Origin of the sequence: Pseudomonas sp. SWRI77, from assembly GCF_014269105.1 — a bacterium.
In the GTDB taxonomy this organism is placed as follows: Bacteria; Pseudomonadota; Gammaproteobacteria; order Pseudomonadales; family Pseudomonadaceae; genus Aquipseudomonas; species Aquipseudomonas capeferrum.
The window spans coordinates 1-57,148 of record NZ_JABWRV010000019.1 but is presented as its reverse complement, the minus strand read 5'-3'; the positions used below and the strand labels follow the sequence as shown (position 1 = coordinate 57,148).

51 protein-coding genes are annotated in these 57,148 nt (G+C 63.1%); 32 read left to right on the top strand and 19 right to left on the bottom strand.

All coding sequences use genetic code 11. The features are described from left to right. The first annotated feature begins 102 nt into the window (after positions 1-102). Positions 103-1,152, top strand: coding sequence for a cytochrome D1 domain-containing protein (locus HU766_RS18160; RefSeq protein WP_186659506.1), 1,050 nt, complete (start codon positions 103-105; stop codon positions 1,150-1,152). Between the two features lie 203 nt (positions 1,153-1,355). After that, positions 1,356-2,006, top strand: a complete 651-nt coding sequence (locus tag HU766_RS18155) for a TIGR04211 family SH3 domain-containing protein (RefSeq protein WP_186659498.1) — start codon at positions 1,356-1,358, stop codon at positions 2,004-2,006. A 185-nt stretch (positions 2,007-2,191) separates the two neighbouring features. On the opposite strand, the gene HU766_RS18150 is transcribed toward HU766_RS18155, so the two are convergent. Continuing rightward, complete coding sequence (locus HU766_RS18150) at positions 2,192-3,070, bottom strand: LysR family transcriptional regulator (protein WP_186659495.1); 879 nt, start codon at positions 3,068-3,070, stop codon at positions 2,192-2,194. Between the two features lie 104 nt (positions 3,071-3,174). Between HU766_RS18150 and argC the strand changes: the two genes are divergently transcribed. Next, positions 3,175-4,116 (top strand): N-acetyl-gamma-glutamyl-phosphate reductase, encoded by a 942-nt coding sequence (gene argC / locus HU766_RS18145; RefSeq protein WP_186659492.1) that lies wholly within the window; start codon positions 3,175-3,177, stop codon positions 4,114-4,116. Between the two features lie 80 nt (positions 4,117-4,196). Beyond that, positions 4,197-4,883: a GNAT family N-acetyltransferase gene (locus HU766_RS18140; RefSeq protein ID WP_033697350.1), complete on the top strand. Its 687-nt coding sequence runs from the start codon at positions 4,197-4,199 to the stop codon at positions 4,881-4,883. 33 nt (positions 4,884-4,916) lie between these two features. Here the strand turns inward: HU766_RS18140 and HU766_RS18135 are convergent, their stop codons facing one another. From HU766_RS18135 to HU766_RS18115, 5 genes are read right to left on the bottom strand one after another with little or no spacing between them, the layout of a single operon-like run. Then, positions 4,917-5,672, bottom strand: a complete 756-nt coding sequence (locus tag HU766_RS18135) for an ABC transporter permease (protein ID WP_186659487.1) — start codon at positions 5,670-5,672, stop codon at positions 4,917-4,919. After that, entirely contained in the window at positions 5,672-6,877 is a 1,206-nt protein-coding gene (locus HU766_RS18130) for an ABC transporter substrate-binding protein (RefSeq protein ID WP_033697347.1), read from the bottom strand. Before HU766_RS18130 ends, HU766_RS18135 begins: the two co-directional genes overlap by 1 nt. Then, positions 6,864-7,685, bottom strand: coding sequence for an ABC transporter ATP-binding protein (locus HU766_RS18125; protein WP_186659482.1), 822 nt, complete (start codon positions 7,683-7,685; stop codon positions 6,864-6,866). The genes HU766_RS18130 and HU766_RS18125 overlap by 14 nt, the downstream gene beginning before the upstream one ends. After that, the gene (locus HU766_RS18120) at positions 7,682-8,746 is read right to left on the bottom strand and encodes an acyl-CoA dehydrogenase family protein (protein ID WP_186659480.1); all 1,065 of its coding nucleotides are present in this window, start codon (positions 8,744-8,746) and stop codon (positions 7,682-7,684) included. The genes HU766_RS18125 and HU766_RS18120 overlap by 4 nt, the downstream gene beginning before the upstream one ends. A gap of 47 nt (positions 8,747-8,793) precedes the next feature. Beyond that, a complete protein-coding gene (locus tag HU766_RS18115; protein WP_186659477.1) occupies positions 8,794-9,354 on the bottom strand; it encodes a carboxymuconolactone decarboxylase family protein in 561 nt (186 codons plus the stop codon). A 102-nt stretch (positions 9,355-9,456) separates the two neighbouring features. Here HU766_RS18115 and HU766_RS18110 point away from each other — a divergent pair, with 102 nt between their 5' ends. From HU766_RS18110 to HU766_RS18100, 3 genes are all read left to right on the top strand, one after another. Next, entirely contained in the window at positions 9,457-10,377 is a 921-nt protein-coding gene (locus HU766_RS18110) for an AraC family transcriptional regulator (RefSeq protein ID WP_186659475.1), read from the top strand. Positions 10,378-10,502: 125 nt separating this feature from the next. Continuing rightward, complete coding sequence (locus tag HU766_RS18105; RefSeq protein ID WP_186659473.1) at positions 10,503-10,907, top strand: hypothetical protein; 405 nt, start codon at positions 10,503-10,505, stop codon at positions 10,905-10,907. Further along, positions 10,904-15,394 (top strand): RHS repeat-associated core domain-containing protein, encoded by a 4,491-nt coding sequence (locus HU766_RS18100; RefSeq protein WP_186659471.1) that lies wholly within the window; start codon positions 10,904-10,906, stop codon positions 15,392-15,394. Before HU766_RS18105 ends, HU766_RS18100 begins: the two co-directional genes overlap by 4 nt. 176 nt (positions 15,395-15,570) lie before the next feature. Here the strand turns inward: HU766_RS18100 and HU766_RS18095 are convergent, their stop codons facing one another. Both HU766_RS18095 and HU766_RS18090 read right to left on the bottom strand, forming a co-directional pair. Continuing rightward, positions 15,571-16,110 carry an Rrf2 family transcriptional regulator gene (locus HU766_RS18095; protein ID WP_186659469.1) on the bottom strand — a complete coding sequence of 180 codons (540 nt, stop codon included), beginning with the start codon at positions 16,108-16,110 and terminating at the stop codon, positions 15,571-15,573. 106 nt (positions 16,111-16,216) lie between these two features. Further along, positions 16,217-17,596 carry an NAD(P)/FAD-dependent oxidoreductase gene (locus HU766_RS18090; RefSeq protein ID WP_186659467.1) on the bottom strand — a complete coding sequence of 460 codons (1,380 nt, stop codon included), beginning with the start codon at positions 17,594-17,596 and terminating at the stop codon, positions 16,217-16,219. A 511-nt stretch (positions 17,597-18,107) separates the two neighbouring features. Here HU766_RS18090 and HU766_RS18085 point away from each other — a divergent pair. Together HU766_RS18085 and HU766_RS18080 are read left to right on the top strand one after the other, a co-directional pair. Further along, positions 18,108-19,310 (top strand): NAD(P)/FAD-dependent oxidoreductase, encoded by a 1,203-nt coding sequence (locus HU766_RS18085; RefSeq protein WP_186659465.1) that lies wholly within the window; start codon positions 18,108-18,110, stop codon positions 19,308-19,310. Positions 19,311-19,537: 227 nt separating this feature from the next. After that, on the top strand, positions 19,538-21,163 hold the full coding sequence (locus HU766_RS18080) for a methyl-accepting chemotaxis protein (protein ID WP_186659463.1): 1,626 nt from the start codon (positions 19,538-19,540) through the stop codon (positions 21,161-21,163). A 137-nt stretch (positions 21,164-21,300) separates the two neighbouring features. On the opposite strand, the gene HU766_RS18075 is transcribed toward HU766_RS18080, so the two are convergent. Further along, positions 21,301-22,704, bottom strand: a complete 1,404-nt coding sequence (locus HU766_RS18075) for a cytosine permease (protein ID WP_186659461.1) — start codon at positions 22,702-22,704, stop codon at positions 21,301-21,303. Between the two features lie 316 nt (positions 22,705-23,020). Here HU766_RS18075 and HU766_RS18070 point away from each other — a divergent pair, with 316 nt between their 5' ends. From HU766_RS18070 to HU766_RS18025, 10 genes are all read left to right on the top strand, one after another. Then, positions 23,021-23,506, top strand: a complete 486-nt coding sequence (locus tag HU766_RS18070; RefSeq protein ID WP_033697327.1) for a flavin reductase family protein — start codon at positions 23,021-23,023, stop codon at positions 23,504-23,506. A 66-nt stretch (positions 23,507-23,572) separates the two neighbouring features. Continuing rightward, positions 23,573-24,613, top strand: coding sequence for an LLM class flavin-dependent oxidoreductase (locus HU766_RS18065; RefSeq protein ID WP_043203125.1), 1,041 nt, complete (start codon positions 23,573-23,575; stop codon positions 24,611-24,613). 230 nt (positions 24,614-24,843) lie between these two features. After that, positions 24,844-25,440, top strand: coding sequence for an amino acid synthesis family protein (locus tag HU766_RS18060; protein WP_033697324.1), 597 nt, complete (start codon positions 24,844-24,846; stop codon positions 25,438-25,440). A 68-nt stretch (positions 25,441-25,508) separates the two neighbouring features. Next, entirely contained in the window at positions 25,509-26,342 is an 834-nt protein-coding gene (locus HU766_RS18055; protein ID WP_033697323.1) for an alpha/beta fold hydrolase, read from the top strand. Beyond that, the gene (locus tag HU766_RS18050; RefSeq protein WP_047583887.1) at positions 26,339-27,820 is read left to right on the top strand and encodes an aldehyde dehydrogenase; all 1,482 of its coding nucleotides are present in this window, start codon (positions 26,339-26,341) and stop codon (positions 27,818-27,820) included. Before HU766_RS18055 ends, HU766_RS18050 begins: the two co-directional genes overlap by 4 nt. Before the next feature lie 13 nt (positions 27,821-27,833). Continuing rightward, positions 27,834-28,319 (top strand): flavin reductase family protein, encoded by a 486-nt coding sequence (locus tag HU766_RS18045; protein WP_033697321.1) that lies wholly within the window; start codon positions 27,834-27,836, stop codon positions 28,317-28,319. Between the two features lie 84 nt (positions 28,320-28,403). Next, positions 28,404-28,793 carry a carboxymuconolactone decarboxylase family protein gene (locus tag HU766_RS18040; protein WP_033697320.1) on the top strand — a complete coding sequence of 130 codons (390 nt, stop codon included), beginning with the start codon at positions 28,404-28,406 and terminating at the stop codon, positions 28,791-28,793. Between the two features lie 88 nt (positions 28,794-28,881). Next, entirely contained in the window at positions 28,882-29,646 is a 765-nt protein-coding gene (locus HU766_RS18035; protein ID WP_033697319.1) for a GntR family transcriptional regulator, read from the top strand. 2 nt (positions 29,647-29,648) lie between these two features. Continuing rightward, positions 29,649-30,212, top strand: coding sequence for an NUDIX hydrolase (locus HU766_RS18030; RefSeq protein WP_033697318.1), 564 nt, complete (start codon positions 29,649-29,651; stop codon positions 30,210-30,212). 102 nt (positions 30,213-30,314) lie between these two features. Next, positions 30,315-32,498 (top strand): response regulator, encoded by a 2,184-nt coding sequence (locus HU766_RS18025; RefSeq protein ID WP_186659459.1) that lies wholly within the window; start codon positions 30,315-30,317, stop codon positions 32,496-32,498. 7 nt (positions 32,499-32,505) lie between these two features. Here the strand turns inward: HU766_RS18025 and HU766_RS18020 are convergent, their stop codons facing one another. From HU766_RS18020 to HU766_RS18010, 3 genes are all read right to left on the bottom strand, one after another. Continuing rightward, on the bottom strand, positions 32,506-34,677 hold the full coding sequence (locus HU766_RS18020) for a response regulator (RefSeq protein WP_186659451.1): 2,172 nt from the start codon (positions 34,675-34,677) through the stop codon (positions 32,506-32,508). An 86-nt stretch (positions 34,678-34,763) separates the two neighbouring features. Beyond that, positions 34,764-35,396: a LysE family translocator gene (locus HU766_RS18015; protein ID WP_033697315.1), complete on the bottom strand. Its 633-nt coding sequence runs from the start codon at positions 35,394-35,396 to the stop codon at positions 34,764-34,766. A gap of 66 nt (positions 35,397-35,462) precedes the next feature. Next, the gene (locus HU766_RS18010; protein WP_047583884.1) at positions 35,463-36,077 is read right to left on the bottom strand and encodes a LysE family translocator; all 615 of its coding nucleotides are present in this window, start codon (positions 36,075-36,077) and stop codon (positions 35,463-35,465) included. Between the two features lie 111 nt (positions 36,078-36,188). Here HU766_RS18010 and HU766_RS18005 point away from each other — a divergent pair, with 111 nt between their 5' ends. Together HU766_RS18005 and HU766_RS18000 are read left to right on the top strand one after the other, a co-directional pair. Continuing rightward, a complete protein-coding gene (locus tag HU766_RS18005) occupies positions 36,189-36,641 on the top strand; it encodes an Lrp/AsnC family transcriptional regulator (protein ID WP_033697313.1) in 453 nt (150 codons plus the stop codon). Positions 36,642-36,956: 315 nt separating this feature from the next. Beyond that, complete coding sequence (locus HU766_RS18000; RefSeq protein ID WP_033697312.1) at positions 36,957-38,369, top strand: cytosine permease; 1,413 nt, start codon at positions 36,957-36,959, stop codon at positions 38,367-38,369. An 83-nt stretch (positions 38,370-38,452) separates the two neighbouring features. On the opposite strand, the gene HU766_RS17995 is transcribed toward HU766_RS18000, so the two are convergent. Next, complete coding sequence (locus tag HU766_RS17995; protein ID WP_033697311.1) at positions 38,453-39,346, bottom strand: LysR family transcriptional regulator; 894 nt, start codon at positions 39,344-39,346, stop codon at positions 38,453-38,455. Positions 39,347-39,493: 147 nt separating this feature from the next. Between HU766_RS17995 and HU766_RS17990 the strand changes: the two genes are divergently transcribed. The 4 genes from HU766_RS17990 to HU766_RS17975 all read left to right on the top strand — a co-directional run bounded on the left by HU766_RS17990 (position 39,494) and on the right by HU766_RS17975 (position 44,650). Continuing rightward, entirely contained in the window at positions 39,494-40,564 is a 1,071-nt protein-coding gene (locus tag HU766_RS17990) for a 4-oxalomesaconate tautomerase (RefSeq protein ID WP_077068377.1), read from the top strand. 62 nt (positions 40,565-40,626) lie between these two features. After that, positions 40,627-41,943: a C4-dicarboxylate transporter DctA gene (gene dctA / locus HU766_RS17985; RefSeq protein ID WP_186659443.1), complete on the top strand. Its 1,317-nt coding sequence runs from the start codon at positions 40,627-40,629 to the stop codon at positions 41,941-41,943. Between the two features lie 91 nt (positions 41,944-42,034). Beyond that, positions 42,035-43,360, top strand: a complete 1,326-nt coding sequence (locus HU766_RS17980; protein WP_328286657.1) for a citrate:proton symporter — start codon at positions 42,035-42,037, stop codon at positions 43,358-43,360. 36 nt (positions 43,361-43,396) lie between these two features. Next, on the top strand, positions 43,397-44,650 hold the full coding sequence (locus tag HU766_RS17975; protein ID WP_186659433.1) for an OprD family porin: 1,254 nt from the start codon (positions 43,397-43,399) through the stop codon (positions 44,648-44,650). A 28-nt stretch (positions 44,651-44,678) separates the two neighbouring features. Here the strand turns inward: HU766_RS17975 and HU766_RS17970 are convergent, their stop codons facing one another. The 4 genes from HU766_RS17970 to glnT all read right to left on the bottom strand — a co-directional run bounded on the left by HU766_RS17970 (position 44,679) and on the right by glnT (position 49,027). After that, positions 44,679-46,004, bottom strand: coding sequence for an FMN-binding glutamate synthase family protein (locus HU766_RS17970; protein ID WP_033697307.1), 1,326 nt, complete (start codon positions 46,002-46,004; stop codon positions 44,679-44,681). A gap of 15 nt (positions 46,005-46,019) precedes the next feature. Then, positions 46,020-46,694, bottom strand: coding sequence for a protein glxC (locus HU766_RS17965; RefSeq protein WP_047583883.1), 675 nt, complete (start codon positions 46,692-46,694; stop codon positions 46,020-46,022). Positions 46,695-46,721: 27 nt separating this feature from the next. Beyond that, on the bottom strand, positions 46,722-47,627 hold the full coding sequence (locus HU766_RS17960; protein WP_186659431.1) for a glutamine amidotransferase family protein: 906 nt from the start codon (positions 47,625-47,627) through the stop codon (positions 46,722-46,724). A gap of 65 nt (positions 47,628-47,692) precedes the next feature. Further along, on the bottom strand, positions 47,693-49,027 hold the full coding sequence (gene glnT / locus HU766_RS17955) for a type III glutamate--ammonia ligase (protein WP_186659429.1): 1,335 nt from the start codon (positions 49,025-49,027) through the stop codon (positions 47,693-47,695). Between the two features lie 303 nt (positions 49,028-49,330). Between glnT and HU766_RS17950 the strand changes: the two genes are divergently transcribed. Both HU766_RS17950 and HU766_RS17945 read left to right on the top strand, forming a co-directional pair. Beyond that, the gene (locus HU766_RS17950) at positions 49,331-49,924 is read left to right on the top strand and encodes a cupin domain-containing protein (RefSeq protein ID WP_186659426.1); all 594 of its coding nucleotides are present in this window, start codon (positions 49,331-49,333) and stop codon (positions 49,922-49,924) included. A gap of 294 nt (positions 49,925-50,218) precedes the next feature. Continuing rightward, on the top strand, positions 50,219-51,148 hold the full coding sequence (locus HU766_RS17945; RefSeq protein ID WP_186659424.1) for a DMT family transporter: 930 nt from the start codon (positions 50,219-50,221) through the stop codon (positions 51,146-51,148). Between the two features lie 96 nt (positions 51,149-51,244). On the opposite strand, the gene HU766_RS17940 is transcribed toward HU766_RS17945, so the two are convergent. Next, entirely contained in the window at positions 51,245-51,952 is a 708-nt protein-coding gene (locus tag HU766_RS17940; RefSeq protein ID WP_186659421.1) for an NUDIX hydrolase, read from the bottom strand. Positions 51,953-52,090: 138 nt separating this feature from the next. Between HU766_RS17940 and HU766_RS17935 the strand changes: the two genes are divergently transcribed. The 4 genes from HU766_RS17935 to HU766_RS17920 all read left to right on the top strand — a co-directional run bounded on the left by HU766_RS17935 (position 52,091) and on the right by HU766_RS17920 (position 54,960). Beyond that, on the top strand, positions 52,091-52,741 hold the full coding sequence (locus HU766_RS17935) for an isochorismatase family protein (RefSeq protein WP_186659419.1): 651 nt from the start codon (positions 52,091-52,093) through the stop codon (positions 52,739-52,741). Continuing rightward, positions 52,738-53,937, top strand: coding sequence for a nicotinate phosphoribosyltransferase (gene pncB / locus HU766_RS17930; RefSeq protein ID WP_186659417.1), 1,200 nt, complete (start codon positions 52,738-52,740; stop codon positions 53,935-53,937). The genes HU766_RS17935 and pncB overlap by 4 nt, the downstream gene beginning before the upstream one ends. 81 nt (positions 53,938-54,018) lie before the next feature. Next, entirely contained in the window at positions 54,019-54,255 is a 237-nt protein-coding gene (locus HU766_RS17925; protein WP_186659415.1) for a hypothetical protein, read from the top strand. Positions 54,256-54,267: 12 nt separating this feature from the next. Further along, the gene (locus HU766_RS17920) at positions 54,268-54,960 is read left to right on the top strand and encodes a YetF domain-containing protein (protein WP_186659413.1); all 693 of its coding nucleotides are present in this window, start codon (positions 54,268-54,270) and stop codon (positions 54,958-54,960) included. 89 nt (positions 54,961-55,049) lie between these two features. On the opposite strand, the gene HU766_RS17915 is transcribed toward HU766_RS17920, so the two are convergent. Further along, positions 55,050-55,937 (bottom strand): LysR family transcriptional regulator, encoded by an 888-nt coding sequence (locus HU766_RS17915; RefSeq protein WP_033697297.1) that lies wholly within the window; start codon positions 55,935-55,937, stop codon positions 55,050-55,052. A gap of 112 nt (positions 55,938-56,049) precedes the next feature. Between HU766_RS17915 and HU766_RS17910 the strand changes: the two genes are divergently transcribed. Then, positions 56,050-57,111 carry a YeiH family protein gene (locus tag HU766_RS17910; protein WP_186659411.1) on the top strand — a complete coding sequence of 354 codons (1,062 nt, stop codon included), beginning with the start codon at positions 56,050-56,052 and terminating at the stop codon, positions 57,109-57,111. Positions 57,112-57,148: the final 37 nt, after the last annotated feature.

Sequence of the window (57,148 nt, the reverse complement as noted above, 5' to 3'; positions counted from 1 at the left end):
GATCGTGAGCGTGGCGCGGCAAAAAAACGAAACCCTTGCCACCCTGCCCCGGTCACACCCTATGAGCATGCAACATGGACTGTAATCCAAAGGAGACTGGACATGCCCTACCCTTACAACCCGATCGCCCTCCGCATCCGTAACCTGGCCTTGGCTGGCGCACTACTGGCCTGCGCGTCGCTGGTTCAGGCGCAGGATGTGCTGCTGGTGGGCAACAAGGCCGATGCCAGTGTCTCGGCACTGGACATCAGCAACGGCAAGGAACTGGTCCGCCTACCCGTGGGCACCGGCCCGCACGAGGTGGTAGTTGCCAGCAATGGCCGCTTGGCCGTGGTGGGCAACTATGGCGCCCACGGCACCGCCAACAACAGCCTGAGCGTGATCGACTGGCCGTCACGCAGCGTGGTGCGCACTATCGACCTGGGCAAGGACTCGCGCCCCCACGGCATCCGCTTCCTGCCAGACAGCCAGCGGGTGGTGGTTACCACCGAGGACAGCGAGCGCTTGCTGATTGTCGACCTGGCCCAGGGCCAGGTCCTCGACCGCATCGACGTCGGCGGCGGCAAGCCGCACATGGTTGCCCTGTCGCCCGGTGCGGACCGCGCCTACGTGACCCATGTAGACTCCGGCACGTTGTCGGTCATCGACTTGCTGCACAAGAAGAAGATCGCCGACATCCCCACCGGCAACGGCAGCGAGGGCGTTGCGGTGACCCAGACGGGCGCACAGGTGTGGGTCAGCAATCGCGAAGGCAATGAAGTGGTGATCGTCGATGCCGAACGCCTGGAGGTCACCGACCGCCTCCGTACCGGCCTGTTTCCGATACGCGTCGTCATGACCCCGGACGGCAAGCATGCTCTGGTCACCTGCGCCAAGTCGGCGGAGCTGGCCGTGTTCGACGTCGCGGCCAAGCGCGAGATCAAGCGCATCAGCCTGGCTCAGGAAGGCGCCGAGTACCGCAAGACACTGTTGGGTGCCGAAGCCCTGCCCATCGGCGCGGTGGTCTCGCCGGATGGCAAACGGGTCTACGTGGCCATCAGCGGCGGTGACCAGGTAGCCGTCCTCGATACCGCTGACTGGCGCGAGAAGGCACGCTGGCAAACCGGGCCGGAGCCTGATGCACTGGCCATCGTGCCGCAGCCAGAGAGCTGATCGCCACGCGCCTGTCGCGGTGTTTCAACCACCATCGCGACAGGCCGTGCACCTCGGCTTTTGCAACATTCTGCAGACATTTCCGATGTCAGGTAGTGAACCTGCTTACATAAAAACGGTCTTTCGCTGACGGTCAACTCACCGACCGGTTCATCGGCCCAGTCATCGGGCCTACTTTTGTCCTGTTTCAGCGAAGACTCAACATGCCCGACTCCCGTCCAACATTTTCCGCCCTCCCAGCCCTGCGCGGCGGCTTGATCGCAGCCCTGGTGGCTCTAGCCGCCCCGGTGCATGCCGAAACGCCTGCCAGTGATGCGCGCTGGGTCAGTGACAGCCTGAGTACCTATGTGCGCAGCGGGCCGACCGATGGCCACCGCATTGTCGGCACGCTCAAGTCTGGGCAAAAGCTGACTCTGGTCGGCAGCCAAGGCAGCTACAGCCAGGTACGCGGGCAGAATGGTGACCTGGTGTGGATCCTCAGCAGCGACCTGCAGGACGTGCCTGGCCAGGGCGAGCGGCTGCCGCAGCTCGATGCCCAAGTGGCGGACCTGTCCGGGCAGCTCAAGAGCATCGATGACAGTTGGAAGAACCGCGTGCAGGGCATGCAGGAAACGCTGGATTCACGCAAGCAATTGATCGATGAGCTGGAGGCGCGCAACCAGGCGCTGAATGAGCAGCTGGACCAGAGCCAGTCGACCCTGCGCGACACCCAGGCGCGCCTGGGGGACGAGAACAAGCAGGTGATGATGCGCTATATGGTGTATGGCGGCAGCATTGCGGGCGCGGGTTTGTTGGTGGGGTTGATCATGCCGGCGCTGACCCGCGGGCGGAAGAAGAACGACCGCTGGTTCTGAGGTTGGTTAGGCGTTAGGGGTGGAAGGTGCATGCCTTGGGAGTTTTAGCGCCGGTGAGATCGAGCGCCGCCCGCGCGGCGCTCGATCTCACAGGCGCTGAAAGCATCAAGGCATGCACCCGCCGCCAGCCCTAATGCTTTCCCAAGACCTACGGGACTGCCAGGGCCCTTGTTACAGCAGGTGCCCTACAACAACCGCTCCAGCGCCTCCAGCACATACCCCGTGGCCCGCTCGACCTGCCCCTCTCGGCAGGCAATCCCCAACTGCCGCCACAACCCCGGGCGCAACGGCCGGCGGGCAATACGCCGGTCCAGCTCCGCCGCGTCGCCCTCCTGCGGCAGCAACGTCGCACCGTACCCCGCCCCCACCAGGCTCTTGATCGCATCGTTGTAGTTCAGCTCGATGCGCGGTGCGGGGAACAACCCCGCCGCCGCGAACCACTCCCCTGTCACCCGCGACAACTGCGTGCTGCTGTCATTCAGAATCAACGCCCGCCGCGCCAACCATGCCGGCGTTACCTTGGCCGGTGGCTGCCAGTCGGCCGGCACGTAGGCCAGGATCGGGTCGCGCCGCCAAGGGGTGACCTTCAGCCCTTTGCCCGCAACTTGCGGCAAGGCCACCAGGCCAATGTCCAGAGCCCCCTCGCGCAGTCGCGCCAGTGACGCCTGGGAGGTCAGCACCTGGACCTGCACGTCGATCCCCGGGTGAGCCACACGCAAGTGTTCCAGCGCCTTGGGCAACAGGTGGGCGATGGCGCCGGTCGAGGCGCCCAGGCGTACCCGGCCGGTCAGGCCCTCGACCTGACGGCGAACCTCTTCCAGGGCCAGGTCGGCGTCGGCCAGTAGGCGTCGGGCGCGGGCCAGTAACGTCTCACCAATGGCCGTAGGGCGCACCTGGCCACGGTTACGGGTGAGCAAGGGGGCACCCACCCGCGCCTCCAGCTCGGCCACGTGCAGGCTGATGGTGGGCGGGGCCAGGTTGAGCCGGCGTGCGGCCTCGGCAAAAGAACCCAGGTCGGAGATTTCGACCAGGGTGCGGAGGCGGTCAAGGCTGATTTCGCGCATGGCTAGCTTCAGTAAAAATGAACATCAGCATCATGATATTCAAATTTCCTTTAGTCCAGCCGCAGGCGAGCATAGGCCATCTCTCCCCCGACCGGACCCCGACCATGCACACCCCTGTTGTCTTCATCGACGGTGACCAAGGCACCACTGGCCTGCAGATTCACGCCCGCCTGCACGGGCGTAGCGACTTGCGCCTGCTGACCCTGCCCGAAGCCGAGCGCAAGCACCCACAACGCCGCGCCGAAGCGATCAATAGCGCCGACATCGCCGTGCTCTGCCTGCCCGATGACGCAGCGCGCGAAGCCGTGGCGGCGATCCATAACCCGCAGGTACGGGTTATCGACGCCAGTTCCGCCCACCGCACCAGCCCAGGTTGGGTCTATGGCCTGCCAGAACTGGATGAACAGCAAGCCGAACGTATCGCCCACAGCAAACGTGTCAGCAACCCTGGCTGCTACCCCACCGGTGCAATCGCCTTGCTGCGCCCGTTGGTCAGCGCCGGGCTGCTGCCAACCGATTACCCACTGAGCATTCATGCCATCTCGGGTTACTCCGGCGGCGGCCGCGCGGCGGTCGAGCGCCATGAGCAGCCAGGTACCGAGAAAACCCCGACCTTGCAACTGTATGGCCTGGAGCTGGCGCACAAGCATGTGCCGGAGATCCAGCAGCACGCCGGGCTGTCGGCGCGGCCGGTGTTCATGCCCGGCTACGGCGCCTATCGCCAGGGCATCGTCCTCAGCATCCCGCTGCAACTGCGCTTGCTGCCCGGCCAGGCCAGCGCCGAACAGCTGCATGCCTGCCTGCAACAGCACTATGAAGGGGCTCGCCACGTGCAACTGATGCCCCTGCATCAGCAAGGCCCGGCGGCGGCGCTCGACCCCGAAGCACTGAACGACAGCAATGACCTGCGCCTGGCGCTGTACGCCAACCCGGAGCATGGCCAGGTACTGCTGACTGCGGTGTTCGACAACCTTGGCAAGGGCGCCTCTGGTGCGGCGGTACAAAACCTCGAGCTGATGCTCGCGGCGCTACACGCGCAAGGCTGATTCGGCAAAACCGGTTAGACTGTAGTACCCGCGTCAGCCAGGCGCGGGTTGTATTCCTACCCGCCGGAGCCTGCCCCCCGATGTTCATCCTGAGCCGCCTCGACAGCGTGCCGCCCGAGTCTTTCCAGAACCAGATCCGTGAGCTGGTGATCAACCACGTCGGCGAATTGAGCAGCGTTGCCATTCTTGCCGACAACCCGCTGTATCCGCTGTACCAGTACGGTGTCGGGATGGAGGTGCACCAGTACCTGCAGGCCATGGACGGTACCGGTGGCCTGTCGGTGACGCTGACCTTGGCGCTGGATGCCGAGGCCCCTGACCAATTGCTCGGCTTTGCCCTGGCGTTGCCGGCCGATGACGACCCGGACACCTGCGCGCTGGCATTTCTCGCCGTGCGCGCCAGCCATCGCCGCCAAGGTATCGCCCGCGCCCTGCTGGGTGATTTGCAGGCCCGCCATGCCTGCGTCGAATTGAACACCTTTGCCGGCCAGGTACCGTGGTTCGAAGCGATGGGCATGCAGGTGGTGGCGGCCAACGGGCCGCAGGTGCTGATGAGCAGCACCGGGCAAGCCAGCGGGGCGTTGATTGGCCGGCTGGATATCGGGCCGATCTACCAGACCACCGAGGTACATCAGATCCATACCTACCTGCTCAACCAGCAGGGCGAGGATGCGATGATCGAGGCCGAGCAGATGCGCGACGAGCGGCTGGACGAGCTGGCTGTTCAGGCGCAGGCCTGTGTAAGGCAGCGCAAGACCGTGCATTGATACGGGGGGGCCGCACAGCGGCCCCTCCTGTTTTCAGCCATGCACCCAGCGCCGATGCAAGCCACGCGCCAGGGCATCGAGCATGAAGCCCAGCACGCCGATCAGCAGCACCATCGCCATCAGCTCCGAATACGCCAGCCGGTCGCGGGTGTCGAGAATGAAATACCCCAACCCCGCACTGACCCCCAGCATCTCGCACGGCACTAGCACGATCCACAGGATGCCGATGGCCAGGCGCACACCGGTCAGCACATGGCCGATCACCCCCGGCACAATCACCTTGCACAACGTCTCCCAGCGCGTGGCACTCAAGCTGCGGCTCAGTTGCAACCAGCGCGGGTCGAGCTGGCGCACGCCCGCAACGGTGTTGAGCAGAATCGGCCACAGCGCGGCGAAAGCCAGCAGGAAATAGATCGGCTGGTCGCCCACCCCCATCAGCATCACCACCACCGGCATCCACGACAGCGGCGAAATCATCCGCAGAAACTGAAAGGCCGGCGTGGTCGCCGCCTCCAGGTGCCGGTAGCTGCCTACCAGCAAACCGAGGGGTACGCCGATCAACAGCGCCAGCAGCAGCCCGATCAAAATACGCTTGAGGCTGACCCACACGTGGCCGTAGACCTCGCCCTGCCCCAACAGCTCGACCAGGCTGGCCAGGGTGGCCTCGGGCGAGAAGCGCGCCGACAGGCCGTCGGCCTCGCCAAACAGCGCCACACCCGCCCACCACGCCAGCAGCAACAGCAACAGCCCGGCCAAGCCCAGGCCGGTATGAACCACATGCTTGCCCATCAGACCGCGAACTCCTCGCTACGCTCGAAACTGTCGGCAATACCGAACACCGATGGCCCGCCAACGGCCGCGATGGCGTTGCGCACGAAGCGGTCGTCGACCAGGTCGCGGGCGGTTTGCGCCGGGTCCAGGCCTGCGAGAAAACCACTGTCGCCTTCGATCAACGTGCGCTGCAGGCGCTTGACCAGCTCCTCGGTGTAGCTGGGGAACGGGTAAGGCTGGAAGTCGATACGCCGCTCGTCCCATTGCTGGTGCTGGATCGCACCACTGGCGATATAGGCTGCGCGGTCCTCGGCGGCTGGGGCCAGGACTTTGCTCAGCACCGCAGGCTCGTGCGGGGTGTACTTGTTGGGGCCGGCCTTGGACAACAACGCGGCGGCTTCGGCGCGGTGCTCGCGGGTCCATTGCTGGGCCTTGACGATGGCGTTGACCACCTTCTGCGACCACTCCGGGCGGTTGTTGAGGTCGTGCTCGTGCATGAACACCACGCAGCAGGCGTGGTTGCGCCAGACATCGCCGGTAAACCGCTGCACACGGCCAACCTTGAGGTTTTCGGCCAGGGCGTTGAACGGTTCGGCGACGATATAACCAGCGATACGCTTGCTGGCCAGTGCCGGTGGCATGTCGGACGGCGGCAGCACCAGCAGGTTGACTTCGTTGGCCGCAAGCTGCGTATTGACCGGTTTGGACACCGGGGTCAGGCCGTTGTCGTTGAGCATCTGCTGCAGCACGACGTTGTGGATCGAGTACCAGAACGGGATGGCGACGGTCTTGCCGCCCAGTTGCTTCATGTCGGTGATGTCGGGCGCCACGGTCAGGCCCGAACCGCCGACATGGTTCCAGGCCACGACCTTGGCCGGCACCTTGCTGGCGTAGCGCGCCCACACGGTCATTGGCGACAACAGGTGGATCACGTTGACCTGGCCGGAGATGAACGCCTCGATCACCTGCGCCCAACTGCGCAGCAGCACCGGGCGCTCGGCCTTGATGCCTTCGGCCTCGAACAGGCCATTGTTGTGCGCCACCAGCAACGGCGTGGCGTCGGTGATCGGCAAGTAGCCGATGCGCACCGGCGCGTCCGGTTCGGCGGCGGCGCGGGCTTGCAAGCTCGACAGCAACGGCAAGGCACCGGCGGCAGTGAGCATGGCGCCAAGCTTGAGAAAGTCGCGACGCGACGAAGCAGAACAGCAGTCATCCATGCACATGGACAGCCTCCGAGGGCAAGGGGGTGGGGGAAGGTTCGACTGTGCGGCTTGCCCGCCGAAGGGTTTTGACGATCTCGATGCGCAGGGCGCCCAGTTCATCGACCCGGTGCGTGCGCGGCTGCGGCAGGTCGATACACCACTGGCCGAGGATATGCGCTGGGTGGTTGCCCAGTAGCAGGACCCGGTCGGACAGCAGCAGGGCTTCGTCGATATCGTGGGTGATCAGCACCGCCGCAGTATTGTGGGTGGCGATCAGTTGCAGCAGCAGTTGCTGCATGTCGGCCCGGGTCACCTCGTCGAGGGCGCCAAACGGCTCGTCAAGCAACAGCACTTCAGGTTGGCGTGCCAGGCAGCGGGCCAGCGCGGTGCGTTGGGCCATGCCACCGGACAACTGCGCCGGGTACTGGTTGCGCGCATGGGCCAGGCCCACGGCGGCAATCGCATGGTCGATGCGCGCACGCCGCTCGCTGGCCGCCAATTTGGGCTGGCGGGCGAAGTCCAGGCCGAAGGCGACGTTCTTCTCAAGGCTCAACCAGGGCAGCAGGCTGGGGTCCTGGAAGGCCACCGCCAGGCGCGGATGCGGCCCTTGCAGCGGCTCGCCGCGCAGCGTCACGCTACCGCCACGCGGCGCCTGCAAGCCCGCCAGCACCCGCAACAGGCTGGACTTGCCGACACCACTGGGGCCCAGGATGGTCACCACCTCGCCCGGCGCCAGCTGCAGGTCGAACTGTGCCAGCACCTCTTGCCAGCCCCCTTCGCGGGGGTAGCCCAGGCTGATGGCGCGGGCGTCGAGCAGTACCTCGCTCATGCGGCGCCCGCCTGGCGTTGCAGTTCGGCGCGCAGTTGCACCAGGCTCGGCGTCACGATCGGCACGAACGCCGACTCGCGCCAACGGCGGGCGAAGCCTTCGCCATACTCGCTCAGGTAGGCCTTGCCACCACTGGCCTGCAGCTCCAGCTGCACCGCGTCGGCAGCGCATTCGGCGAGGGTGATGCGCAGTTTGAACAGCGCCCCCGGCTGCTGCAGGAAGCGCTCGTCGAGCAGGCCCTGCTTGAGTTCGCTCACGGTGTTTTCCAGGCGCGTCTTCAGCACCTGGCCGGCCTCGTCGAGGAACGAGCCACGGCCTTGCAGGTGTTCCGCCACCTCATCCAGTGCCCGCCGGGCCAAGCCGATGGCCATGCCGCATTGCAGTGCCAGGAAGGCCGGGCGCACCTTGGGCAGGAACGCGCGGGCATTCTCGTGCAGCAGCCACTCGCGGCCCAGCTCAACCTGGTGGAACGCCAGCGCGGCAGTATTGCTCGATTGCAGCCCCATCAGTTGCAGGTCGTCCGAGCGCTCCAACCCTTGCGCCTCGGACGGAATGGCCACCACGAACGGTGCCCCTTCGGCCTCACCTTCGATGGCTGCCGCCACCACAAAACCACTCTTGCGCAGGTTGGTCACCCAATGCAGCCGGCCTTCAAGCTGCCACCCGTCGCGGCTCTGGCGGCCTCGCACCTGCAGGCTCTCGATGCCGGAGAGAAACTTCATGGCATTGGACAGCCCGGTTGCACCGGCCAGCTCACCCGTCAACAGGCGTGGCAACAGGCGCTCGCGCAGCGGCTGGTTGGGGCTTTGCAGCAGGTATTCGATGAAGGCGCGCTGGCCCCAGCAGACGAACGCCGCCGCCAATGAACGGCTGGCAATGGCCGCGATCGCTTCGACCGCGTCGGTCACCTGCCCGCCCGTGCCACCCAGCGCCGCATCGACGCCGATGCGCAGCACTTGCGCTTCGGCGATGTGCGCCAGGACCAGGTGCGGGTCGCACACGCCCTGGTCGATTGCCTCGGCGTTGGCATCCAGCCATTGCCGAAATGCGGGATCAAGCATGTCTCTACTCCTTTGAAAACGCCGGCGTGGCCGGCACCACACTTGGCTTACGCAGACGGCTGCCAGCGGTACTTGCTGAGTTCGTCGTTGAGCGGTGTCTGGGCGAAGACATTAGCAAAGTTGCACAAGGTTGCGAGGCTCACGCCAAGAATCACCTCCAGGGCGTTGCCTTCGCTGAAGCCGGCATCGCGAAATGCCTGGAAGGTGGGCTCGCTGACGTTGCCACGGGTGGCGATCACTTCACGGGCAAATGCGGCCAGGGTTTCGTAGCGGGCATCGGGCAGTTCGCCACGGGCGCGCAGCGCGTCGACCACGGCCTGGGGCAGCTTGGCCTTGTTCAAGGCCACCGCAGTGTGGCCGGCGACGCAGAAATCACAGCCATGCTGGGTAGCGGCAATCAGCTGCACCACCTCTCGCTCGGCCAGGGTCAGCTCGGACTTGCCATTGAGCGCCGACACGGTCACGTACGTTTCCAGGGCGGCCGGGGCGTTGGCCAGCACGCCCAGCAGGTTGGGGATGAAGCCGGAATTCTTCTGGGCGTTTTCGAGGAATGGACGGGCCGCTTCCGGGGCGCTCTGCAGAGTGTGTAAAGTAATGCGCGAGGACATGGAGTGGTCTCCTGTGGTGGGTGTCCTTACAGTCTGTTGGTTATAAGAATTCGCCTCCATATTCATCAGTCGCCTTTCCTTGCTCCTGAGTCTTTGCATTAGATGATTTCGTCCAGCCACCTTGTCGATTGGTTATTAGAAGGCCTGGAGCTCGATGCCAGCCTGTTTCATGTCGGCCGCTATTGCGGTGGCTGGCACGCCAGCACCCAGGGCATGGGGCGGGCCAGCTTCCACCTGGTGGTGCAGGGCCATTGCTGGCTGCACATTGATGGCGAGGCCGAGGCGCTGCGGCTGGAGGCCGGCGATGCGGTGTTTTTGCTGCGCGACCTGGCTTATCGGTTGTCCAGCGACCACGACCCGGCAAGCGCCTGCAACCAGCCGCGCCAGGCCATGCAGGCCCTGGATGCCCATGCCGGCGATGGCGTGGGCTTGGTGTGCGGGTTCTTTCACTTCCGCCCGGGGCTGTCGTCACTGATCGTCGAGGGCTTGGCCGACTGGATTCTGTTGCGCGCCGACGAGCCTGCCGGGCATGCGGCGCGAGCGCTGTTCGGGCTGATCCTGGAAGAATGCGAGCGCCCGCCAGCCCCATCGCAGACCTTGCTGGAGCGGCTGACGCACTTGTTGTTCCTGTACGTTTTACGCCAGCAAGTGCATGCCGGACAGCCCCTTGGCGGGCTTGTGGCCCTGGCCCGGCAGCCCGCGTTTGCCGCGTTGCTGGCGCAACTGATCGAACAGCCTGGGCAGGCGTGGACGCTGGAGAGCATGGCGGCTTGCACGGGGTTGTCGCGCTCGGCGTTTTTCAAGCGTTTCAACGAACTGGCCGGGCAGTCACCGGGGCAGGTGCTGCTGGCCTTGCGCATGCGCCATGCGTGCCAGCTGCTGCAGGCAGGGAACACCGTTGAGCAGGTAGGTGCGCAGGTGGGGTATCAGTCTGTGGCGGCGTTTACCCGGGCGTTTGCCAAGGCGGTGGGGGTGCAGCCGGGGGCTTATCGGCGGCAACATGAAGCACGCGCAGGGTTGTAGTGTCCCCCATGGGCCTCGAGATTACTCCCGTGCGCGGGGCCTGAAAACTAGCATTTTTGTCAGTTGTTGGCTGACTGCAGGCCATGTCCAAATTGTGCCAGGCCCTCACTCGATGGAGTCGCACTATGGAATGGCGCCGCTGCAACACTGGCTTGACGGTGGGGGACATGTCCGCGTCCGCCGATCGCTACCTCTGCGTGCATGACGATGATACCGGTCTGCCGGTAGGCCCACGGTTAGGTTTCAAATTCGGCGAGAACAACACACGGGACAAATGGCCTGCCTTTTTCCGCGAACAGCTGCGCGAGTCACCTCCAGTAACTTCGTGCACCTGGATACCCACACGGCAGTCGATGGCGATATCCAGGCCGAGTAAACCGTCGACCTCTGGCAGCGCGATCTTAAAATTCCGCCTGGCCACACAGCCCATCAGCACGACGGTAACCACTGAAGATCTGAACGTCAGGGCGCAGCCCGCTGCGCCCGTGAACAGTACTGCCGAAAACTCATTGGAGGAAAGCCGCTCATGAATACCGATGCCAAGGCAACTATCAGTACTGATCCATTTACACCGGTCAGAACGGTAAGTGAAACCTCGCACTTCACTTACGATGCGGATTCAGGGCTGCTTTCCCAGATCGGCGCTGACGATGGGCAAACCACTCACCTGTGCTACTACCCGGTAACGGCCAGCACGGCAAAACCTGATCGTAGCGACAAGGTGCCTACGCTGACGGCGCTGGTGAGAGGGCTCAAACTGGAAAAGGATGAGGCCGCTATCCCCATCCAGTCGCTGTCCTGCCCGACGATCCCCGATACCAGCACCCCGCCCTTGCTTGCGCAATGCAGCTATTTGAAGTTCCCCGACGGCAGCACGTCGGAAATGAACGTGACCCTGTTCGGTTATGCAAACGCCAGCACCGACAGCCACGGCGTCTTGATGCCCGACATGGTGCTGAGCCTGGAAGGCGTTACGGTCGACTTTTCGACTACACCGTGGACCCTCACCACTGCGACGGGGCGCCAAGGGCTGGTGGTCGACTTGCAGCAGGTGACCCACACCAAGACCGGCGCAGAAACGCAGACCGAAACGACTTCGACCCGTTGGTACAAGAACAATACTGCCCGGCAGACGCGCACCCTGACTGAAACCACCACAACCGCAAGTGGCAAATTGCGGGTAAAGAGCGAGTCGCCCTTCAAGCACGGCGAGCTGAACCTCACAGCTACCGTGGCCCAGCACATTCGCTCCGCGCGCAGCGACCGCGTGCTAGCCGAGACGGATCAAGACGAGCTGGGCAGGCCAACATCGATGGCTTACCACACCTATGACGCACGAGACCGTTTGCTGACCAGCACTACCTATGCCTGGAATTCCAATAAATACACCTCGCAAGAGGCAAATGGCGAGGCCCTGGCGAAAACCGAACAGCAATGGGTAGAGACAGGCAACGGCACCTGGATCGTCACCTTCGGCCCGGATGGCCGCAAAGGGCGCACCTTGCTCGATGGCCTGCAACGCCCCGTTCGGCGTGAACTGCAGCGCCAGGCAGGCGATGACGATTCGGCACAGAACTACGTATGCCTTGAAGAAATCGCCTACGGCGCAGACGGTGAGCCGCAGCACCAGTGCATTTACGACTACCACCCTGGGGGCTTGTGCGTTCGCAACGACGGCGTGAGCTTGCCAGGCACCTTGCGGGACTGGTTCTGGGAAGCCGAGGCGCAGGGCGACAAGGTGGAGGCAAACGGCACGCAGAGTAAGCGTACCGAAACTATCGTTGGCACCCTGCTGCGAGGCCCTCTGCACAGCGTCGAAGACACACAGAGTAACCACACCGACGGCAAGGTCACACTCGCCCTCAGCCATAAAGTCTGGAACGCGACGAGCAAACAACTGGAGGCCATAGGCCTGAGTAGAAAGCAGCAAATCAATGCTCGCGGCCTATGCGACAAGGTCACTGAAAAAGTAGGCACCGTTAGCCGGGAATGGACATTTGCCTATGACGAGCTTGGGCGGCGAACCCAGACTACCGGCCCCGATGACACGGTGGTCAAATGGGCTTACGAAGGGCTCAGCACCATTGCCACCCAGGTCACCATCAAAGCCAAATCAGGCCAAGAGCAGCAACTGGCTGAACAAACTTTGCACGGCGGCGATATCGTTTCCAGGACGGTGGGCGCCGGCGACTCGGCGCCGACGATCACGTTCAAGAGAAGCAGCTATCAACGCCCTGATGGCACTGAAGTAACGAATGAAGGCAATGCCAGCAGCTCACCGCAGATGTTCACATTCAAGGTAGGTGGCTATCAACGCCCTGATGGCACTGAAGTAACGAATAAAAGCAGCGCCGACGGCACCAGTGTGTCTTGGTTCGTCAAGGGTAAGAACGCCGCAGCCAAAGTGCTGATTAAAACATTCACTTACAACGAAATCACGCAGGGCATCAAGGCCGAGCGCCTCGCAACCGAACCCAACCAGCAAAGTCTGATCAGCACCGAAAGCGTTTCGCCTCTTCTGCTAGGGCAGATACTGACAACCCGAACGCTTCGAGGCATGCGGCAGCAGGAACGTGTTCAGCATTCGCTGCGTGGCACTATCGACCGAACTGCCTTGAACAACGGTATCGTCAGCCGCGCTTGGCACGATGGGCAGAACCGACGTACGCGGGTACGCCGCTCGGGCCTGGACTATTGCTATCGCTATGCCGGGCAAGGCGAGCTTGAACAATTGCTCGTAAGCGACCGGCGCAATGGTACAAACCTGCTGGTTGACCTTGCTTACGATAGCTTTGGCCGGGAAACCCAGCGGACTTACCGCCTGGATGGCGTGATCAAAAGCCGCTATGACCAAACGTGGTCGCGAACCGGGCAGCTCTTGAGCAAAACGTGGTACCGCAACGGTGAAAGCTCGGCCACGCGTACCGAAACCTTCACCTACGAAACCTACCGCAACGAACTCAAAAGCTGGAGCGTGACGGCAGTCACAGGCTACGAGATTCAAGACAGGGACAAGAACAGCATCAAGAATCAGGCCTACACCTATGATGCGCTTGGCAACCTGCTGACCTGCACCACGGCCTATAACGACGGCGCAAGCGAGAAGCGCACCTACGCGTACGACAATAAGCTGCAACCCACCCTACGCACGAAGGTCACGGTGGCGAGGACGCCGAAGGGGGCAACACAAAGCACCTCAACCATCCTCGAACTTGTCAGTGACACCAATGGCAACCTCACGACTGACGTCTCAGGACAGCAATTCGCCTACACGCCTGAAGGGCAACTGCAGTCGGTGACTGGAGGCAGTGATGGTAAGCTCCTCGCAAGCTATGAATATGATCACATCGGTCGCCTGGCCTCTCAATGGGATGAAGCCAATAAACAACGCCGGGTCATGCAATACAAAGGCGACCTGCTGTGTGGGGAAATGTGGCTGGATGCGCAGAGCAAACCTGTGCGGCACCGGGTGCTCGATGAAGAGGCCGGGCTGGTGGTGCAGTGTCGAGAAATGGGCCAGGCGACCCCTGCGACGCACACCCTTTTCCTATTGCCAGACCCACAAAACGGTGGCGCCGAAGAGTATTCGGTCGATGCCAGCGGCAACTGGCAAAGCCAGTCGGTAGGCTTCACGCCTTGGGGCGAAGCGCCACTGGATCAGCTTAATGCGCTCAATTGCGGTTTGGGCTATAACGGTCAGCGCGTCGACCCGGTAACCGGCGCCTACCACCTGGGTAACGGCTACCGCGTGTACGACCCCAAGTTCCAGGCCTTTTTTCAGGGCGACAACCTGAGCCCATTTGACGAAGGTGGTCTGAACGATCGGGCGTATTGCGCAGGGCGTGACCCTGTCAACTGGCATGATCCCAGTGGGCACATCATGGTGAGCCGCCGAGAACAAGCGACGCAGCTAGCCTCACTGGATGAGATGATCCGAGAAACGACCCCGCCCCATCATGAACCTGCAGCGTTGTGGGAATGGCTGCTGCTGGCTGGCTTTTTTGTGCTGGCTGTCATCGGCTCAGTCATGACAGGCGGCTTGCTTGGGGGTCTGTTATTTGCCGTTGCCGCTGTGGCGTTCTCCCTGGGAGCAGCGGAACTTTCGTTGCGACAGCGCAACCCCAGCTTATCGTCGAAACTGGGCTGGGCAAGCGCGGCAGCTACTGTGTTCGACGGCTCCGGCAGAGGCCTGGCGAAACTTGGCAATTTACTGATGAAAGGGGCCAGCAAAGGCCTTAAGGGACTACAGCTATTACGTACTTCTGCGTTCAAGAAGTTGTCAAGACTGTCCACCTCACTCTCACAGCGCATGGGCAGTGGTTTCGAGAGCCTTAGCAGTTGTATCAAATACCGTATTGTTACAGTGTCGAAAATGCCGGTAAATACAATACCTGGACGTGTAACGAAAAAACAAAGAGACTTGCTCAACGCCAGCCGGCCCGCTACTCCACCTGCCAATGTCGCTGCACCCCGCACGTTGCATGTGCCTCACGTAGTGACGGTAGATAGTCTAGGCGACTATGACTTGTACCGCAGGACCTATCATCCATCAGACAGAGTGGTCATGTCATTCCACGGGAAAAATGCAATCAGAGGAGGGAAAGTAGAAATCCCGTCCAATTCCCAACTTAATCATTACGCCCCCGCAACTGGCACGGCAAACACTGACATCGCATACATCCGGAGAACAAACATTGTCTCTCGAGATGTTGGATTAGGAAAAGTAGCTGCAGGAACAGGTAATATAACCAAAACCGTACCCGGCGGCCACTATACATCTAACTACGTGATTGACCATTTTGAAAAATACAACCACACGAATCTGTGGGACCTCGTGGAGAAGCATAATGTCGACATACTGGTTCTCAAACCTAACACCGGCTCCCACACACTCGAAGACGCCTTCAACACACTCGAAACCGCCGGCCACCAATATAAAGTCTACGACTACGTCGCCTGCCGTGCATCAGAAATAAAATTGAACCTCTGGATGAAGTTACCTGCCAATAAAATTTGACAGGGAATACCCGATCAGAACTGCGAAGGCGCCGAGTTTTTACTCCAGAAGAGTAAAGGCTGCATCAGGCCCCAACTGCGCCGAACAGGCCTCCCACCGATTCGCAACTCAATACAGAGGTTGTGCATCGGTGAGAAGCCAGTTTGCAGACAGTTCGTACTGAATCTGAGCGCGCCCTACAGCTGACCGACCGGGATATCCCCCCCGCTCTTGCCATCACGCCGCTCACCCATCCACTCATTCACCCGCTGCCCAAACGCCGCCGGTGCCTTGCGCCCGAAGCGCCGCGCCAGGTCGAGGATGGTCTGCTGCGCCAACGCCTCTTCCATGCGCTTCTGCGCCCCCAGCATCACGGCATGAATCGCACAGGTGCCTTCAGTCGCCCAAGCGGGCGGCGAACCTTCGAACAGCGTGCAACGCTCGCGAATCTCGCGGCAGTCGAAAATAGCCTTGGGCCCGTCAATAGCATTGACGATATCCAGTACGGTGATTTCGTCCGACGGCCGCGCCAGGCGGAAGCCACCGCGCACGCCTTCGGTGGCAGCCACCAGCCCGGCGCGGGCCAGTTTGGTGAAAACCTTGGCCAGGTATTCCTGAGGCACACCTTGCAGCTCAGCCAGGTCGCGCACGCTGGACTCACGCGTGTCACCGCGCTCGCCCACCAGGTACAACAGGCAATGGATGCCGTATTCGACGCCAGCACTGTAAAGCGCCATAACAATCTCCGACCAACTTTGTCGCAAATGATACGCGGGGAAGGCCAGCACCGCAAAGCACTTCCCCGCGTGCCACACAACTTGGTCGCGATGTCAGTGCCGGCGGCTACCCGCGCAGCACCTTCACCTCACCTTGCTTGCCGTCCGTTTCGCGCAAGTACTCCTGCAGCGAGTCGTCCATCGCCTGCAGCCAGCGGGTATGGTGAGGCACGGCCTTGGTGCCGGTGATCACAGAGCGGTACGATTTGTCACGGTAGCCCATGATGTCGTGCTTCTTGTCGCTCTTCCATTGCAGGAAGATGCGGTTCACCGCATCGATATCGAAGCGCGGGTAATCGGTCTGCTCGATCAGGTGCTTGATGTATCGGCCCTGGAATTCATACATCGAAGCGGTGGTTGCCAGCTGCTCCTCTTCCTCGCGCCAGCGCGCGCTGTCGGCCTGCATGGCCGCCTTGGCCGGCAGCTTGATGCGCCCCAGCATGTAGTCGCGCGCAAACCATGCCTGGGCGTCGAACAGGTTGAAGCTGTACCACAGGTCCTGCATGCCCAGGTAGAGCAACTGCGGGTTCTGCTCCCACACCACGCCTTGGTACAACCCGGCAGGCCACAGGCGGTTGTTGGTCTTGAGGGTGAGTTCATCGGGCAGGAACGGGAAGTGATGCTGGTAGCCCGTGCACAGGATGATCGCATCCACGCGCTTGTTCGAGCCATCGGCGAAGAACGCCAAGTCGTTTTCGACGCGGACCAGCTGCGGGCGCTCTTCCCAGCCCTTGGGCCATTTGTAGCCCATCGGCTGGGTGCGGTAGGCCGTGGTGATCGAGCGCGCGCCGTACTTGTAACACTGCGAGCCGATGTCTTCGGCCGAGTAGCTGCTGCCGACAATGAGCAGGTCCTGGCCGTTGAATTCCATCGCTTCGCGAAAGTCGTGGGCATGCAGGATACGCCCGGTGAACCGCTCGAAGCCTTCAAACTCCGGCACGTGCGGGGTAGAGAAGTGCCCACTGGCCACCACCACATAATCAAACACCTGCTCGATGCCAAGCCCCGCGCTGTAGTCGTGGGCGCTGACGGTGAACTCGCGGGTGTTCTCATCGAAGCTGACGTTCTTGACCGCAGTATTGAAGCGGATGTAGTCGCGCACCCCGGCCTTCTTCACGCGGCCTTGGATGTAGTCCCACAGCACCTCGCGCGGCGGGTACGAGGAAATCGGCCGGCCAAAGTGCTCATCGAAGCTGTAGTCGGCGAACTCCAGGCATTCCTTGGGGCCGTTGGACCACAGGTAGCGGTACATGCTGCCGTGCACCGGTTCGCCATGCTGGTCGAGGCCGGTGCGCCAGGTGTAGTTCCACATACCGCCCCAGTCGGCCTGCTTTTCGAAGCATACGATCTCGGGCATGGGTGCGCCCTGGGCATGGGCGGATTGGAAGGCACGCAGTTGCGCAAGGCCGGACGGGCCGGCACCGATGATTGCGACACGAAGAGTCATAGTGATTCCTGAACAGTTGAACGCTGAAAAAATGCAAAGGCTCCCCAACCCCGAACGGCAAAAGGCCGGGGGTGGTGGAATTCAGGCGCTACGGTGCAGGTGGAGGGACGGGGCGTTTGCGCATCTGGGTCAGCAGGAGCTTGACCGGCGGGATCGACAACACGTGGAACAGGCTCGAAAGCGGAGAAGGAGTCATTGAGGTCGGCCCGTATCCATCTGCGCAGGGCGCGAAATGGGGGCCTGAGGGGCGGAAGATACGTGTGATCTCGTGCATGGGGGCTGAAATGGCCTCTTTTCTTTATGGTTTCCTTTTTATCTATAACGGATGGGGGTGGGGATATCAAGGTTTGCGGCCCCGCCGCCCCCTCCTCCCTGCCACTGCAGGAGGGGGTGGATAAGAAAAAAAGCTTGCAGGCAACAACTACGACCAATACAGTCGTAGTTATTCGAGAGGCACCTTGCGTGTGATCGAAGCCCCTTTTTCTCTATCCGACCTCTGCGGAGTACTTGCATGAAATCCAACATCCTGATCATCGGTGCCGGCTTTGCCGGTGTCTGGAGCGCCCTGAGCGCTGCCCGCCTGCTGGACCAGGCGCAACGCGAAGACGTGCGCATCAGCGTGCTCGCCCCGCAACCCGAACTGCGCATTCGCCCACGTTTCTACGAGGCGGATGTGCAGGCCATGAAGGCACCGCTGGGCGAGCTGTTCGAGGCCGTGGGCATTCACTTCATCCAGGGCAACGCTGACCGCATCGATGCCGACGGGCGCAGCGTCAGCTACACCGACGCCGCAGGGCAGCAACAGCAGCTCGGCTACGACCGCTTGATCCTCGCCGCCGGCAGCCAGGTAGCACGCCCGCCGGTGGCGGGCCTGGCCGAACACAGCTTCGATGTCGACCAGATGGAGTCGGCCATCGCCCTTGAGCAGCACCTGCTGCGGCTGGCCGCCCTGCCCGCCTCCCCGGCACGCAACACGGTAGTGGTCTGTGGGGGCGGGTTTACCGGCATCGAGACCGCCACCGAAATGCCCGCGCGCCTGCGCGCCATCCTGGGTGACGACAGCGCGGTGCGGGTGCTGCTGGTCGACCGCGGCGCCAGCGTGGGCGCGGCGCTGGGCGCGGGCATCACCCCGTCGATCCAGGCCGCCTCGGCGCAGGCGCGTGTGCAATGGCTGACCGGCACCTCGGTGGTGGCAGTCGACGCCGGCGGGGTGACCCTTGACAACGGCGCGTACATCGCCAGCAACACCGTGATCTGGACCGCAGGCGTCAAGGCCAGCCCATTGACCGCACAGGTCGCTGGCGAACGTGACGGCGCGGGCCGCCTGCGGGTCGACGAGCACCTGAAAGTGATTGGCCAGGCGCACATCTATGCCACGGGCGACACTGCGTGGGCCGCCGTCGACGACCTGGGCAACCACGCCCTGATGACCTGCCAGCACGCCATCCCCATGGGCCGGCACTCTGGCAACAATGCGGCCGCCGACCTGCTCGGCGTCGAACCTGTTATCTACCGCCAGCCCAAATATGTCACCTGCCTCGACCTGGGTGACTGGGGCGCGGCCTACAGCGAGGGCTGGGAACGGGAGCTGAAGCTGCACGGCCAGGAGGGCAAGGCGCTGAAACGCCAGATCAACTCGGTATGGATCTACCCGCCAGCCGCTGACCGCGCGCAGGCACTGGCCGCTGCCGACCCGTTGATCCCGATCGTATGACGTCTGATTGCGGGCAAAACCGTCAGTAAACGACGGATTTGCCCGCACACGTCGTTACATTGAATGACTGGTCAATAATGATGGCACTGTGACATCATTTAAATAAAAACGTAAGAGGGTGAGGCACACACACTAAATCCGCAGCGCATCGAGAGCTGGCACCCCCTGGTGAGCCGGCCTTCCGTCCATGCTCTTGACGCCTGCACGCCACCGTCAAGGAGCATTCCATGCAATTACGGAATATGAAGATCGGCATTCGCGCAGCCAGCGTATTCGCCCTGTTGGGCGTATTGGTACTGGCCATGGGCATGATAGCCCTCTATGAAACCCGGCAAATGGATGAGGCCACGGATGAAATCCGTGTCACCTGGATGCCGGCCGTGGTAGCCCTCAGTGAAATCAGCAGCAACCTCGGCCGAGCGCGTGCCATCACCCTGCGCGCAGCGCTGGAAGAAACCGACCTGGAGCGTGCGCGCAGTCTGGACATGCTCAAAAGCATCAATGCGCAACTCAAGGACGGCCTGAAGGATTATGACAACACCATCGTCGCCGCCGATGACCGCGCCCTGTTCAACCGCTTCAATACCGCCCACGAGCAATACGTCAGTCTTCAGGCGCAGGTCATCAGCGACATCGCTGCCGGGCGCCTCGACCAGGCCAAACTGCAGATCAACGGCCCGCTTTCCGAGCATGCCGACAGCATGATGAAAGCCATGGCGGCGCTGATCGCCTACAACGGCAAGGGCGCCGAAGAGGCCTCGCAACGCAGCAGCGACGTCGCTGACCAGGCGTTGACCGCGATCATCGGTTCATTGCTGGTCATCATGCTGGTACTGGCCGCCATCGCCACACTGCTCACCCGCAGCATCGTGGTGCCCCTGGCCGATGCCGTGGCCGTGGCCGAGCGCGTGGCCACCGGCGACCTGACCCAGAACATCCAGGTCACCGGCCGCGACGAGCCTGCCCTGCTGCTGCGCGCCTTGGGCCGCATGCAAGAGAGCCTGCGCGACACCTTGCGCAAGATCGCCGCCTCGTCCGACCAACTGGCCTCGGCCTCCGAAGAGCTGCATACCGTCACCGAAGACACCAGCCGCGGCCTGCATCAGCAGAGCGCCGAAATTGACCAGGCAGCCACCGCAGTCAACCAGATGACCGCCGCCGTGGAAGAAGTGGCCAACAATGCAGTGAGTACCGCTGACGCCTCCAAAGGCGCCGACCGCACCACCCGTGACGGCCGCGACCAGGTCAACCAGGCGCTGGCGTCGATCCAGCACCTGGTCGACGACGTGACCGGCACCTCGGCCGAAATCGAACAGCTGGCCAGCAACGCCAACGAGATCAGCCGGGTGCTCGATGTGATCGGCGCAATCGCCGGGCAAACCAACCTGCTGGCGCTCAATGCCGCCATCGAAGCCGCCCGCGCGGGTGAGGCCGGCCGCGGGTTTGCGGTGGTGGCGGATGAAGTACGCGCCCTCGCCCACCGTACCCAACAGTCGACGGCAGAGATCGAGCAGATGATCGTGGGCATCCAGACCGGCACCGAGCGTGCGGTGACGGCCATGCACAGCAGCCAAGGGCGCGCTGCGGGTACCCTGGAAGTGGCGCAGGGTGCGGGCCAGGCGCTGGAGGTGATTGCCGAGGCCATCGCCTCGATCAACCAGCGCAACCTGGTAATCGCCAGCGCCTCTGAAGAACAGGCACAGGTGGCGCGCGAGGTGGACCGTAACCTGGTGAACATTCGTGACCTGGCGATGCAGACATCGGCGGGGGCAAACCAGACCAGTGCAGCGGCGCAGGACTTGTCGCAGTTGGCAGTGGACCTGAATGGCATGGTGGCGCAGTTCAAAGTCTGATCAGGAATAACCGGGCTGCTTTGCAGCCCATTCGCGGGACAAGCCCACTCCCACAGGTTGATTCAGTTTTTTGAGTGATCCTGTGGGAGCGGGCTTGTCCCGCGAATGGGCCGCAAGGCGGCCACCCGTTGCAACTGTCAGTCGTTGACGCTGATAACCCGCGCACTGTTTACCGCCTGCCCTCGCGTGGCCAGGCAGTAATACAGCGGCACCGTCACCAGCAAGCCGATCAACCAGGACAAATCAGCCCCTTCGACAAGGTTCGAATACGGCCCCACATACAGCGCGGTATTGGCAAACGGCAGCTGCACCGCAATCCCGCAAGCATAGGCAATGATCGCGTGGTGGTTGAAGCGGCCATAGATACCGCCGTCGGCACTGAAGATAGACGCGATGTCGTACTGGCCCTTCTTGATCAGGTAGAAGTCGATCAGGTTGATCGAGGCCCACGGCACCAGCACCAGCAACAGCGCCAGAATCAGGCCGATGAACTGGCCGATGAAGTCCGCCGATGCATTCAGCGCCACCAAGCCACAGCCCAGCAGAATTACCGAGGCCAGGGCCACCCGCACCTTGATGCTCGGCGTCCACTTGGCGAAGAAGGTCTGGATGGCCGTGACGATCGACAGCACCGCGCCATACAGGTTGAGCGCGTTATGGCTGATGATGTTGAGCAGGAACAGCACCATCAGGATCGGCCCCAGCCAGCCGGTGGCTTGCTTGACCGCGTCCATCGCGTCGGTGCCTTCTGGCACGCACAGCACCGCCACTGCACCAAAGCTGAAGCACAGGATGGTGCCCAGGGTGGCGCCGAAGTAGGTCGCCCAGAACGGCTTGGCAATGCCCACTTCCTTGGGCAGGTAGCGCGAGTAGTCCGAGGTGTACGGCGAGAAGCTGATCTGCCAGATCGTGCCCAGCGACACGGTGGCGATGAAGCCGGACAGGTTGAACGCCCCACGGCTGAAGAAATCAGCCGGCAGCTCCTGGACGAACATCATGATGAAACCGGCCAGCAGCGCCGAGCCCATGACCCAGGTACCGATGCGGTTGAGGATATGGATGAAGCGGTAGCCGATCACGCCGATGGCCGTCGCGCTGAGGGCGCCGATGACGATGGCACCGGGCATCGGCACGCTCGGGGCGATGCCGTGGATGGTCTTGCCCGCCAGCACGATATTGGAAATGAAGAAGCCGACGTAGATCAGCGCCGTGAAGAACACGATCAGCAACGCACCATAACGGCCAAACTGGCCGCGGCTCTGGACCATCTGCGGAATGCCCAACTGCGGTCCCTGCGCAGAAGCCAGCGCGATGACCACGCCCCCGGCAAGATGGCCAAGCACGATGGCGACCAGGCCCCACAACAGGTTCAGGTGGAACACCTGGACCACCATGGCGCCGGTGACGATGGGCAGTGGCGCAATGTTGGTGCTGAACCAGAGGGTGAACAGGTCGCGCGCCTTCCCATGGCGCTCGGCAGGTGGAACGTAATCGACCGTGTGATTCTCGACAAACTGGTGTTGCGATGACGGTTGGGACATGGTTTTCAGCTCGAAAGGTCGTTTTTATCTTTGTAAGGAAACCGCGTCTAGGCGGCCTCTCAGCTGCGGACCATATTATGGTATTCCAAACTTTTGACAACACTGATTCGGTCTAAAAATCTTTAACTGATCCGGTTCAGCAGCCGCGCTCAGGCCGTCTCGCTTTCGCCAAACCCACTATTCACGCGGCTTTGCGCCATTCATCGCGAATTTTGTGCGCTAGAAAATTCCGCTTGCAAATCGAGTATTACGGTATACCATCAGACACATCAACGATAAAAAGCGGCCCACCGCTACCCCTTTCGAGGAACACGCCATGATCGACGCAACCGTCTATAAGAACGTCCTGGGCTCCTTCCCCTCAGGCGTCACCGTCATCACCACCCTGGACGACGACGGCTCGATCGTCGGCCTCACCGCCAGCGCCTTCTCTTCGTTATCGATGGACCCGCCGCTGGTGCTGTTCTGCCCCAACTACAGCTCCGACTCCTACCCTGTGCTGATCAAGCAAAAGCGCTTCGCCATTCACCTGCTGTCCGGTGAACAGCAAGCCGAAGCCTATGCCTTCGCGAAAAAGGGCAAGGACAAGGCCACCGGCATCGAGTGGACCCTCAGCGCCTTGGGCAACCCGTTGCTGGCCAATGCCACCGCCATTATCGAATGCGAACTGTGGCGTGAATACGAAGGTGGCGACCACGCCATCATGGTCGGCAAAGTGCACAACCTCATCGTCCCCGAGCAAGCCCCGCAGCCGATGATCTACTGCCGCGGCAAGATGGCCAGCCTGCCCGCCTTCGCCTGAAGCACCTAGCCTTATTACTGACGCCTGGTGCGCCAGGCGAGACTTTCAAGCTCCGAGGAAAGCCCCATGAAATTTTCGTTGTTCGTACACATGGAACGTTGGGATGAACAGGTCAGCCATCGCCAGCTGTTCGAAGACCTGACCGAACTGACCCTGATGGCCGAGCACGGCGGTTTCAGCACCGTGTGGATCGGTGAACACCACGCCATGGAATACACCATCTCGCCTAGCCCGATGCCGCTGCTGGCCTACCTCGCTGCGCGCACCGAGAAGATTCGCCTGGGCGCCGGCACCATCATCGCGCCGTTCTGGAACCCGATCCGCGTGGCTGGCGAATGCGCCCTGCTCGACGTGATCAGCAACGGCCGCATGGAAGTGGGCCTGGCACGTGGCGCCTACCAGTTCGAGTTCGATCGCATGGCCAATGGCATGCCCGCCACCGACGGCGGCAAAGCCCTGCGCGAGATGGTACCGGTGGTGCGCAAGCTGTGGGAAGGCGACTACGCCCACGACGGCGAGGTGTACAAGTTCCCCACCTCCACCAGCGTACCGAAGCCTTTCAACGCCGAACCGCCGATGTGGATCGCCGCCCGCGACCCGGACTCGCACAACTTCGCCGTGGCCAACGGCTGCAACGTCATGGTCACCCCGTTGATGAAGGGTGATGAAGAAGTGCTGGACCTGCGCAACAAGTTCCAGGCGGCCCTGGACAACAACCCGGATGTGCCACGCCCGCAACTGATGGTGCTGCGCCACACCCACGTGCACAGCCCGTCCGAGCCTGAAGGCTGGAAGGTCGGCGCCCAGGCCATTTCGCGCTTCTATCGCACCTTCGATGCCTGGTTCGGCAACAAGACCGTACCGGTCAATGGCTTCCTTGCGCCAAGCCCGGAGTCGAAGTTTGCCGAAGTGCCGGCGTTCCAGCTGGAGAACATCCGCAAGAACACCATGATCGGTACACCCGAAGAGATCATCGCGCGCATCAAGTACTACCAGGAACTGGGCGTCGACGAGTTCAGTTTCTGGTGCGACAACAGCCTGCCCCACGCCGAGAAGAAGAAGTCGCTCGAGCTGTTCATCAACGAAGTGGTGCCGGCATTCGCCTGAATTCCCTTTGCCTGAAGTAGTTGCGGGATCAGCCCGCTCCCGGGGGTCCTCGTGGCCCTCGCGAGCGGGCATTTTTTTGAGTTTTCGGCCGGTACAGATGCCGCGCAAATCAAGGGATCAAGACGCCTTTCGTCCCCCGGCAAGAGATTTTTCCAGCCCCCTCTTGCACAACAAATATTATGGTATACCATCAGACAACAAGAGCTGATAACCCTCACCAGGAGCCACCCATGAGTTTCGAAATCCGCAAGATCGTCACCTACTCCGAAGAGACCCGCATCGAAGGCGGCAAGGCCACCGACAAACCGGTGACCATGGTCGGCCTGGCTGTGGTGATCAAAAACCCATGGGCCGGTCGCGGTTTTGTTGAAGATCTGAAGCCGGAAATCCGCGCCAATTGCTCCGAGCTGGGTGCGCTGATGGTCGAGCGCCTGATTGCCGCCATCGGCGGTGCCGACAAGATCGAAGCCTACGGTAAAGCCGCAGTGGTCGGCGCCGACGGCGAAATCGAGCACGCCTCTGCCGTGATCCACACCCTGCGCTTTGGCAACCACTACCGCGAAGCGGTGCAGGCCAAGAGCTACCTGAGCTTCACCAACAAGCGCGGCGGCCCAGGCACCTCGATCCAGATCCCGATGATGCAGAAGGACGACGAAGGCCTGCGTTCGCACTACATCACCCTGGAAATGCAGATCGAAGACGCCCCACGTGCCGACGAAATCGTCGTGGTCCTGGGCGCCGCCGACGGTGGCCGTCTGCACCCGCGCATCGGTAACCGCTACATCGACCTGGAAGAACTGGCTGCCGAAAAAGCCAACGCTCAATAACAACAACCAAGACGGGCCGGGGCGTGGCGTGCTTACCCGCCGCGCCCGACCTTCAAGGAGCGCCCTCCATGATTCAGCCTGTCGCTGAACGCACACCGGCCGGGACCAGTTACCTGGTTCAAGGCCAGGGCCAGGCTGTGGTACTGATCCACGGCGTGGGCCTGAACAAAGAAATGTGGGGTGGTCAGTTCGTTGGCCTGGCCAACGACTACCGCGTCATCGCCTATGACATGCTCGGCCACGGCCAGAGCGCGCTGCCAGCCGCCGACACCAGCCTGGAAGGCTACGCCGCCCAACTCGCCGAGCTGCTCGACCACCTGCAGATTGCCCAGGCAACCGTCATCGGCTTCTCCATGGGCGGCCTGGTAGCCCGCGCCTTCGCCCTCGCCTACCCGCAACGGCTGGCGGCGCTGGTGGTGCTCAACAGTGTGTTCAACCGCACCCCCGAGCAAAGTGCCGGGGTAATCGCCCGCGCCGCCCAGGCTGCAGAACTGGGCCCCGACGCCAACGTCGACGCCGCCCTCGACCGCTGGTTCAGCCGTGAATACAAGGCCGCCAACCCAGCCCAGGTCGCCGCCATTCGCCAGGTACTGGCGAGCAACGACCCGCAGGGCTACCACACTACCTATTCGCTGTTCGCCACCCAGGACATGTACCGCGCCAGCGACCTGGGCAGTATCCAGGTACCGACACTGATCGCCACCGGCGAACTCGACTCGGGCTCCACCCCGGCCATGACCCGCCAGCTTGCCGCCAGCATTCCGGGCGCGCACAGCGTGGTCCTCGCCGAGCAACGGCATATGATGCCGGTGGAAGCACCGCGTGAAGTCAACAAGATGCTGTTGGACTTCCTCAAGCAAGCCCGCACCCTCACCGAATCCGCCAAGGGGATTGTTGCATGACCCTCGTACGTTTCCAGATGTGCATCGACGGCCAATGGCTCGATGCCCAGAGCGGCAAGACCTTCGACAGCCTCAACCCGGCCACCGCCCAAGCCTGGGCGCAACTGCCCGACGCCGACGAAGCCGATGTGGAGCTGGCCGTGCAGGCCGCCCAGCGCGCGTTCGACAGCAAGGCCTGGCGCAGCATCACCGCCACTGCGCGCGGCAAGCTGCTGCGCCGCCTGGGTGACCTGATCGCCGAGAACAAAGAGCACCTGGCCCAGCTGGAAAGCCGTGACAACGGCAAGCTGATCCGCGAAACCCGCGGCCAGGTCGGCTACCTGCCAGAGTTCTTCCACTACACCGCAGGCCTTGCCGACAAGCTCGAAGGCGGCACCTTGCCGTTGGACAAGCCGGACCTGTTCGCCTACACCGTGCACGAGCCGATCGGCGTGGTCGCCGGGATCATCCCGTGGAACAGCCCGCTGTACCTGACCGCGATCAAGCTGGCCCCGGCCCTGGCCGCCGGCAACACCATCGTGCTCAAACCGTCCGAACATGCCTCGGCGACCATCCTCGAACTGGCTCGCCTGGCCCATGAGGCCGGCTTCCCGCCGGGCGTGGTCAACGTGGTCACCGGCTACGGCCCAAGCACCGGCGCGGCGCTCACCCGCCACCCGCTGGTGCGCAAGATCGCCTTCACCGGCGGCGCCGCCACCGCCCGCCACGTGGTGCGCAGCAGCGCCGAGAACTTCGCCAAGCTGTCGCTGGAGCTGGGCGGCAAGTCGCCGAACATCATCTTTGCCGACGCCGACCTGGACAGCGCCATCAACGGCGCCGTGGCCGGCATCTATGCCGCCTCCGGGCAAAGCTGCGTGGCCGGTTCTCGCCTGCTGGTGCAGGACGAGATCTTCGACGAATTCGTCGCCCGCCTGGTCGAGCGTGCCAAGCGCATCCGCATCGGCAACCCGCAGGACGAGGCCAGTGAAATGGGCCCGATGGCCACCGCCCAGCAACTGGCCGTGGTCGAAGGCCTGGTCGCCGCGGCCAAGGCTGAAGGGGCCAAGCTGCACTTGGGCGGCAAGCGTGCCGAGGTCGAGGGTGACGGCTGGTTCTACGAGCCGACCCTGTTCGAGTGCGACAGCAACGCCATGACCATCATGCAGGAAGAGGTGTTCGGCCCAGTGGCTGCGGTCATCCGCTTCAAGACCGAGGAAGAAGCTCTGGAAATCGCCAACGACTCGCAGTTCGGCCTCGCCGCCGGCATCTGGACCCGCGACCTGGGCCGCGCCCACCGCCTGGCCCGCGACGTGCGCTCGGGCATCATCTGGGTCAACACCTACCGCGCGGTATCGGCCATGGCGCCGATCGGCGGCTTCAAGAACAGCGGCTACGGCCGTGAAAGCGGCATCGATTCGGTGCTGGCCTATACCGAGCTGAAGACCGTGTGGATCAACCTGTCCACCGCGCCCATGCCCGACCCGTTTGTGATGCGTTGAGAGGTAGCACGAGATGATCGAACCAGGCATCTACAAAGACGTGATGGGCTCGTTCCCGTCCGGCGTTACGGTGGTCACCACCCTGGACGCCGACGGCGGCATCGTCGGCATCACCGCCAGCGCGTTCAGCGCGCTGTCGATCGAGCCGGCGCTGGTGCTGTTCTGCCCCAACTACGCCTCCGACACCTACCCGATCCTGCGTGACAGCAAGCAGTTCGCCATTCACCTGCTGTCTGCCGACCAGACTGCCGAGGCTTATGCGTTTGCCGGCAAGGGCAAGGAGAAAGCCAAAGGCATCGACTGGCACCTGAGCGAGTTGGGCAACCCGTTGCTGGCCAAGGCCACGGCGATCATCGAGTGCGAACTGTGGCGCGAGTACGACGGCGGTGACCACGCGATCATCGTCGGCGCGGTGAAGAACCTGGTGCTGCCGGCTGCGCCGGTGACGCCGATGGTTTATCACCGGGGCAAGCTGGGCGCCCTGCCGCCACTTGGCTGACAGACACCGACCGTCCTGCTTTTAGGGGCCGCGCTATCGCCTCACCCTCGGTAGCGGCCCCTGTTTTCTTCCGGAGTACAGTGCATGAGCAACGAAAAGTACGAGAAAGGCCTGCAGATCCGCACCCAGGTGCTGGGCGAGGAGTACGTCAACCGTTCCATCCAGAACGCCGACGAGTTCACCAAACCGCTGCAGGAGCTGGTCACCGAGTACTGCTGGGGCCATGTCTGGGGCCGCGATGGCTTGTCGCTCAAAGAGCGCAGCATGATAAACTTGGCCATGATTTCCGCGCTCAACCGGCCCCACGAACTCAAGCTGCATATCCGCGGCGCATTGCGTAATGGGCTGAGCCGTGAACAGATTCGCGAGATCCTGCTCCAAGTCGGCATTTATTGCGGCGTACCCGCGGCGGTGGACAGTTTCCGCCTGGCCCGCGAAGCGTTCGCCGAAGCCGATGCGGAGTCAACCCGTTAACAACGGGCTGTTCGAACCACTGCAAGGAGTGCCAAGGTTCCAGGCACTCCGCGATGTTGGCGCAACAGCCTCATAAAGAGCGCACCTGATGAAACGCCAGCCACTCGACGACAGCTTCAAGGTCAACCGCAACCCCGTTACCCTGCGCGAAATCGTGCTCGACAAGCTGCGCGCCGCGATCATGAACTTCCATCTGCTGCCGGGTGACCGCCTGGTAGAACGCGACCTCTGCGACCGCCTCGGGGTCAGCCGTACCTCGGTGCGAGAAGCGCTGCGCCACCTGGAATCCGAAGGCCTGGTCGAATTCGCCGATGCCAAAGGCCCGCGCGTGGCAATCATTACCCTGGAAGATGCCCGCGATATCTACGAGCTGCGCTGCGTGCTCGAAGGCCTGATCGTCCAGCTGTTCACGCTCAATGCCAAGGCCAAGGACATCCGCGCCCTGGAACGCGCGCTGGAGGTCAACCGCGAAGCGCTGGAAGAAGGCGAGCTGCAACAGGTGCTCGACTCGGTGCAAGGCTTCTACGACGTGCTGCTGGAAGGCTCCGGCAACCAGGTCGCCGCCCAGCAGCTGCGCCAGTTGCAGGCACGCATCAGCTACCTGCGTGCCACCTCGGTCTCGCAAGAGAACCGCCGGGGTGCCAGCAACCGGGAGATGGAAAAGATCGTCGAGGCGATCAAGGGCGGCGACCCGCTGGTTGCCCACCAGGCCTCGGTCGATCACGTCCGCGCTGCCGCCAAGGTAGCCCTGGACTACCTGCGCCAGAAGCAGGATGACAACACCAAGGTGCGCGACATGGTCGAGCCCCTGGCCCTCAAAGAACCCCGTATAGAACCCCGCATAGGCCGCTGACCATGCCCAACGCCCCGCGCTACTGCCCGCACTGCACCACGGAACTGGCTCGGGGCGTTCCCACAGGCGACACCCACGAACGCCTGCGCTGCACCGCCTGCGGTTACATCCATTACATCAACCCGAAGATCATCGCCGGCTGCATCATCGAGCGCGATGGCAAGTACCTGTTGTGCCAGCGCGCCATCCCGCCGCGCCCTGGCACCTGGACCTTGCCTGCAGGCTTCATGGAAGCGGGCGAAACCACCGAGCAGGCGGCGTTGCGCGAAGTGTGGGAAGAAAGCGGCGTGCACGCCGAAATCGTCTCGCCCTATTCGATCTTCAGCGTGGCCAAGATCAGCGAGGTGTACATCATCTTCCGCGCCATCGCCACCCAGGAGACCGGGCAGTTCGGGCCGGAGACCCTGGCCTACAAGTTCTTCGAACCGGGGGAAATCCCCTGGGACGAGATCTACTATCCGGCGATCCGGCAGATTCTAGAGCGCTACATTCTTGAGCGCCAGGCGGGGGTTTACGGCATCTACATGGGCAACGACGATACCGGCAAGGTGCACTTCATTCGCTGAGCCTGCCCCGCGAAAAGGCCGGACCAGGCGACATAAAGGCCTCGCCAATTGGCCATTCTCGGTGCACCCTTATGCTCCCAGGCAAAAGGATCGGCAGAGCACATGGCGAAATGGCTAGATGGCGGCGGGCTGATGGCCGAACACATCCGCCAGCATGATTGGCACAGCACCCCACTTGGCCCGCTGCAGGCATGGCCCAGCGTACTCAAGACGACGGTGGCCCTGTGCTTGGGCTCGCGCTTCCCGCAGGCAGTGCTATGGGGCAATGAGCTGATTACCCTCTACAACGACGCCTTCACCGAGATTCTCGGCAGCAAGCCACAGGCCCTGGGCCGCCCGTTCAGCGAGGTGTGGCAGGAAGCCTGGGGCGAGATCGGCGCCATGGCCGACCGCGCCCTGGCCGGTGAAGCGGTGTTCATCGAAGACTTCCCGCTGGTCATCGACCGCAACGGTGGCCCCGAGCGCGCCTATTTCACCTTCTGCTACAGCCCCATCCGTGGCGAGGACGGCAGCGTGCTGGGCATGCTCGACACCGTGACCGAAACCACCACCAGCGTGGTCAACAGCCAGCGCCTCAACTTCCTCGACGGCCTGGGCCGGGAGGTGGCCAACGCCACCGACCCCGAGCGGATCATGGCCATCACCACGCGCATGCTGGTCGAGCACCTGCAGCTTTCCAGCTGCGCCTACGCGGTCATGGATGCAGACCAGGATGGCTTCAACATCTGTGGCGACGCCGTGTCAGCCGGTTCACCACGGCTGATCGGCCAATACCGCCTGGCCGACTTCGGCCGCCTGGCAGTCAGCCAGTTGCGCGCTGGCGAGCCGCTGGTCATCAACGACAACCTCAGCGAACTGGCCGCCGAAGAAGCGGCGACCTTCCAGGCCATCGGCATCACCGCGACCATCTGCATGCCGCTGATCAAGGACGGTCGCCTGACCGCACTAATGGCCATCCACGACAAGGCGCCCCGGGTGTGGACCGGCTACGAGCTGCGCTTGATCGGCGAGGTGACCGAGCGCTGCTGGTCGCATATCCAGCGGGTCCAGGCCCATGCCGAAGTACGCGAGGCAATGGCGGCGCTGGAGGCGCTCAATGCCACGCTGGAACAGCGCGTCGACCAACGCACCAGCCAACTGCTGCACACCGAAGCCGTGTTGCGCCAGGCGCAGAAGCTTGAAGCCATCGGCCAGCTGACCGGTGGCGTGGCGCACGACTTCAACAACCTGCTGACCATCATTCGCTCGTCGTTGCACTTCCTGCAGCGCCCCGACCTTGAGCAAAGCCGTCGCGAACGCTACCTGAAGACCATGGCCGACACCGTCGACCGCGGCGCCAAGCTGACCGGCCAACTGCTCGCCTTCGCTCGCCGCCAGGCATTGAGCCCGCAAGTGTTCGAGGCCGGGCCACGCCTGGAAGCCATGGCCGAGATGCTCGACACCGCCACCGGAGCACGCATCAAGGTGGAACTGCAACTGCCAGCCGCGCCTTGCCATATCCGCGCCGACCTCAGCCAGCTCGAGACGGCGGTGATCAACCTGATGCTCAATGGTCGCGATGCCATGGCCGGCGAAGGCACCTTGCGCCTGCGCCTGTTGGCCGATCAGCACATGCCCGCGCTACGTGGTCAGCCTGCGCCAGCGGGCACGTTTGCGGCCATCTCGGTGGTGGACAGCGGTATCGGCATTGCCGCGAAGTTGCTCGACCGCATCTTCGACCCCTTCTTCACCACCAAGGCCCCCGGTGAAGGGACCGGGCTTGGCCTGTCCCAGGTGTTTGGTTTCGCCAAGCAGTCCGGTGGCGATGTAGCCGTGGTCAGCGTCGAGGGCGAAGGCACAACGTTCACCCTGTACCTGCCGCAAGAGGCCCCGCCTGCCGAACCGGCCGACGTCACCGCCGCCCCCACCCAACCCGAGGTCGGCAAGGCGCGAGGGCGGATACTGGTGGTGGAGGACAACCCCGACCTCTGCACGTTCACCGCGCAGATTCTCGAGGACCACGGCTACCGGATCAGTTGGGCAAATTCGGCAGAGGAAGCGCTGGCCTTGTTGGCCGGCCCGGCGGGCGATTTTGATGCCGTGTTTTCCGATGTGCTCATGCCCGGCATGGGGGGCTTGGCACTGGCCCGCGAACTGCGGCGCCAACGCCCGCAACTGCCGGTGATCCTCACCTCGGGCTACAGCGATGCGATTGCCGAAGGCGGCCACCAGGGCTTTGCCTTCCTGGCCAAGCCGTACTCGGCCGAGCAGGTGTGCCAGATGCTGGCCAAAGTGCTGGGAAGCTGAACAGCGGCTAACGCGGGGCGGCCAGCAACCGCGCCACACTCTGCGCCAGCTCGGCGCGCCGGTACGGCTTGCGCAACACCTCGAAGCCCTTGAGCTCGCGGGGTGTAAGGTTGGCATAGCCGGTGATGATCAACACCGGCAGGTCAGCCTGGCGCTCGCGCATCTGTTGGGCAAAACGCACCCCGGTCATGTCGGCCATGACGTGGTCTGTCACCAGCACGTCCGGCTGCCAGCCCTGCTCCACCCGCTGCAGCGCTGCCGCGGCACTGCTCGCTTCGCACACCTCGTACCCCAGGTCGCGCAATTGCAAGGCCGTGGCATGGCGCACGATCGCCTCATCATCCACCAACAGAATTCGGCTGGCGCGGTCGGCCAGGGGCGCCTCTGCACTGTCACTGTCACTGTCACGGCCAACTGCGGCGACATCGCTGATCGGCAACCACAGCGTGGCCACAGTCCCCTCCCCCTGCTGCGAGCGAATCGCGAAGCCACCACCCGACTGCACCGCCAGCCCCTGCACCATCGGCAGGCCAAGGCCGGTGCCCTTGCCCACGCCCTTGGTGGAATAGAATGGCTCGACGCAGCGGCGCAGCTGCTCATCGCTCATGCCGCTGCCACTGTCGCGAACCTGCAGCCAGACCAACGGCGCGCCCGCAGTGCCTGCCGGGTGCGGTGGGCCGTCGGCATCGAGCCCGGCGACGATGCTCAGGGCACCACCGCCGGCCATGGCGTCGCGGGCATTGACCACCAGGTTGAGCAGCGCCAGCTCCAGTTGATGCGGATCGACCAGCACGGCGGGCAGCAACGGGTCGACTTGCACCTGCACGGCAATGGTCGGCCCAAGCGAGCGCGCCATAAGTTCGCGCATGTCCTCCACCAAGGCAGCCAGCGACACGGCTTGTGGCTTGAGGGTTTGTCGACGGGCGAAACTCAGCAAGCGCCCCACCAGGTTGCGCGCCCGCTCGGCAGCCTGCAGGCCCCCGTCGATCAAGCGGGGAGCTCGCTCGGATTGCGGGTGCCGACGCATCAATTCGAAGGAGGCGATAATTGGCGTGAGCATGTTGTTGAGGTCATGGGCGATGCCACCGGTCAACTGGCCGATCATCTCCAGCTTGTGCGCTTCATGCAGTTGCAGAATCGCCGCCTCGCGCTCGGCCAGCACGGCCGCGACGCGCTCCTCCAGGCTTTCGTTGAGCAGGTGCAGGGCACGCTCTGCACGGGCATGGGTAATGGCCGCCCAGGCTTGCTTGGCGGCATCCTCGACCAGTTGGCACTCGTCTTCGAAGCAGTGATGTGGCGTGTGAAAGTGCACGGCAAGCATGGCTTCCAGGTGGCCGGCGCGCAGCACCGGCACATGCAGCGTGCTACACAAGCCGCTCAGCGGCGCCGATGCGCTGTCATAAGCCTGCTGCACCACCTTGCCCGCCACCAACTGCTCACGCAGCGATGCCCCGTAGGTGGCGTAGCGGTGCTGGCCGACCCTCGAAGGCAGGCCGTCAGCCCAGTCATGCGCAACCTTGTAACCTGTGCCGTCGCCCAGGTCCTCGCCGAAACACACCTGCGTCGCCCCCAGGTGCTGGGCGAGGCGTGCTACCACATACGCTTCGATACGCTCCGCTTCACCCAGCCCAGGCAAGGTGCGGCCCAGCTCCAGCAAAAACGCCTGGCGCTGTTGGAAACGAACCCGTTCGGTGGTTTCAGTCACCAGGCACAACACCCCGCCAACGCTGCCATCGGCTTCGCGCACGGCGGAATAGGAGACATCGAAGTACACGGTCTCACCCAGGCCGCGACGCTCTATATAGAACGGGCGGTCCTTGGCTGAAAACGTCTGGCCGGTCTCACGCACGCCACGCAGCAGCGGCTCAAGGTCGTCCCACAGCTCACGCCAGTTGTCCTCAGCCGGGCGCCCCAGTGCCTGGGGATGCTTGGTACCAATGGTCGGTGCATAGGCATCGTTGTAGAGCGCTACGTAAGTTTCGCCCCAGAACAGCACGAACTGCGCCTGGGCCGGCAGCAATGTAGCCATTACCGCCTGCAGGTGGGGCGACCAGTGCTCGGGGGGGCCGAGCGGCGAGCTGCTCCAGTCCATCGACTGCAGCAGGCCACCGATGGTGCCGCCGTTGAGCAGAAAATGCAGTGGCGGAGTGTGCGCATCGCGTTGCTGTAACAGGTTCATGTCTGGGAAGCCCCGGGCACCTTGCTATCCATCTTACGATAGGAGCGTTGCAATCAACGGTTCGTTCCACAGAGATCAGCGGTTGTTCAGCGGCGCCCTTCGGCCAGCATGCGCAGGGCAAGGCCGGCCAGTACGGTGCCCATCAGCCAGCGCTGAACCTGCTGCCACACGGGCCGGCCGCCGAGAAACACGGCGATGGAACCGGCCATCACGGCGATCAGCGCATTGACCGATACGCTGATGGCGATTTGCGTGCAGCCCAGCACCAGCGACTGCACCAGTACACTGCCGTGACCGGGCTCGATGAACTGCGGCATCAGCGACAGGTACATGACCGCGATCTTGGGGTTCAGCAGGCTGGTGGCAAAACCCATGGTGAACAGCCGCCGCGGGCTGTCGGCAGGCAGTTCACGTACCTGAAATGGCGAGCTACCGCCGGGCCGCAGCGCCTGCCAGGCCAGGTACAGCAAGTACAGTGCGCCACCGATGCGCAGCACGTCATAGGCAAACGGCACCGCCATCACCAGCGCGGTGATACCCAGCGCCGCGCAGAGCATATAGATGACGAAGCCCAGGGCCACGCCGCCAAGGGATATCAAGCCGGCGTTACGGCCTTGGCAGATCGAACGAGAAATCAGGTAGATCATGTTCGGCCCGGGCGTCAGCACCATGCCCAGGCAGATCAGCGCGAATGTCAGCAGTTGGGCGGTTTCGGGCATGGGGCACATCCTGGCTGTGCGAAGAGAAGCGGCAAGTGTATCCGAGCCACGTCAGCGCCGGTAGATTCAGCCCAACTGCCCGGCAATCAGCCCCAGGGCCACCGCGATCATGGCAAGGCCCGATACCCGCCCGACCATCTTCGCTGCCCCAGGCCGGGTACTCAGTACGGCCTTGGCGCCATAGCCCACCAGCGAATAGATCACCAGCGAGCTGCACAGGTGCACCAGCCCGAGCAACAGGATCTGCAGCGGCACGGGCCAGCTGGAGTGTGGGTCGGTGAATTGCGGCAGCAGGGCAAGAAACAGCAGGAACACCTTCGGGTTCAGCCCACTCACGCAAAAGCCCTTCAATGCCCAGCGCGAACCGGAGTCCCCCACGCCGTCCTGCCCCGCCTGCGGCACACCCGGGCTCAGCAGCAGGTTGCCGCCCAGCCACAGCAAGTAGGTACAGCCCGCCAGCGTCAGCAACATCAGCGCCAGCGGGTGCCCAGCGAGCAGGCTGCCCACGCCCGCAGCCACCACCAGGGTTGCCAGGAAGTGCCCCGACAACATGCCTGCCACCGCAGGCATCACCCAGCGCCCGCGCATGCCCGCGGAGATGGCATACGCCCAGTCCGCCCCTGGGGTGATCACAAACAGCAACGACACGGCCCAGAACGCCGTCAGCACACTGATTGCCACTTGAATCTTCCTTATGTGTTGTCTTTGTGTGCAGAAAGATTACGGATTCCGTCGGGGCATTTTCTTTCGTATATTCCCCACCAACATACAAATACTGGAAGATTCTTCTCAATGGACCGGACAGATCGAAAAATCCTTGCCGAGCTGCAAAAAGATGGGCGCCTGTCGGTGACCGAGCTGGCTGACCGCGTAGGGTTGAGCTTGTCGCCCTGCCATCGTCGCCTGAAGGCGCTGGAAGACGCCGGCGCCATTCTCGGGTACCACGCGCGCCTGGCACCGGCCGCGCTGGGGCTTAACTTTGCCGCGCTGGTGTTCGTCACCCTGCGCGAGGTGACGCGCCAGCCGGTGGCGGACTTCGAGGCGGCACTAGCCGAGATCCCCCAGATCGTCGAGGCGCAGCGGTTGTTCGGTGACCCGGATTACCTGCTGCACGTGGTGGCGAAGGACCTGCCAGCGTTTCAGAAGCTGTATGACGAGCACCTGACCAGCATTCCCAATGTGAAGCGTCTGAGTTCGACATTGGTGATGAAGGAAGTGATTCAGGATCGGCTGTTACCGATGTAGTGACAATTTCTGGTTTTCTACCGCCTGTTCACCTGCACTGGAAACGCGCACGCCGCACCACGCCGGCTCACCTGTGCTGTTTCCCGACAGCCTGCAGCCCCCAACCTCAAGGCTTTCAGCGCGGTGGCCCGCTCCTTGCTACCACTCGTCCCTTAACCTTTTGTCAGCCTTAGGTTTTTTAAGGTTTATGGGCACATATTTACTAATTTCTCGTTATCCCGACTCCCCGCATCATCCCTCCAACAAGAACGCGTTGCCCTTCGCCGGCACGCCCCCGGGCAGTACCCCCTGCCCCACCTTGCCTTGGAGTCAGTCATGACCAGTGCAGCCAACACGGCACCCCTCATAGAAAAACACACGATCGGCTACGTGCCCCCGCAAGACCGCCATGGAAAGGTAAGGGATCTGTTCACATTGTGGTTCGGCGGCAACATCGCGCCGCTGCCCATCGTCACCGGCGCGCTGGGCGTGCAGTTGTTTCACCTGAACCTGGTGTGGGGCATCATCGCCATCCTGGTCGGCCACCTGGTCGGCGGGGTGTTGATGGCGCTGCACTCGGCCCAGGGCCCGCAGATGGGCATCCCGCAGATGATCCAGAGCCGCGCCCAGTTCGGCTCGCTCGGCGCGCTGCTGGTGGTGGTGATCGCCGGGGTGATGTACATCGGCTTCTTCGCCTCCAACATCGTCCTGGCCGGCAAGTCGCTGCATGGTGTGGTCGAGGCCGTGCCGGTACCGGTGGGTATCGTCATCGGTGCGCTGGGGTCGGGCATCATCGGCATCATCGGCTACCGCTTCATCCACGTGCTCAACCGCATCGGCACCTGGGTGCTCGGCATCGGCATCGTGGTCGGCTTCGGCTACATCTTCAGCCATGTGCAAAGCGACGACTTCCTGACCCGCGGCGGCTTCAACCTGGCCGGCTGGCTGGCCACCGTGTCGCTGGCGGCGCTGTGGCAGATTGCCTTTGCCCCTTACGTGTCGGATTACTCGCGCTACCTGCCGGCTGACGTGAAGGTCTCATCGACCTTCTGGACCACGTACCTGGGCTCGGCCCTGGGTTCGAGCCTGTCGTTCATCTTCGGCGCCGTGGCGGTGCTGGCGATCCCGGCCGGCATGGACACCATGGACGCGGTCAAGCTCGCCACCGGCACCCTCGGCCCGATCATGCTGGTGCTGTTCCTGCTCAGCGTGATCAGCCACAACGCCCTCAACCTGTACGGCGCGGTGCTGTCGATCATCACCCTGATCCAGACCTTCGCCCACCGCTGGATCCCCACCGCCAAGAGCCGCGCGGTGCTGTCGCTGATCGTGCTGACGGCTTGCAGTGTAGTAGCCGTGTTCGCCTCGAAGGACTTCATCGGCCACTTCGTCGACATGGTGCTGGTGCTGCTGGTGGTGCTGGTGCCCTGGACCGCGATCAACCTGATCGACTTCTATGTGATCCACAAGGGCGACTACGACATCCAGTCGATCTTCAAGGTCGATGGCGGCATCTACGGGCGCTACAACCCCCAGGCGCTGATTGCCTATGCGGTGGGCATCGTGGTGCAGATCCCGTTCATGAACACGCCGCTGTACGTCGGGCCGATCTCCGAGCACATCAACGGCGCCGACCTGTCGTGGGTGGTCGGGCTGCTGGTCACCTCGCCGCTGTACGGGTGGCTGGCGAGCCGCGACAGTGCCTATCGTCGTCGGCAGACCAGTGCCAAGCTGGCGGTGGGCGTGTGATCGCCCGCTGAGCCAACCGGCATCACCTGCAGCCGGCCCGTGGCGACACGGGCCGGCTTGTTTCTGACCCCCGCACGGCGTTTCTAGCCGCCCCGCCATTTTTCCAGCAGGATCGACACGAACTTTTCTGCAGCCGGCGACAGCGAAGCCCCGCGCCGATAGACCAGGCCCAGAGTGCGCGTCACCTGTGGGTCGGTCAGGGGCACGCTGACCAGGGTCGGGTGGTCCGCTGCCGGCATGGCCAGGCTGGGCATCGCAGACACACCAAGCCCTGCCTCGACCATGCCGAGCGAAGTGGACAGGTGCTGCACCTCATAAAACCATTTGGGCCGTATGTTGAGCCCCGACAAGGCGTGGTCCAGCAGCATGCGGTTACCACTCAGGCGCCCCACGCCGATCAGGCGGTGGTCAGCCAGCTGCGTCCAAGTCACCGATTCGCGGCTTGCCAGTTCATGATCGCGGCGGCAGGCCAGCACGAAATGCTCGTTGACCAGCGGCACAAACTCGATGTCCGGGTGCTGGCCACTCATCATGTTGATGCCGAAATCGGCCTCGCCGCGCAAGACGGCTTCAAGGCCATCGTTGGCGCTGAGATCGAGCAGGCGGATGCGGATTTTCGGGTATTGCTCGTTGTACTGGCGAATCACGGTGGGCAGGAAGTAGAACGCCGCCGTCGGGATGCACGCCAGGGTGACTTGTCCGGTCTGGCGCTCGGCCAGTTCGCGAATACTCAGGATCGAGTCTTCGAAGTCATCGAGCAGGCGCCGCGCCTTGGGCAGGAAATCGCGGCCGACACTGGTCAGGCCAACCCGACGCGTGGTGCGTTCGAGTAAAGGCGTGCCCAGGCCCTCTTCCAGCTTCTTGATCCGCCGGCTGAGTGCTGGCTGGGAAAGGTGCAGGGCCTCTGCTGCTTCATGAAAGCTGCCGAGTTCGGCGATTTTCACGAAAGAACGGATATCTTGCAGCTCATATTCCACAGGTTTGACTCCACGTCATAGCGTCGGCAATTATTCAACTGGATGCATCAATCGCTACGATATTTGCATTGGATTGATTTATCAACGCCTGTCACTCTTTCTCTCAACACATCAATGATGCCAATTGATCAACGAGAGTCAGTAGTCATGCAACGAATCCCTTGTGTGCTCATGCGCGGCGGTACCTCCAAAGGCCCTTTCTTCCATGCCTGGGACCTGCCGGCCAATGTGGTGGAACGCGACGAAGTACTGATCAGCCTGATGGGGTCTGGCCATGAGCTGGAAATCGACGGCATCGGTGGTGGCAGCCCGCAAACCAGCAAGGTGGCGATCGTCAGCCCCTCGCTGCACCCTGACGCCGACGTCGATTACCTGTTCGTGCAGGTCATGGTCGCCGAGCGACGCGTCGACACCGCGCCCAACTGCGGCAACATGTTGTGTGCGGTCGGCCCATTTGCCATCGAACAGGGGCTGGTGAAAGCCCAAGGCGACAAAACCCTGGTGCGCATTCGCAACCTCAATACCCAGACCTTCGTCACCTCGCTGGTGCAAACCCCTGGCGGCACCGTCAAGTACGAAGGCCGCACCGCTATCGACGGCGTACCCGGCACGGCCGCGCCGATCCACCTGACCTTCCTCGACGCGGTCGGCAGCAAGACTGGAAAACTGTTCCCCACCGGGCAGGCCCGCGATGTGTTCGACGGCACGGCCGTCACCTGCATCGACATGGCCATGCCGCTGATGATCATCGAAGCCAGCCAGCTGGGCCTGGCCGGTAACGAGCGCCCTGCCGCCCTGGATGCCGACAGCGCACTGCTCGAGCGCCTGGAAGCCCTGCGGTTGCAGGCGGGCCGGGCCATGGGCCTGGGTGATGTGCGTGGCATGGTGATCCCGAAACCGGTGGTGGTATCGCCGCCAACCAGCGACGGCACGCTGCAGGTGCGCTACTTCATGCCGCACAACTGCCACCGTGCGCTGGCGATCACTGGCGCGATTGGCCTGGCCACGGCCTGCGTGACCCCCGGCACCGTGACCGCCCAACTGTTGGGCGAGCACGCCCTGCAACTGTCCGAAGTACGGCTGGAGCACCCCAGCGGCGTCATCGATGTGGCCTTGAGCCGCGATGGCGGCAAGCTGCAAGCGTCGGTGATCCGCACTGCCCGCCGGCTCTTCTCAGGTTACGTGTATGCCCCGACAATGCGCCGCCTTGCCAGCTAGCGCGTACTGCACATGTTCAACCCAAAGCGCATCCGCACAATTTCAACAATGGGTGATGCCTCATGAAACTCATCAAATCGTTGTACTTTCAGATCCTCTGCGCCGTGCTGCTGGGTGTACTGGTCGGCCACCTCTGGGCCGAGCAGGCCGTGGCGCTGAAGCCGCTGGGCGATGCCTTCATCAAGCTGATCAAGATGATGATCGCGCCCGTGGTGTTCTGCACCATCGTCACCGGCATTGCCGGCATGACCGACAAGCGCTCGCTGGGGCGCCTGATGAGCAAGACGCTGCTGCTGTTCCTGGTGCTGACGGTGATCAGCCTGGTAATCGGCCTGGTGGCCGTGCATGTGTTCCAGCCTGGCGTGGGCATGAACATCGACCCTGCCACGTTGAGCACGGCGGGCCTCAGCCAGTACACCGCGTCGGCGGCCAAGCTGGGCGTGGTCGACTTCTTCATGCACATCATCCCTGACACCTTCATGGGCGCTTTCAACAAAGGTGAAGTGCTACCGGTGCTGTTCATCGCGGTGCTGTCGGGGTTTGCCCTGTCGGCCATGGGCGAACATGGCCAGCCTGTGCTGAACGTGCTGGAGTCCGCCTCGCAGATGGTGTTCCGCATCTTCGGCTACCTGATGCGCTTTGCCCCGGTCGGTGCGTTCGGCGCGCTGGCCTTTACCGTGGGCCAGTACGGCATTACCTCGCTGGGCGCCTTGGCCAAGCTGGTGATGACCCTGTACATCGCCTGCGCGTTCTTTGTGCTGGTGGTACTGGGTGGCCTGTGCCGGCTGCACGGCTTCAGCTTGTGGAAGCTGTTGCGGTTCTTCCGCGAGGAGTTCCTGGTGGTACTCGGCACCTCGTCTACCGAGCCGGTATTGCCACGGATGCTGGAAAAGCTGCAGGCGCTGGGGTGCAGGAAGGGCGTGGTCGGGCTGGTGCTGCCCACGGGCTACTCCTTCAACCTCGATGGTACTGCGATCTACCTGTCGCTCGCCGCCGTATTCATCGCGCAAGCGTGCAACATCGACCTGAGCTTGGGCCAGACGCTGACCATGCTGGCGATCATGCTGTTGTCGTCCAAAGGCGCCGCCGGTGTGACGGGCAGCGGTTTCGTGGCGCTCGCTTCGACGCTGACGGTGATCCACGATATCCCACTGGCCGGCCTGGCGCTGCTGATCGGTATCGACCGCTTCATGTCAGAGGCACGCGCCCTCACCAGCCTGGCCAGCAACGCCGTGGCCACCGTGGTCATCTCGCTGTCCGAAGGTGCTTGCGACCGGCAGGTGCTCAGGCAAATGCTGGCAGACGGGAAAATGCCGTCAACCGCCGTCGCCGAGCCGAACGCCCCCTGGCCGGCCGCTGAGCCTACCCACCAAAGCTGACCCCCGCTGCACCTACGTTAACCGCACCGCCCGGCAGGCATGACGCCGGGCGGCAAGACCGCCGTTTGCCTTGCGTTCGGCCACACTGACAATAACAACAAGAGAGAAAACCATGCTGGCATTGCTGGGTTTGACCATGGTGGTGGCATTCACCTACCTGATCATGAGCAAACGCTTGTCGCCTATCGTCGCCTTGACCTTGGTGCCGATCGTGTTCGCCGTGATCGGAGGCTTCGCGCCCGACCTTGGCAAAATGATGCTCGACGGCCTGAAAATGGTCGCACCCTCGGCAGCATTGCTGCTGTTCGCCATCTTGTTCTTCGGCCTGATGATCGATGCCGGCCTGTTCGACCCGCTGATCCGCATGATCCTCAAGCGTGTCAACGGCAACCCGGTAAAGATCGCCATCGGTACCGCCCTGCTCTCGCTGCTGGTGGCGCTGGACGGCGATGGCACCACCACCTACATGATCACCTGCGCAGCCATGCTGCCGCTGTACAAACGCATCGGCATGAACCCGATGATCCTCGCCACCGTAGCCATGCTGTCGCTGAGCATCATGAGTGGCTTGAGCCCTTGGGGCGGGCCGGCGACGCGGGCGATTGCGGCACTGGGCCTGGACGCGTCCGAGTACTTCATCCCCATGCTGCCGACCATGGTCGGCGGTGCCGCCTGGGTGGTGTTCACGGCATTTCTGCTGGGGCGCGCCGAGCGCAAGCGCATCGGCAACATCCAACTGCAAGCAGGCGGCGGCAACTGCTACATCAAGGCCATTCTGGAAGAGACCCCGCACAAGCGCCCACGGCTGGCCTACGTCAACCTGGTGCTGGTGGTGGCAGTGATGATCGCCCTGGTAGCCGGGGTGATGCACGCCGCGATTCTGTTCATGATTGGTTTTGTCGCCGCGCTGATGATCAACTACCCGCAACTGAATGTGCAGAAGGAGCGGATACTGGCGCACTCCGGCAATGCCATGACCGTCGTACTGCTGGTATTTGCCGCAGGCATCTTCGCGGGCATCTTCTCCGGCACCAAGATGGTCGATGCGCTGGCGCAGACCTTGGTCGACTGGATTCCGCCATCCTGGGGCCACTGGTTCCCGCTGGTGGTGGCCATTACCAGCATGCCGCTGACCTTCGTGCTCTCCAACGATGCCTATTACTTCGGTGTGGTGCCGATCCTGGCCAATGCCGCCGCAGCGTATGGCATCGACCCGGTAGAGATCGCCCGCGCCTCGGTGCTCGGCCAGCCGGTGCACCTGATGAGCCCGCTGGTGGCCTCGACCTTGTTGCTGGTCGGCATGGTCGACCGGGATATCGGCGACTTCCAGAAAGCCACGGTCAAGTGGGCCGTGCTCACCTCGCTGGTCATTACTGCCATTGCGCTGCTGACCGGAGCGCTGTCGTTCTTCGTCTGAATGCCCAACCCACAATAACAAGAGAGTATCCGGACCATGACCCAAGTCATTCTCCGCAGGGCTGCGTGCGGCCTGCTGTTTGCCCATGTGCCCCTGACCCACGCTGCTGGTTTCATCGAAGACAGCGCACTCAAGCTGCAATTGCGCAACGTGTACTTCAACGAGAACTTTCGCGACGAGCAAGGCCTCAGCGCACGTGCTGCTGCTACGGCAAAAAGTGAACGGGTGGAATGGGCGCAAGGGTTCTTGCTGGATTACGCATCCGGGTTCACACAAGGCACGCTAGGGGTAGGCCTGGATGCCATGGCACTGGTGGGCGTCAGGCTGGACTCGGGCCGCGGGCGCAGCGGTACCGGCTTGTTGCCGGTGCATGACGATGGCCGCGCGGCCAATGAGTTTGCCAGTGCCGGGGTCACCGCCAAGGCCCGGCTGGGCAAGACCGTGATCAAGCACGGTACGTTGCTGCCCAAGACACCGGTATTGGTGTACAACGACGCGCGCCTGCTGCCGCAGACCTACCAGGGCACCCAGCTGGTCTCCAGCGATATTGACGGGTTGACCTTGACCGGTGGCCATCTGCAGCGTTTCAAGCAGCGCGATTCGTCCGACAGCACTGGCCTGTTCGCCGATGGCTACAGCGGCGATGCATCGGCGGATTTCAGCTATGCCGGTGCCGATTACGCAGTGAGCAAAACCCTGCGATTGAGCTACTTTCGCGGCGAGCTGAACAACTTCTACCGCCAGGACTTTGCCGGCATTGCCCATGAACTGCCGCTGGCAGGGGGCGTGCTGGCCAGTGATGTGCGTTACTTCAAGAGCCGCGACGATGGCGCAGCGCAGGGTGGCCCCATTGATAACGACATGCTCAGCGGCCAGCTCAGCTATGCCCACAGCGGCCACACCGTGGGTGCGGGTTATCAGGTGCTCGATGGGGTTGCCGGGCTGCCCTACATCAGCGGCGCCACCGTGTACTCGTTCAGCAACGTCGGTATCGGCAAGTTCATTGAAGAAGACGAGAAGACCTGGATGGTCAGTTACGCCTACAACTTCGCGGCAGCCGGTGTGCCTGGGCTGACCTTCATGAGCCGCTACCTGAGCGGTGACAACGACAAGGCAGGTGATGCCGGGGCGCGTGAATGGGAGCGCGACAGCGAACTGGCCTACGTCGTGCAGGCGGGCACATTCAAGGGGCTGGGAGTGAAGCTGCGCAACTACGTCTACCGCGCTGATTATTCCCGGGGGCGGGACAGTAACCGGGTCTACCTGACCTATGACATCGCGCTCTGGTAGGGGCCGCTTTGCGGCCCCAATTACGGCATTAATACTGCGTCTGCCCTGGCACCCAGGCAGTGCCCGCCAGCGGCACCCGAGCCATCGCCGCCGCCTCCACAGTCAACGCCACCAGGTCCTCCGGGTCGAGGTTATGCAGGTGCGACTTGCCACAGGCGCGGGCCATGGTCTGCGCCTCAAGCACCAGCACGCGCAGGTAGTTGGCCAGCCGCCGGCCGGCCTCCTCCGGGTTCAGGCGCTTGGCCAGTTCCGGGTCCTGGGTGGTGATGCCCGCCGGGTCACGGCCGTTCTGCCAGTCATCGTAAAAACCAGCCGCAGAGCCGATCGCCTTCAACTGCTCATCCAGCCGCGGGTGGTTGTCACCCAGGGCGATCAGCGCGGCGGTGCCGATGGCCACGGCGTCAGCCCCCAGGGCCATGGCCTTGGCCACGTCGGCACCGTTGCGGATACCACCCGAGACGATCAGTTGCACCTTGCGGTGCATGCCCATCTCCTGCAGCGCCTGCACCGCCTGCGGGATGGCCGGCAAGATGGGAATGCCGACATGCTCGATGAACACCTCCTGGGTCGCGGCGGTACCGCCCTGCATGCCGTCGAGCACGATCACGTCGGCGCCGGCCTTCACCGCCAGCTTGACGTCGTAGTACGGGCGGCTGGCGCCGATTTTCACGTAGATGGGTTTCTCCCAGTCTGTGATCTCGCGCAGCTCGGCAATCTTGATCGCCAGGTCGTCCGGGCCGGTCCAGTCTGGGTGGCGGCAGGCGCTGCGCTGGTCTACGCCGATCGGCAAGGTGCGCATGCCGGCCACCCGCTCGGTAACCTTCATGCCCAGCAACATGCCGCCGCCGCCCGGTTTGGCGCCCTGGCCGAGGACGATCTCGATGGCATCGGCCTTGCGCAGGTCGTCGGGGTTCATGCCATAGCGCGACGGCAGGTACTGGTACACCAGGTGCTGCGACTGGCCACGCTCTTCCGGGGTCATGCCGCCGTCGCCGGTGGTGGTACTGGTACCTGCGATGGTCGCACCCCGGCCCAATGCTTCCTTGGCATTGGCCGACAGCGCGCCGAAGCTCATGCCGGCAATGGTCACCGGGATCTTCAGGTGGATCGGCTTCTTGGCAAAACGGTTGCCGAGCACCACATCGGTGCCGCACTTTTCGCGGTAGCCTTCAAGCGGGTAGCGCGACACGCTGGCGCCCAGCAGCAGCAAGTCGTCGAAGTGCGGCACACGGCGCTTGGTGCCGCCGCCGCGGATGTCGTAAATGCCGGTTTCGGCGGCACGCTGGATTTCCTGGATGGTCAGGCGATCGAAGGTGGCCGATTCACGCAGTACCGGGGGGAATTGTTCGCTCATGGGTAGGCTCCTGGATCAGTACGCGCTGGCGTTGTCGACTTTGAAGTTGTACAGCTGACGGGCCGAGCCGTAGCGTTTGAAATCGGCGGCCTTGTGCTCCAGGCCTGCCTCGTTGAGCAACGCCTGCAGCTCTTGCAAGTGCTCGGCACGCATCTCTTTTTCGATGCAGTCCGAGCCTAGCGACTGCACCGAGCCTTTGACGTAGATGCGCACCTCGTACAGTGAGTCGCCCAGCGCATCGCCGGCATCGCCGCATACCACCAGGCGCCCGGCCTGGCCCATGAAGCAGCTCATGTGGCCGATGCTGCCGCCGACCACGATGTCCACACCCTTCATCGAAATGCCGCAGCGTGCCCCGGCATCGCCCTCGATCACCAAGAGCCCGCCGTGGGCCGTGGCGCCGGCTGCCTGCGAGGCACTGCCCTTGACCCGCACCGAGCCGGACATCATGTTCTCGGCCACCCCCACGCCGACGTTGCCGTGCACGGTGACGCTGGCCTGTTGATTCATGCCGGCGCAGTAGTAGCCGGCGTGGCCGTCGATATCCACCGACACCGGCTGGTTGATGCCCACGGCCAGGTTGTGCTTGCCGTCCGGGCGGCTGACCCGCCATTCGCGGTCCTGCACGTCGCCATGCAGGGCCTGGTTGAGTTCGCGCACCGAGGCGCTGGAAAGGTCGATCGTTTTCATGAGGTGCTCCAGTGAGTCGGTGACAGGTCAGGCGCTTTCGCGCTCCCAGACGTACAAGGTGGCCGGTGCTGGTTCCCAGACCTTGGCGTTTTCAATGCCCGGCAGGCTGGCCAGGGCCTGGTACTCGGAGGCCATGGCCACGTAGTCGTCGGTTTCGGCGAGCACCGCCGGCTTGCAAGCGATCGGATCGCGGATCACGGCAAAGCCATTGCGGGTGCCGATGGCGAAGGTAAAGAAGCCGTCCAGGTCTTGCAGGGCGCCATCCAGGGCCTGTGCCAGGCTGTCGCCTTGTTGCAGGCGCCAGGCCAGGTAGCCAGCCGCCACTTCGGTGTCGTTGTCGGTCTCGAAGCTAATGCCTTCGCGTTTCAGCTCCTCGCGCAGGCGGAAGTGGTTGGACAGCGAGCCGTTGTGCACCAGGCACAGGTCGGCGCCGGTGGAAAACGGATGGCTGCCTTCCAGGGTCACTGCACTTTCAGTGGCCATGCGGGTGTGGCCGATGATGTGGCTGCCTTGCATGCCGGCCAGGCCGAAGCGGCTAGAGATCTCGGCCGGCAGGCCCATGCCCTTGAGGATTTCGATGCTCTGCCCGGCGCTCATGATGCGCACGTCGGCGGCCAGTTCGGCCAAGGCTGCACGGGCGGCCGCTTCGCAAGTGTGCACCTTGAGCACGGCGGCGCTGGCGTTCTGGAACCAGTCCAGCGAGCAGCCCAGGCGCCCTTCCAGTTGCCCCATCAGCGCCGCCCACGGATAGTCCACAGCGCTCGCCTGCAAGGTCAGCTTGACCCAGCCATCGGCTACTTCATCGCCATAGATGGCAAAGCCGGCGCTGTCCGGGCCACGGTCGGTCATGGCCTGCAGCATGGGTTCGAAGAGTTTGCCGAGCTGGGCTTCCAGCGCCGGCTTTTTCAGGTACAGGCCTACGATTCCACACATGGTGTTGCTCCTTACTGGGCAGTGGGCGACCGCTGTCTTGCTGGCCGCGCCAAGGATGGGGGCGGTCAGAAGAACTCGGTGTAGCGCTGGATTTCCCAGTCGGAGACGTGGCGGCAATACTCCACCCACTCCATGCGCTTGAGCTTGATGAACTCGTCGACGATCTCGGCGCCGAGCACCTCGCGGAACAGCGGGTCGGCCTCCAGCGCGTCGGCGGCTTCCTTGAGCGACTGCGGCAAGGTCTTGATGCCGCGTGCGGCGATTTCTTCCAGGCTCAGGTTGTAGAGGTTCTCGTTGCACATCTGGCCAGGGTCCAGTTCACGGTCGATACCATCCAGGCCCGCGGCGATGATCGCGGCGGTGACCAGGTAGGGGTTGCAGCCGGCATCCGGCAGGCGAAACTCCAGGCGGCCATAGGGGATGCGCACCATCGCCGAGCGGTTGTTGGCGCCATAGGCCACGAAGGCTGGCGCCCAGGTAGCACCGGACAACGAGCGGCCGACCACCAGGCGTTTGTACGAATTGACCGTGGGCGCGGCGAACGCGCACAGCGCCGGGCCATGGGCAAGCAAGCCCGCAGCAAAGTGGTAGGCCAGCTTGGACAGGCCCATGCCGCTGCTGTCGGAGGGGTCATGAAACAGGTTCTTGTGTGTGCTGCTGGCCAGCGACAGGTGGAAGTGCATGCCATTGCCGGCACGCTTGGGGTCGGGCTTGGGCATGAACGAGCAGATCATCCCCAGGTCGTTGGCGATTTCGCCGGCCGCCATGCGGAAGAAGGTGAAGCGGTCGGCCGACTCCATGGCATCGCTGTAGGTGTAGTTGATCTCGAACTGGCCGTTGGCGTCCTCGTGGTCGATCTGATAGATGTCGAAGCCCACCGGCTGCAGGGCTTCGGTCAGGCGTTCGAGGAACAGCCGCGAGCGCGACAGGCCCTTGTAGTCGTAGCACGGCTTGTCGAGGTTGTCGGAGGCATCCACCACCTGCAGCTTGCCGGCTTCGTCCCGGCGGAACAGGCTGAATTCGGGCTCAAGCCCGGTGTTCAGCGTCCAGCCCTTGTCGGCCAGGCGCTGCACCTGCTGCTGCAACACATAGCGGCTGTCGTAGGGCCAAGGTTTACCGTTGACGTGGCCGACGCATACCACCCGGCCATAACCAGGCTGCCAGGGCACCGGGATCAGCGTGGCCAGATCGCCACGGGCCATGAAGTCCGGGCCGTGCGGCTCCATGCCCATGCCGCAGATGGCGAACCCGGCGAAACCGGCGCCCTCCTCGGCCACCATCTTCAGGCCCGAGATCGGCACCGATTTGGTCTTCGCCGAGCCATGGATATCGACGAACTGCGCCAGCACGTACTTGATGCCGTGCTGGTCGAGCGTGCGCTGGGTTTCTGCTGGCAACATGGGTTGAACACTCCTGGTAAGGGGCGGCATGTAATTCTGCATGGGAAACTTACTTTCATCACAGGAATGCAATGTGCTTGCCAACTTACCGAGTGCTACCGCTTAGCGGGCACGTCCCCTCCCACAATCCCTTGTCACAGGGGGCTTGCCCGCGACAGGAGCTGGTGCCATGACGGAGACATTTTCGTTATAGATATGGGAAACTCGTTTTCACCCGAGGAAACCGACGGCCATCGCAGCCGCCCGGCGCACTTTCCCAGTGCGAAATATTTATTCTTGAACTGAAACCGTGCAGGACTCTTGATGCCGACCGAAACCGAACCCCGCCTTCGCCTGGAGCAGTACCTGGGCCTGCAGATCAAGCGCCAGCGCCAGGCCCAGTCGCTGAAGCTCGCCGATGTGGCGCGCATCGCCGGGATCAGCCAGGGCATGCTGAGCAAGATCGAGAACGCCCAGGTGTCGACCAGCCTCGATACCCTCAGCCGCCTGTGCGACGTGCTGGGCATGCCGATGGCCAAGCTGTTCAGCCAGTATGACCAGCCCGATGGCAACGCACTGCTGGTCAAGGCCGGTGAAGGGCTGGAGGTGGTGCGCCGCGGCACCGAGAAGGGCCATACCTACCACTTGCTCAATCACGCCAGGGGCCCGAAAAAGAACTTCGAGGCGTACATGGTGAGCATGGACGATGCCAGCGAGGAATTTCCGACCTTTGCCCACCCGGGCACGGAGTTCCTGCATTTGCTGGAGGGTGAACTGGTGTACCGCCACGGTAATCAGCTCTACCACCTGCATGCCGGCGACAGCCTGACCTTCGATGGCGAAACCCCACACGGGCCGGAGCAACTGGTGCAGGTGCCGATCCGGCTGTTGTCGATCATGAACTACGGCGAAGAATGACACGGCGCGGTCAAGCAACAAGCGATGTCGCGATCTGACATGTATGCGTCGCCCGCAATCGGCCTCACATCCCTGTATACAAAAATAATACACACATCGACCAGCCCCGCGCCGTGGGCTGGTTGACGCGGTATTTGCGAGTAAGCAGCCTCGCTTCACAATTCCAACGCTGTGGCGCCTTTTTGCACCGGGCAATTCGCCCGGGCTCATAACGATAAAACTCCCAGAATCAGAGACCCGCGCCGCGCCAGCCGGGAGTGTTTGCGCGCGCCACTTTGTGAAGACTTGACTGCCATGATCGCGACTTCAATCCCCGTAGCCGGTGCTGCCACCGGCCGGCGCAACGCCCTGCTCGTTGCACACCTCGCCGCTGTGCTGTTCGGCCTGACTGGTATCCTCGGCCATTTGATCGAGGCCGACGCCAGCATCATCACCTTCGGCCGTGCCACCTTCGCCTTCATTGCCCTGGGCTTTGTCGCCGGGCTCAAGGGCACCCGCCTGCTCGATGCGCTGACCTTGCGCAACCTGCCCAACCTGGGCGTGACCGGCGCGCTGCTGGCGACGCACTGGGTGACCTTCTTCATCGCCGTCAAGGTCGGCGGCGTGGCTGTGGCCACGCTGGGCTTCGCCAGCTTCCCTGCCTTCATAGCCATGATCGAACGCGGCGTGTTCGGCCAGCGTATCGGTGCCGTGCAGGGCTTGCTGTTGCTGATGGTGACTGCGGGCCTGGTGATGGTGGTGCCGTCCTTCGACCTGCTCGACAGCGGCACCCTTGGCCTGATCTGGGGCCTGGGCTCGGGCCTGGCGTTCGCCGTGCTGACCGTGGCCAACCGCCGCAATGCGTCGAGCATGAATGCCTTGCAGGTAGCTTTCTGGCAGAACGTGGTGGTAGCCGCGCTGGTTGCGCCGTTCGCCTTCACCCACCTGGCCAGTACCAGCCTGGGCGGCGACGACTGGGTCAACCTGGCGCTGTTGGGGGTGTTCTGCACCGGGCTGTCGCAGTTTCTGTTCGTCAAGAGCCTCGAAGGCCTGGAGGCACGTACCGCCGGCATGATCATCGCGCTGGAACCGGTGTATGCGATCCTCGGTGCCTGGTGGCTGTTTGGTGAGCAGCCGAGCCTGCGCATGGCGGCGGGGGCGGTGTTGATTGTGTTGGCGACCCTGCTGGCTGCGGCGCGCACAGCGCCGGCGGAGCATGGTGATACCAGCCGGTGTGGGCGGTAAGAATGGCTGTGGGTTGCTCGTCGGATCGAGGGGCTTGCGCTTCGCGGGCCCCGCTCGATCTTCACCCTCCTGAAGCAACCAACACAGGCAAGGCAGCTACTGCCCGCCCTCCGGCAACAGGCTGCGGTCGAACATGAACGGCCGCGGCCCCTGCGGTGTGTATTGAAACAACTGCTGCGGCCTGCCCAGCCGTGGCTGGTTCTTCTCCCCGGTGTCCCTCACCCACCCCTGCTCGCGCAAACGCTCCAGGCGCTTGCGCAGCGAGGTGCTGTTCACAGCCTGCCCCAGGCACGCCTGCACTGACGCCAACGCATCGAGCACCGTGAACTTCTCTGCCAGCAAGTACAACGGCAGGCTGCTGTACACCGTCTTCGCCGCCAGTCGCTCGCGGGCGCGCTCCACCAGCAGTCTGTGATCGAAGGGCAACAGGACCCTGCGCTCCAGCACGCTGTCCACATCAAAAAACGCCAGTTGCTCACCCTCAACGGCCTGCCCAGGGTCGAGCAGGGCCAGGTAGTAGGTGCTCAGCGACCAACCGCGCGGGTCACGGAAAGCATTGCCTTCGGTGCCTACCTGTTCCATGTAGCACGGTACGATACGGGCCTTTTCGCGCAAGGCGCGCTCGGCGGCGCCTTCCAGGCTGGTGTCGGCAATACGGCCGTTGACGATGACACCCGGCAACGCCCACTGGCCGACGTGCGGTTCGCGCTCACGGCGGTGCAACAACACTTGCAGGTGCTGGGCTTCAGGGGCCATGCGCAGAGCGACGATATCGACGCTGGCCAGGACTTCAGTGCTACTCACGCAAAGGCTCCACTCTTCAATCCTGCAATATTCCACCAGAGCGCTTTAGTAGTACAAGCATCTTTCCTACCTGCTCTGGTGCTTGACACACTTAATACACCAGGTGGAATATATAGCAACACCCGCGAGGAGAGCACCATGAAGATCGCCAGTTTCGACGTCGACGCGCAAAACGGCTTCACTGCCAACGCCCCACACGAACTGCCGGTACCCGAGGGCAATGAAATTGCCGCCGACCTCAACACCATGGCCCTTCGTGCCGACCTGCGCCTGGGCAGCAAGGACGCCCACCCGGCCAATGCCGCCTGGGTGGTGGCCGAACCTGGGCAGATGCTGCAACCGCTGACGCTGGCCAATGCTGACCTGACCTGGGTCAGCCACTGCGTGCCAGGCACGCACGGCTTCGAGCTGCTGCCCGGCCTGCCCGCCCCCATCGACTACGACTACTTCGTGTGGAAAGGCGTCGAACCCGACCTGCACCCCTACGGCGCCTGCTACCACGACCTGGCCGAACACCGCTCCACCGGGGTCATCGAATACCTCACCGTGCAACAGGTGGGGGCCGTCATCGTCGGCGGCCTGGCTTTGGACTACTGCGTCAAGACCACTGCCCGCCAACTGCGCCAGGCCGGTTTCCAGGTGCTGCTGTACCTGCCCGCCTGCCGCGCCCTGACCCAGGAAGGCGCCATCAGCGCCTGCGGGGCGCTGGCTGCCGAGGGTGTCATCCTCTGCGGCGACGAGGCCGCGCTCGACCACCAGCTCGCGTTGATCAAGGAAGACCGCCCATGAGTGACAGCGTATTCGGCCCACGGATCATCCAGAACCTGCTGGACACCGACTTCTACAAGATCACCATGATGCAGGCGGTGCTGCACAACTACCCCAATGCCGAGGTGGAATGGGAGTTCCGCTGCCGTAATGGTGAAGACCTCTCCCCTTACCTGGCAGAAATCCGCTACCAGGTCGAGCAACTGGCCGAGGTCACCGTCACCCACGACCAACTGGCGTATCTGGAGCAGATTCCGTTCATCAAACCAGACTTCATCCGCTTTCTCAGCCTGTTCCGCTTCAACTTGCGTTACGTGCAGGTGGGCCTGGATGACGCCGGGCAGCTGGCGATTCGCGTGCGTGGGCCGTGGCTGCACGTGATCCTCTACGAGATCCCGCTGCTGGCGATCATCAGCGAAGTGCGCAACCGCTACCGCTACCGCGAGGTGGTGATGGAGCAGGTGGGCGAGCGGCTGTACCAGAAGCTCGACTGGCTCAAGACCGAGGCCAGCGCCGATGAGCTGGCAGGCTTTCAACTGGCCGACTTCGGCACCCGGCGGCGCTTCTCGTACCGCGTTCAGGAGGCCGTGGTGCACACCCTCAAACGCGACTTCCCGGGCCGCTTCGTCGGCACCAGCAACGTGCACCTGGCCCGCGAATACCAACTCAAGCCCATCGGTACCATGGCCCACGAATGGTTCATGGCTCACCAGCAACTTGGCCCGCGGCTGGTCGACAGCCAGGCGGCCGCGCTGGATTGCTGGGTACGCGAATATCGCGGGCTGCTGGGCATCGCGTTGACCGATTGCATCACCATGGACGCGTTCATGGGCGATTTCGATTTGTACTTCGCCAAACTGTTCGACGGTTTGCGCCACGACTCTGGCGACCCGCTAGCCTGGGCAGAGAAGGCCATTGCCCACTATGAAAGTCTGGGCATCGACCCGCAGGGCAAGACGTTGATCTTTTCCGATGGGCTGGACTTTGCCAAGGCACTTGGCCTGTACCGCGCGCTGCATGAACGGATCAATGTGAGCTTTGGCATCGGCACCCATCTGACTTGCGATATCCCAGGTGTCGTACCGATGAACATCGTGATCAAGATGACGGCCTGCAATGGTGCGCCGGTGGCGAAGATCAGTGATAGCCCGGGCAAGACGCAGTGCCGGGATGAGAACTTCGTGGCTTATCTGAAGCATGTGTTCAAGGTAGCTTGAGCCCTGTCACTGTGAGCGCCTACTAGAGTGGAAGAGGTGTATGCGAAGCGGTCAAGCGAAACGGTTATTGGAGTCCACCCCATGAAAGATCAGATCACTAAGCTGGATGAAACCCTAGAGGGGCTCGCTCAGATCGCAGATGAACTCGAACGCCAAGTAGCCCCATGTCCAGTGACTCGCCTTTTGCTTATCGCATGGTTAACCGAGTGGGTGCGAGGCCCGGAAACCCAAGCTGCGTTGAAGCGAGATCTTCCTTGCTTGCCTCAATCATTGAAATCGGCCTATGCGGTGTGGATTCACCACAGCGGTGGCCGCTAACGAGGAAAACGAATGGAATCTTTCGACCTTCAACGGATGCTGCTGGGCGATCTGCCTGTGACCTTTCTTCTGGAGGTCGCCCTTAGGGTCTTGGCCGCATTTGCAGCCGTCTTCTTCTTCCTCAAATTCAGTGGCCGACGCGGAATCAAACAGCTCTCCCGCTTCGAGCTGGTCGTTATTCTGACCCTCGGCTCCGCTGCCGGCGATGTGACCTTCTACGAGGATGTTCCGCTGCTGCCGGTGGCCCTGGTCTTCTTGACGCTCCTGTTGCTGTATCGGGGTACGGTCTACCTCATGAAGCGGAGCAAGACGTGTGAAGCCTGGATTGATGGATTGCCGATAACGGTGGTGAAGGACGGAATGTACGAGATCCATTCGCTGCGCAATATGAACATTTCCTCGAATGAACTTTTCATGGAACTACGCCAGCGCGGTGTAGAGCACTTGGGACAGGTACGTTTGGGCTTGTTGGAAACTGACGGTGAGCTCAGTTTGTATTTCTATGAGCCGGAGGACACCAAGGCGGGCTTGTCAGTGCTCCCTTTCGAGCATCGTCCGCAATACTCCTCACCACCTTCTGCCGGCCTTTACTGTTGCGTGGGCTGTGGTTTTCCGACCTACCATGGGGCGCACGACTCGGTCGCATGTGAGCGCTGTGGCCATGTCGTTTGGTCCCCAGCGCTGGACACGCTACGCAATCGTTAGGCAGCGTGCTCAGCCTCGACCTTGGCCCGACGCTATTGACTGCCGTCGAAGCCGGGCGGCGCGCGAAATGCATTGGGCGCCCGCAAGACCTAACCCACTTCAAGCTCCCCAACGCACAATGCCATAAACCGTGCCGCCGCCCGCGAAGGCGTGGCGGCATGGGGCATCAGGATGGAAAAGCGCCTCACCAGTGGCTGCGGCGCAATCCGCAGCCGCCGCAACGCGCCATCCTCATGGCGAATCGACATGGCCGACACAAAGCCGATGCCCATCCCCGCCCGCACCGCTTCCTTTACCCCCTCCACGCCAGCAATTTCCAGCCCCACGCGCATCGCCACGCCACTGCGGGCAAACGCGCGTTCGACAATCTGCCGCACCCCTGACCCACTCTCACGCAGCACCAAGGGGTAGGCCCCCACAGCCTCCAGGGTCTGCGGCTCGTCACCTGCCAACGGATGGCCACTGGGCACGATGGCGACGATCTCGTCTTCACGCCACGGCGTCACCCCCGTGCCCAGGGGCAGCTCCTGCCCGGGGGGGCCTTCGATCAGGGCGATGTCGACACTGCCCAGCGCGGCGACGATTTCTGCGGTATTGCCATTGGAGGTACTCACCGACACGTCGGGGTAGCGTGCATGGAAGTCGGCGATCAGGTACGGCAACAGGTAGCTGGCCGGGGTGGTACTGGCGCCGATGCGCAGTGTGCCGCGCTCCAGGCCGCGCATAGCCTCGCGCAGGGCTTGCGCCTGGCGAAAGGTGTCGCGCAGTCGCTCGGCATGGGCCAGCAGCTGCTCACCCGCAGCTGTCAGCCGCACGCCACGGCCGGCGCGTTGATAAAGCGGTTCGCCGAACGCCTCCTGCAGCAACTTCAGCTGCCCGGACACAGCCGGCTGCGACAGGTGCAACGCCTGGGCCGCATGGCTGATGTTGCCGTGCTCGGCAACCGTGGCGAACGTTATCAGTTGTTCTGGGGTCATGAATTGAAAATATCAGCAAAATGGATACTTCACATCCTAAATTACGATTTTTTATAAGCTTATAACCAGATTAACGTAGGCCTTGTCGAAACACCTTTTCCGGAGGACTCACATGGCCACGGCTCCGTCCCACCCCGCCTATACGCCTACCCTCTCTACCCGAGGGCGGCTCAATGGCATCCTGTTCGTCGCGCTGTTCGCGCTTGCCGTCACCCAGCTGGCGGCCTTGCCCGCCATCGCCAGCCTGGGTATCAGCCCCTTGATCGTCGGCATCGTTGCCGGTGCCTTGTATGGCAATGCACTGCGCGATGGCGTGCCGGCCAGTTGGGCGGCGGGCATCAATTTTTCGGCGCGCGGGCTGCTGCGCATCGCCGTGGCCTTCTTCGGCCTGCGGGTCAGCCTGCAGGAAATCGCCGAAGTCGGCTGGTCGGGGCTGACGGTGTCGCTGCTGGTGGTGGTCAGCACCCTGCTGATCGGCCTCTGGTGTGGCATGAAGCTGCTCAAGCTGGACCGCGACACCGCGCTGCTCACCGCCGCCGGCAGTGCCATTTGCGGCGCGGCTGCGGTGCTGGCCTTCGAGTCGGCGCTGCGCAGCGCTCCGCACAAGAGCGCCATGGCGGTCGGCAGCGTGGTGCTGTTCGGTACCCTGTCGATGTTCCTCTACCCACTGGCGATCAATGCCGGCTGGCTGCACCTCGATACCCTGGGCGCCGGGCTGTTCCTGGGCGGCACTATCCATGAAGTAGCCCAGGTGGTCGGCGCCGCGAGCAACGTCAGCCCCGAGGCTACGCACATTGCGACCATCGTCAAAATGACCCGGGTGATGCTGCTGGTGCCGGTGTTGCTGGTGGTGGGCTTGTGGATCAGCCGCGCGCGCCAGCCTGGCCAGGGGCAAGGCAACGGGCGCATCGCCATGCCCTGGTTCGCCTTCGGCTTCCTGGCGCTGGTGCTGGTGAACTCGCTGCAGGTGCTGCCTGGCAGTGTGACCCAGGTGGTGAATACGCTCGACACCTTTGCCCTGACCATGGCCATGACAGCGCTGGGCATGGAGACGCGCTTCAGCCAGATCCGCCAGGCGGGGCCACGGGCGCTGATTACCGGGGCGATACTCAACCTGTGGCTGGTGGGCGGTGGGCTGGCCATTACCCTCGGGGTGCAAAAACTGTTCGGCTGAACATGCAAGCTCGGAGTGGGGGGGGGGGGGGGGGGGG

What these genes read in the sequence shown, in the direction of transcription:
- HU766_RS18160 (WP_186659506.1), top strand. Translation starts at nt 103, where the DNA reads ATGCCCTACCCTTACAACCCGATCGCCCTCCGCATCCGTAACCTGGCC.
- HU766_RS18155 (WP_186659498.1), top strand. Translation starts at nt 1,356, where the DNA reads ATGCCCGACTCCCGTCCAACATTTTCCGCCCTCCCAGCCCTGCGCGGC.
- HU766_RS18150 (WP_186659495.1), bottom strand. Translation starts at nt 3,070, where the DNA reads ATGCGCGAAATCAGCCTTGACCGCCTCCGCACCCTGGTCGAAATCTCC.
- argC (WP_186659492.1), top strand. Translation starts at nt 3,175, where the DNA reads ATGCACACCCCTGTTGTCTTCATCGACGGTGACCAAGGCACCACTGGC.
- HU766_RS18140 (WP_033697350.1), top strand. Translation starts at nt 4,197, where the DNA reads ATGTTCATCCTGAGCCGCCTCGACAGCGTGCCGCCCGAGTCTTTCCAG.
- HU766_RS18135 (WP_186659487.1), bottom strand. Translation starts at nt 5,672, where the DNA reads ATGGGCAAGCATGTGGTTCATACCGGCCTGGGCTTGGCCGGGCTGTTG.
- HU766_RS18130 (WP_033697347.1), bottom strand. Translation starts at nt 6,877, where the DNA reads ATGTGCATGGATGACTGCTGTTCTGCTTCGTCGCGTCGCGACTTTCTC.
- HU766_RS18125 (WP_186659482.1), bottom strand. Translation starts at nt 7,685, where the DNA reads ATGAGCGAGGTACTGCTCGACGCCCGCGCCATCAGCCTGGGCTACCCC.
- HU766_RS18120 (WP_186659480.1), bottom strand. Translation starts at nt 8,746, where the DNA reads ATGCTTGATCCCGCATTTCGGCAATGGCTGGATGCCAACGCCGAGGCA.
- HU766_RS18115 (WP_186659477.1), bottom strand. Translation starts at nt 9,354, where the DNA reads ATGTCCTCGCGCATTACTTTACACACTCTGCAGAGCGCCCCGGAAGCG.
- HU766_RS18110 (WP_186659475.1), top strand. Translation starts at nt 9,457, where the DNA reads ATGATTTCGTCCAGCCACCTTGTCGATTGGTTATTAGAAGGCCTGGAG.
- HU766_RS18105 (WP_186659473.1), top strand. Translation starts at nt 10,503, where the DNA reads ATGGAATGGCGCCGCTGCAACACTGGCTTGACGGTGGGGGACATGTCC.
- HU766_RS18100 (WP_186659471.1), top strand. Translation starts at nt 10,904, where the DNA reads ATGAATACCGATGCCAAGGCAACTATCAGTACTGATCCATTTACACCG.
- HU766_RS18095 (WP_186659469.1), bottom strand. Translation starts at nt 16,110, where the DNA reads ATGGCGCTTTACAGTGCTGGCGTCGAATACGGCATCCATTGCCTGTTG.
- HU766_RS18090 (WP_186659467.1), bottom strand. Translation starts at nt 17,596, where the DNA reads ATGACTCTTCGTGTCGCAATCATCGGTGCCGGCCCGTCCGGCCTTGCG.
- HU766_RS18085 (WP_186659465.1), top strand. Translation starts at nt 18,108, where the DNA reads ATGAAATCCAACATCCTGATCATCGGTGCCGGCTTTGCCGGTGTCTGG.
- HU766_RS18080 (WP_186659463.1), top strand. Translation starts at nt 19,538, where the DNA reads ATGCAATTACGGAATATGAAGATCGGCATTCGCGCAGCCAGCGTATTC.
- HU766_RS18075 (WP_186659461.1), bottom strand. Translation starts at nt 22,704, where the DNA reads ATGTCCCAACCGTCATCGCAACACCAGTTTGTCGAGAATCACACGGTC.
- HU766_RS18070 (WP_033697327.1), top strand. Translation starts at nt 23,021, where the DNA reads ATGATCGACGCAACCGTCTATAAGAACGTCCTGGGCTCCTTCCCCTCA.
- HU766_RS18065 (WP_043203125.1), top strand. Translation starts at nt 23,573, where the DNA reads ATGAAATTTTCGTTGTTCGTACACATGGAACGTTGGGATGAACAGGTC.
- HU766_RS18060 (WP_033697324.1), top strand. Translation starts at nt 24,844, where the DNA reads ATGAGTTTCGAAATCCGCAAGATCGTCACCTACTCCGAAGAGACCCGC.
- HU766_RS18055 (WP_033697323.1), top strand. Translation starts at nt 25,509, where the DNA reads ATGATTCAGCCTGTCGCTGAACGCACACCGGCCGGGACCAGTTACCTG.
- HU766_RS18050 (WP_047583887.1), top strand. Translation starts at nt 26,339, where the DNA reads ATGACCCTCGTACGTTTCCAGATGTGCATCGACGGCCAATGGCTCGAT.
- HU766_RS18045 (WP_033697321.1), top strand. Translation starts at nt 27,834, where the DNA reads ATGATCGAACCAGGCATCTACAAAGACGTGATGGGCTCGTTCCCGTCC.
- HU766_RS18040 (WP_033697320.1), top strand. Translation starts at nt 28,404, where the DNA reads ATGAGCAACGAAAAGTACGAGAAAGGCCTGCAGATCCGCACCCAGGTG.
- HU766_RS18035 (WP_033697319.1), top strand. Translation starts at nt 28,882, where the DNA reads ATGAAACGCCAGCCACTCGACGACAGCTTCAAGGTCAACCGCAACCCC.
- HU766_RS18030 (WP_033697318.1), top strand. Translation starts at nt 29,649, where the DNA reads ATGCCCAACGCCCCGCGCTACTGCCCGCACTGCACCACGGAACTGGCT.
- HU766_RS18025 (WP_186659459.1), top strand. Translation starts at nt 30,315, where the DNA reads ATGGCGAAATGGCTAGATGGCGGCGGGCTGATGGCCGAACACATCCGC.
- HU766_RS18020 (WP_186659451.1), bottom strand. Translation starts at nt 34,677, where the DNA reads ATGAACCTGTTACAGCAACGCGATGCGCACACTCCGCCACTGCATTTT.
- HU766_RS18015 (WP_033697315.1), bottom strand. Translation starts at nt 35,396, where the DNA reads ATGCCCGAAACCGCCCAACTGCTGACATTCGCGCTGATCTGCCTGGGC.
- HU766_RS18005 (WP_033697313.1), top strand. Translation starts at nt 36,189, where the DNA reads ATGGACCGGACAGATCGAAAAATCCTTGCCGAGCTGCAAAAAGATGGG.
- HU766_RS18000 (WP_033697312.1), top strand. Translation starts at nt 36,957, where the DNA reads ATGACCAGTGCAGCCAACACGGCACCCCTCATAGAAAAACACACGATC.
- HU766_RS17990 (WP_077068377.1), top strand. Translation starts at nt 39,494, where the DNA reads ATGCAACGAATCCCTTGTGTGCTCATGCGCGGCGGTACCTCCAAAGGC.
- dctA (WP_186659443.1), top strand. Translation starts at nt 40,627, where the DNA reads ATGAAACTCATCAAATCGTTGTACTTTCAGATCCTCTGCGCCGTGCTG.
- HU766_RS17975 (WP_186659433.1), top strand. Translation starts at nt 43,397, where the DNA reads ATGACCCAAGTCATTCTCCGCAGGGCTGCGTGCGGCCTGCTGTTTGCC.
- HU766_RS17970 (WP_033697307.1), bottom strand. Translation starts at nt 46,004, where the DNA reads ATGAGCGAACAATTCCCCCCGGTACTGCGTGAATCGGCCACCTTCGAT.
- HU766_RS17965 (WP_047583883.1), bottom strand. Translation starts at nt 46,694, where the DNA reads ATGAAAACGATCGACCTTTCCAGCGCCTCGGTGCGCGAACTCAACCAG.
- HU766_RS17960 (WP_186659431.1), bottom strand. Translation starts at nt 47,627, where the DNA reads ATGTGTGGAATCGTAGGCCTGTACCTGAAAAAGCCGGCGCTGGAAGCC.
- glnT (WP_186659429.1), bottom strand. Translation starts at nt 49,027, where the DNA reads ATGTTGCCAGCAGAAACCCAGCGCACGCTCGACCAGCACGGCATCAAG.
- HU766_RS17950 (WP_186659426.1), top strand. Translation starts at nt 49,331, where the DNA reads ATGCCGACCGAAACCGAACCCCGCCTTCGCCTGGAGCAGTACCTGGGC.
- HU766_RS17945 (WP_186659424.1), top strand. Translation starts at nt 50,219, where the DNA reads ATGATCGCGACTTCAATCCCCGTAGCCGGTGCTGCCACCGGCCGGCGC.
- HU766_RS17935 (WP_186659419.1), top strand. Translation starts at nt 52,091, where the DNA reads ATGAAGATCGCCAGTTTCGACGTCGACGCGCAAAACGGCTTCACTGCC.
- pncB (WP_186659417.1), top strand. Translation starts at nt 52,738, where the DNA reads ATGAGTGACAGCGTATTCGGCCCACGGATCATCCAGAACCTGCTGGAC.
- HU766_RS17925 (WP_186659415.1), top strand. Translation starts at nt 54,019, where the DNA reads ATGAAAGATCAGATCACTAAGCTGGATGAAACCCTAGAGGGGCTCGCT.
- HU766_RS17920 (WP_186659413.1), top strand. Translation starts at nt 54,268, where the DNA reads ATGGAATCTTTCGACCTTCAACGGATGCTGCTGGGCGATCTGCCTGTG.
- HU766_RS17915 (WP_033697297.1), bottom strand. Translation starts at nt 55,937, where the DNA reads ATGACCCCAGAACAACTGATAACGTTCGCCACGGTTGCCGAGCACGGC.
- HU766_RS17910 (WP_186659411.1), top strand. Translation starts at nt 56,050, where the DNA reads ATGGCCACGGCTCCGTCCCACCCCGCCTATACGCCTACCCTCTCTACC.